Consider the following 56,679-nt stretch of genomic DNA (forward strand, 5'->3'; position numbering starts at 1 on the left):
CCGGCGGACTGGGGGCCGACAACTTCGTGTTCCGCTCGCTGGCCGAAACCGTCGTCGGCGTGAACCGCGACCAGATCCTCGACTTTCAGAAGGGCCAGGACCTGATCATCGTCGCGGGCCTGCATCCCGGCGTGTTCGAATTTCGCGGCACCCTGCCCTTTGCCCCCTCCGGCAACCCGGAGCTGCGGCTGTTCGAGACGGCGACCGGATCGACCATCGTGCAGATGGATGCCGACGGCAACGGCAGCGTCGATGCGGAGATCCGGGTGGCCAATGTCACTGGGCTGACGGCGGTGGATTTCGTGCTGTAAGCGCGGCAGAGGCCGCCCCGCGCAGTCCCGTCCCGGGCTTGACCCGGGACCCCGCCCGCCTCTGCAACGCCTTGCAATCAGACCGCGCCGGTGGCCAGCAGGATCTGCTTCCAGACCGCCGTCTCGTCATACAGGGTCCACTCGCGGCGCAACCCGCGCGGGCCAAACTCGGCATGGGTGATCCCCATGACAAAGACATCCGCCCCGGTCGGCGCACCGAACAGGCCCCAGCCATCGTGCCGTCCGGACAGCTCCCAGCGCACCGCCGCGCGTGGCGGGCACAAAGGCTCTTCCAGCCCGACCGCATGGCGCACGCCAAAGCGGGCCGAGGGGAACGCCGCGCGCAATGCCATCCAGAAGCGTTCCGCATCGGGCCAGCCCGCGCCGGTGTCCTGACTCGGGTAGGCCAGTTCTGCCGCCCGGTCATAGCAATCGACGATGGCGGCGATCTCGCCCGCCATCATGCGGTTTTGCAGGTCGGCCAGGTGCTGGCCCCAGTCGCTGTCATTGCCCAGCCCCTCGTAGCGGGCGGGCACGTCGGTTGCGGGCGTCAGGGGACGGGTGCAGGCCTCGGGCCCGCCCTCCCAGGCGATCAGGTCGCGCGTCCAGTCCTCTGCGTCCAGGCCGAGTTGCCGCAGGATCGCCGACTGGTCGCGCACCACCCATTGCTCGGCCACCGCGTTGCCCCGGCACCAGCTGTCGGTCATGGTGCGAAAGGTCACCGGCCGCCGGGTCGCCGGGCCGAACAGACCCGGACCGCCGTGCCGCGCCGTTGTCAGCGTCCGGTGCGAGGCGAAAAAGGACTTGTCCCCGGTCTGGCTCCAGATCACGTCTTCGCCCAGCATCTCGCCATCGGGGAACTCGGCCAGCGCGCCCTGCACCGCCGCAGCCACCGCGCGCCGCCCCTCGTGCAACGCAAGGGGCGTCCGCTGCACCACATCCTCGGCGCAATAGCGCGCCAGCCGCTCCATCCGCCGTTCGTCCCAGATCTCGCGCGTGATGCCCAGAACGTAGTCCGACGCATCGGTCCACGTCTCGTCGAAACCGGGAAGAAAGGACATTTTCAGCGTTTTCCGTAATACAGGCCAACCACGTGCTCGGCCTCGGCAAAGAACAACCACCGGGCGACCAGCACACCGGCAATATGCGCGATCACCGCGACCAGTGCAAAGAGATGTCCGAAGGGCAGCAGCAGGAAAAACGCCGGGACCACGGCGATCAGCAGCAGCGCGATCACCCGCAGCTTTTGCGCGTGCTTGCGGCCCACGACATGCACCATCTCGCGCAGCAGGTAGTTGGACCCGGTGTGCGGCGGCTCAAAGGCGCGGACGCTGCCGATCGGTCCCAGGCCCGTGGCGCTGGCCATGGTCGTGCCGGACCGGGCAAACCGCCTATCGCCGTCCCACCACCAGTACGCCTGCGCCAGCGCGGCCAGCGCGATCAGCGCCATGCCGATGCCAACCCGTCCGGACAGCAGCGCCCCGCCACCCAGCGCGTAGAGCAGGAAGAGCACCGGCGTCGACCAGTGGTGCCAGCGCGGCACCGATTTCAGCTGGGTGTAGATCATCGAGGTGGCGAAGACCGCGAACAGGCTGAGCGCCGCACCGGGCCAGGCCAGCGCGGACAGGTGAATGTCGAACAGGATCAGCGCCGCGCCGTGCAGCCCCATGACCACCAGCGCCGCCGCAGCCGCCCAGGCCTCGCGCGACAGCCAGCTGGACCGCCACTGGCTGAAGGCCTTGAGCGCCCGTTCCGGTCGGCCGAGGTGAAAGGCAGAGGCCATCAGCCCGCCCCCCGCCAGCGCAAAGGCGATGGCGTAGAACACGAATGCCACCCAGCCGCGCGCCGGATCCGGGTCCACCCCCAGCCAGAACAGCAGGCCAAAGCCGAGACCCGACAGCGTGGTGAAGGCGATGATGGACGGGGCCGGATGCATCAGAGCTTCTCCAGCGTCTTGTCGAGCCAGGCGAGCAAGCCGCGCGGCTCATCGGCCACCGGCGCGAGGAAGGGGGCGAGCACGTCGACCTCTGCCTGCCACGTGTCCTTGGGGCGCGGCGGCAGGTACTTGTTGACAGGCTTGGTGCCCTGTTCGGGCATCAGGTCGATGCCGCCGCGGTCCGCCACCAGCCGCGACACCGCGCTGTCGGGGTCCGCAAGGTCGCCGAAGTGGCGCGCGCCCGCCGGGCAGGTGCGCACACAGGCGGGCACGCGGTCCTCCTCCGGCAGGTTCTCGTTGTAGATGCGGTCGACGCAGAGGGTGCATTTCTTCATCACCCCGGCGGCCAGGTCCAATTCGCGCGCGCCATAGGGGCAGGCCCAGGCGCAGAGGCCGCAGCCGATGCAATCGGATTCGTTGACCAGCACGATGCCGTCCTCGACCCGCTTGTAGCTGGCGCCGGTCGGGCAGACGGTGACGCAGGGCGCGTCGTCGCAGTGCAGGCAGGATTTCGGGAAATGCACCAATTGGGCGAGGGCATCCTGCGGCTGGACCTCGTAACTGTGCACGCGGTTGAGGAAGGTGCCGGATGGATCGGCGCCGTAGGGGTCCTGGTCACTGAGGGGCGCGCCGTAGTTCTCGGTGTTCCAACCCTTGCAGGAGATCACGCAGGCGTGGCAGCCGACGCAGGTGTCGAGGTCGATCACCAGACCCAGGCTGCGGGTCGTGCTGTCAGGCAGGATGGTCATGCGGCCCCTCCGGGCGGGGCGGTGTCACGCGGCAGGTGCAGCACCACCGGCTGTTCCTTTTCGGGGTCCCAGGTGGCGACGAACCAGATGAAGGTGCCCGCCGTCAGCAGGAAGAACAGGGCGATCGCGGCGAGGGTGAGTTTCATGGCGCGGTTCATGCGGTGTCTCCATCGTGCGGCGGGGCGGGATTATTGGGACGCGGCGCTGGGGGCGCTGCCCCCGTCTCCCTTCGGTCGACTCCCCCGGGCGTATTTTCACAGAGAAGAAGCATCAGCTGTCGGTTTTCCAGGCCAGCTGATCCGGCCCCTGCCCGACGGGCGAGCGCAATGGCGGCAGCGCGGGCTGGCTTTCGGCGGGGGCGTCGACCTTGCGGATCGAGACGCGCAGGTCGAACCAGGCCGCCTGCCCGGTGACCGGGTCCGAGTTGGACCACCTCAGGCCGTCGCCCCTGGGCGGCAGAAGTTCGTGGATCAGGTGATTGAGCAGGAAGCCCCTGGTCGCCTCGGGGGCGTCGGGCTTGAGCGCCCAGGCGCCCTTGCGCTTGCCGATGGCATTCCAGGTCCAGATCGTGTTGGGGTTCAGCGCCGCCATTTCCGCCACCGGGACGGTGATGCTGCCGTGCGGCGAGCTGATGCAGGCCCAGTCGCCGTCCTTCAGCCCGTGTTCGCGCATCAGGCGGGTGGGCAGGTACATCGGGTTGTGGCCGTGCAGCTGCCGCAGCCAGGCGTTCTGCGTGCCCCAGCTGTGGTACATTGCCATCGGACGCTGGGTCAGGGCGTGGACAGGGTAGCTGTCGGGGTCGCCCGCGTCGGGCGCGTACCACAGCGGCAGCGGGTCGAGCTTTTCGGCGATGCGGGCGCGCAGATGTTCGGGCGGCTGGCTGTCGCCGTGGCCTTCGGCGGCTAGCTGGAAGCGGCGCAGCGGTTCGGCGTAGAGCTGGAACAGGTAGGGGGCGGCCGCGTCGTAGAGGCCGGTCTGAACCGCCCAGTTCTGGTAGGCGGCGTTCCAGGGTTTGAAATACTGCGCCTCCTCGGGGACGTGGATCGTGCAGAAGCCGCCGTTGGCGATGTAGCTGTCGACCTGCGCCGCGTTCGGCTCGCCCCGTCCGTGGGTCAGGCCGGTATCGCCCAGCCGCCAGCCCGCCAGCGGCCCGATGCCGGGCTTGCGCTGGTGCGTCTGGATGTAGTCGGCGTAATCGGCGTATGTCGGGCTGCCATCGGCCTCGACCATGCCGGGCAAGCCCAGCCGCGCGCCGAGGTCCAACAGCACCGACTGGAAACCGCGCACGTCACGATCCGGCTCCACCACCGGCCAGCGGATCGCGTCGGCGGCGGCGTCCGGTTCGGAGATCGGCCGGTCGAGCAGCGAGATGCAGTCGTGCCGTTCCAGGTAGGTGGTGTCGGGCAGGATCAGGTCGGCATAGGCGACCATTTCCGACGAATAGGCGTCTGAATAGATGATGCGCGGAATGACATAGTCGCCGTTGTCGTCCGTGTCGGTCAGCATCTGCATGACGCCGCGCGTGTTCATCGACGAATTCCACGCCATGTTCGCCATGTAGAGGAACAGCGTGTCGATCCTGTAGGGATCGCCGGCATGGGCGTTGGAGATCACCATGTGCATCAGCCCGTGCACCGACAGCGGGTTGTCCCAGGTAAAGGCCTTGTCGATGCGCAGCGGCTTGCCGTCGTTGTCGATGGCCAGGTCCTGCGGGCCCATCGGGTAGCCCAGGTGCGGGCCGTCCAGCGGCTGGCCCGGGGTCGACTGCGCGTGCGGGCGGGGGTGGAGCTCGGCCGGCTTGGGATAGGGCGGTTTGAACCGCATCCCGCCGGGGGTTTCCACCGCGCCCAGCAGGATCTGCAACACATGCAGCGCGCGGCAGGTCTGGAACCCGTTGGCATGGGCCGAGATGCCGCGCATGGCGTGGATCGCCACCGGGCGGCCGGTCATGGTCTGATGCCTCTCGCCACGGAAATCGGTCCAGGGGCGGTCCAGCACCACCGGGTCGTCAAAGGCAGCGCGCGCCAGTTCGCCTGCCAGCGCGCGGATGCGCTCGGCGCTGACGCCGCAGCGCCCGGCCACCGCCTCGGGGGCGTAGTCGGGCGCGAGGTAGCGTTCGGCGAGGCGGTGCATCACGCTGGAATGGGTGATCCCGGCGCGGCGGATGTGGCCTGTGAGGTCGGGTTTGATCCCCGGCGCGTCCCAGGCGGCCAGCTGGCCAGTGGTGCGGTCGATGACCTGCGGCTTGCCGTCGTCGTCGCGCAGGAACAACCCGTAGTCGGGCGATTTCGGGTCGCCGTTCAGCAGGACCGGCGCGTTGGTGTAGCGCGCGAGGTAGTCGACGTCGATGCGCCCTGCCTTCAGCAGACAATGCACCAGGCTGAGGATCAGCAGCCCATCCGTGCCCGGCGTGATGCCGATCCAGTCATCCGCCACCGCGTTGTAGCCCGACCGGATCGGGTTCACCCCGATCACCTTGGCGCCACGCGCCTTCAGCTTGCCCAGCCCCATCTTGATCGGGTTGCTGTCGTGATCCTCGGCCACGCCGAACAACAGGAACAGCTTGGCATGGTCCCAGTCGGGCGTGCCGAACTCCCAGAAGGCCCCACCCATCGTGTAGATGCCGCCCGCCGCCATGTTGACCGAGCAGAATCCGCCATGCGCAGCGAAATTCGGCGTGCCGTACTGCTGTGCCCACCAGCCGGTAAAGCTTTGCGACTGGTCGCGCCCGGTGAAGAAGGCCAGCTTTTCCGGCGCCGTCTCGCGCAGCGGTTTCAGCCAGGACACCGCCGTTTCCAGCGCCTCGTCCCAGCTGATCTCCTCAAATTCGCCCGATCCGCGCGGGCCGACCCGGCGCAGCGGCGCGCGCAGGCGCGAGGGGGCGTTGTGCTGCATGATGCCGGCGCTGCCCTTGGCGCAAAGCACGCCCTTGTTCACGGGATGGTCGCGGTTGCCCTCGATGTAGGCGACACGTTTCTTTCCATCGGGGCCGGCTTTCATGTGGACGTTGATGCCGCAGCGGCAGGCGCACATGTAACAGGTGGTCTTGCGGACCTCGTCCGAGACCCGTGGCGACGTGTCGACTTGCGGTTGCGTCACTCCCATCCTGTCAGTCCTCCCGCGCAGCCTGTTTTCGCGCCGCGTCGTGTTTTTGTGCAACTTTTGTAGATCAATATCGCTCGAAGGCAATGCGCACGGCCCGGTGTCCCGAAGGATGGTTGTCACGCCAAAGAGCGGTCCTGCGCAATGCCGTTCCTGTCACGGGACCAGATGACCACATTTGTCCGCTTCGGGACAAGGAAAACGGAACACCGCCGCCCCGCTCATGCCGCAGCCACGACGCGCAGCGCGGCCTCGGCGATGACGCGCTCTTCCTCGGCCGGGATGACCCACAGCGTGACGGACGACCCCTCGGCCTGGAGGCGCGGCGCGTTGCGGGCGTTCTTCGCCGGATCCAGCCGCGCACCCAGCCAGCCGAAGCCGTCGCAGATGGCCGCGCGGATCGCCGGGGCGTTCTCGCCGATGCCGCCGGTAAAGACGATGGCGTCGACCCCCTCCATCGCCGCGATCAGGCTGCCGCCGTGGCGGCGCGCCCAGTAGGTGAAATGCGCGATGGCAAAGGCGCTGGCCGGGTCGGGGCTGGCCTCCAGCGCGCGCATGTCCGAGATGCCGCCGGACAGGCCGGCCAGGCCGGACTCGTGGTTCAGCAGGTGCGCGGCACCGTCGATCCCCAACTCGCCCGCCAGCCGCAGCACCACCATCGGGTCGATCGTGCCCGAACGCGTGCCCATGGTCAGCCCGTCGGTGGGCGAATAGCCCATCGTCGTGGCCACGCTCTGCCCGCCACGGATCGCGCAGGCCGAAGCGCCGTTGCCCAGGTGAAAGGCCAGCACCCGGTCCGGCAAGTCCCCGGCAAGGGTGGCCAGCCGCTCGACCAGCCCGGTAAAGCTGAGCCCGTGAAAGCCGTACCGCCGTATCCCCGCCCCGGCACAGGCGTCAGGCAGGGCGTAGCGCGTGGCGACCTCGGGGTTGGTGGCGTGAAAGGCGGTGTCGAAACAGGCAACTTGCGGCAAGTCCGGCGCCAGCGCGGTCAGCGCGTCGATGGCGGCCAATTGGTGCGGGTTGTGCAGCGGGGCCAGCGGGACACAGGCGGCGATGGCGTCGCGCACCTCGGGCGTGACCCGCTGCGGCGCGATCAGGTCAGCGCCGCCGTGCACCACGCGGTGCGCCACGGCGCGCAGGTCCGAAGCCTTGACGCCGCGCGCCTCCAGCGCCCGCAACACCGCGTCCAGCGCCGCGCGATGATCGGGCAAGGCGGCGGTTTCGCGCGCCTCGCCCATCTTCAGGACGGCCTGCGCCCCGATGCCCGAGACGCTGCCGCGCAGCACCTCGCGCAGATCGGCATCGTAGAGCGCCAGCTTGATCGACGAGGACCCGACATTGAGGACCAGGACCTCGCCCGTGGCTTCTGCCATGCGTTACTCCGCCGCCTGGGCGACGGTCTGCGGCCGCATGTCCGCCGCGTCGATGCCCGCCACGGCGACCGGCTTTTTCATCGCGTCGCGGCGGAAGGGTTCGCCCAGTTCCTGGTTGATCATCGCTTCGATCAGCGTGGTGATGCCGTTTTCCATCTGGTCCTTGACCGCCTGCGCCAGCGCTGCGGTCAACTCGTCCATGCTGCGCGCCACGACCCCTTTCAGCCCGCAGGCCTTGGCGATCCCGGCGTAGGAGACTTCCTCGCTCAGTTCCGTGCCGACAAAGTTGTCGTCGAACCACAGGGTCGAGTTGCGCTTTTCCGCACCCCATTGGTAGTTGCGGAACACGACCTGCGTCACCGCCGGCCATTCGCCCCGGCCGATGGCGGTCAGCTCGTTGACCGCAATGCCGAAGGCGCCGTCCCCGGCAAAGCCGACCACAGGCACCTCCGGGCAGCCGATCTTGGCGCCGACGACGGCGGGCAGGCCATAGCCGCAGGGGCCAAAGAGGCCGGGGGCCAGGTATTTGCGGGGGGCGTCGAAGGTGGGATAGGCATTGCCGATGGCACAGTTGTTGCCGATGTCCGAAGAGATGATCGCCTCGCGCGGCAGCGCGCTCTGGATCGCGCGCCAGGCCATGCGCGGGCTCATCCAGTCGGGCTTGGCGGCGCGGGCGCGCTGGTTCCAGGTGGTGCCAGGATCGTCGTCCTCGTGGTCCATGCTGGACAGCTGCTGCGCCCAGCGCGAGCGGGTCTCGGCGATGCGCGCCCTGCGTTCGGCGCGGCCTTCGTCCCCCGCGCTGTCGGACAGCTGCGCGAGGATGCCCTGCGCCACCTTGGCCGCGTCACCGACGATGCCGACGCTGACCTTCTTGGTCAGGCCGATGCGGTCGGGGTTGAGATCGACCTGGATCACCTTGGCGTCCTTGGGCCAGTACTCCATGCCGTAGCCCGGCAGGGTCGAGAACGGGTTTAGCCGGGTGCCGAGCGCCAGCACCACATCGGCCTCCTTGATCAGGTCCATCGCCGCCTTGGACCCGTTGTAGCCCAGCGGGCCGGCGAACAGCGGGTGGCCGCCCGGAAAGGCATCGTTGTGCTGGTAGCCGACGCAGACCGGCGCATCCAGCCGCTCGGCCAGCGCCTGGCTGGCGGCGATGCCGCCGGCCGACAGCACCACACCGGCGCCGTTCAGGATCACCGGGTTCTTCGCCTCGCTCAGGAGCTTTGCCGCCTGCGCGACCGAATGCTCGCCGCCCGGCGAATGCTCGAACTCGATCGGCTCGGGGATCTCGATGTCGATCACCTGGGTCCAGTAGTCGCGCGGCACGTTGATCTGCGCCGGGGCGCTTGCGCGCTTCGCCTTGGCGATGACACGGGTCAGCACCTCGGCCATGCGCGACGGGTCACGCACCTCTTCCTGGTAGGCGACCATGTCCTCGAACAGTTTCATCTGCTCGACTTCCTGGAACCCGCCCATGCCGATGGTCTTGTTCGCCGCCTGCGGCGTGACCAGCAACAGCGGCGTGTGATTCCAGTACGCAGTCTTCACCGCGGTGACGAAATTGGTGATGCCGGGGCCGTTCTGCGCCACCATCATGCTCATCTTGCCGGTCGCGCGGGTGTAGCCATCGGCCATCATGCCGGCGCTGCCCTCGTGCGCGCAGTCCCAGAAGGTGATCCCCGCCTTGGGGAACAGGTCCGAGATCGGCATCATCGCCGACCCGATGATCCCGAAGGCGTGCTGGATCCCGTGGCGCTGAAGCACTTTCACAAAGGCTTCTTCGGTGGTCATCTTCATCGGCGTCTCTCCCAAAGGCAAAGGCGCCGGCACAGGGGAGGCCGGCGGTCAGCGGGCAATCTACCGGCGGGGCGAAGCGGCAGATAGGGCCAGTTCGACCGGCGCTTTAGCGCCAGTATGGCGGACCTGGCGCCCGCGCCCGTGCCGTTTGCCCGCGTTGCCCCCGCGTGCCGACCGGCCCCGGTGCGGCGGTCGCGCTGCCTGACCCCGCCCGGCGCGCGGCCGTCAGGTCACCTTGACTGATCGGGCGCGGCGTTCAGGATGAAATAGGCGCAGATGTATTCGCGCGGCACGGCGCTGTCCTTGCGGAGGCCGACGACGTAGAGCGATGGTGCCCGCACGCGCTCGGCGCTTTCACAGTGCATCGGGCTATGCAGGCTCTTGCAGACTCGTCTGGCCTGTGCCTCGTAATACCGTCCGTGCGGCCATTTCTTCCAGACCGGCTCGGCGAATTCGATGGTCAGCATGGCCCCGTCTGTCGATGAGGGCGTGGAATACCGGGCGTCGGACTTGGAATCGACATGCGCCTCCAGCTCGAACGAGACCTTGCGGTTGCCGAAGGTCGCCTCGAGAATTTCCCACTGGCCTTTCATCGAGTATTTCTCGTTCCTCTCGAACACCAGGCTCTCGCAAAAGGAGACGTCCTTCCGGGCCGGAAAGACAACCATCACCTCGCCAAAAGGCTCTCGAATGTCGCCCCGCAACCACTGCGAGAGATGTTGACCCTCCATCACCCGCGTGTTCGGTTCCGGTTTGCCGAGGAAATCGGCATGGGCCGGGGACAGCAGGATCAGGCCAAGCCCGACCGCCACCATGCGGCGCATCGACATGAACATGAAAAAGCTCCAGATATCCTGTTTCGTGCCACAAAGGCTCATCCAATTCGCGGCGCGAGGGTATCATTCAAGATTTGCCCAAACAAGATTCGGTCCCGGCCGGCAATCAGCGCGGACATCGGGGCCTGACGTCGGGCCGAGACCCCGGTCCGCCACTGTCCGTGACGATTGACCCGCCACCTGACAAGCCCCGGGGCCGGCGCTCCGGGGCCAAGCGCCTACCAGGCCGCCCAGACCCCGATCGCCCCGACCAGCATCAGGCTTGCTGCCCAGAACACATCCAGGTTGAACCAGCTACGGGTAAGGAACTTCAGCCCTAGCCAGGCATGGACGCCCCAGGCGATGGCCCCGCCGGTCAGCGCCATGGCGGTGGTGTGCACCAGCGCCACCGCCAGCGCGGTGCCCGCGTTGGCCGCCATCAGCGCGCCCGCCGCCGCGTGCCCGGCCTCCACGTCCTCGCCACACAGGCCCAGGTAGATCGGCACCAGCATCAGCCCCGCGCCATGCGCCATCGCCGCAAGAAAGGACCACAGCGCCAGCCGCGCCGGGTGTACCCGGGCCAGGAACCTTGGATGCCGCCGGTTGAACAGCAGCCAGACGCCCACACCCATCACGAGGAGACCCGCACCGAAGCGGATCTCGCGCTCCCACGTGACCAGCGCCGTCATGGCCGAAAACGGCAGCAGGATCGCCGTCATGGCCAGGAGATGCCCCAGCGCGAGCAGGCCCAGCGCCCGCCACAGCGCGCGCCGCTTCCGCTCCATCAGCGCCGCAGAGACGGCCAGCGGCCAGCCCATCCCCGGGTTCACCCCGTGATAGACCCCGGCCAGCAGCACCGCGCCCCACAGCGCCGATGCCGTCTCGCCGCTCACGCGCGCACCGTCCTACGGGTCAACTGTACCTGCTCGTTTCTTCTCTGGAAAAATACCCACCGCGACGGCGGCCACAAAGGACCGCCGCCGGGACAAGGGCCTCAGACGTTGGGATAGCAGAAACTGTCGGTCGAGCAGTCGCCGCCTTCCAGCCGGATCTGGTGGCTGCGGTAGCCCTTGGGGAAGTCGACGCAGAAACCGTCGTCCAGCGTCAACCCACCGTTCTCGCCCGCGTGCGCCATGACCATGGCAGCACCCCGATCGCCGGGATAGAACTGGTCGTCCCAGGTCGAATACAGCGAGTTGGTCCAGTAGACCCGCTTGCCGTCGCGGCTGATCTCGACCATCTGCGGACCGTAGCCAAATGGCTTGCCCGAGGGATGCGGGGTCTTGCGGACGATGCCGCCGATCTCGACCTTGCCGGCAAGTTTCGGGTTCATCGGGTCGGACACATCGTATTGATGCATCTCGCCGGTGCCCCAGCAGGCAACGTAGAGGAAACGGTCATCCAGGCTGAGGTCGATGTCCGTCACCAGCGGCGGCACCGCGCCGAAGCCCTTCAGCAGGTCGGGCAGGTCCGCGGCGTCGGCCGGCTGCGGGTCGATGGTGATGGTCTTCTTGGCCTCGAAGGTGCCGTCGTCCTTTTGCCACCAGGTGAAGATCGCGCCTTGCAGGTTGGTGGTGTCCACCACCACGCCACAGAAACCGTGCTTTTTCGCCGGGTCGTGCGCCGGGCGGATCTCCAGCGCCATCTGGTGGTTGGCGCCCAGGTCGATGGTTTGCACGTTCTTGCGCTGACGCAGGTTCCAGAAGTGGATCGAATGGCCGTACTTGTTGGACAGCAGGTCCTCGGCGACGATGCCGTTCTCGAACTGCGGCGGCAGCGCCCATTCCGACGACACCATGTAGTCGCGCGGCAGGTTCCACCAGAAATCGTAGTGCTTGTCCTGCTTGCCACGGTCCATCTCGTAGCGGCCGAGGATCTCGAAGGTCTCGCAGTCCAGGATGAAGATGCCCGGAGGGCCGTCGGTCCCGTCCTTGCCGCCGCCGCCCAGGGTGCTGACGTAGATGCCCTCGGGGCCGCAATGGATGGTGTGGGGGCGCGAATAGCCGGTCTTGGCAAAGACCTCTTCCGGCTCGATGATCTTGTGGATCTTGGCCTTCAGCGGTTCCTTGACGTCGATGATGTAGATCCGCGACGACCGGATGCCGGGGATGATCAGGTAGCGCCGTTCCAGAAAGGCGTGCCCGCTCAGCGGCGACAACGACGAAGAACAGGCGTTCCAGCCGAAGTGGTGAAACTCGTCGCCCGTGTTGGGCATGATCACCTGGTGGACGATCTGGCCGTAGGTCTTCGACCCGGGCTTGACGTCCACCACCGCCAGCCCGTCCGGCTGCGAGAAGTCGGGGCTGAGCATCAGGGTGAAGGCCAGGTTTTCCGGGGGCGCCTGCATGGCCATGCGGGCCGTCGGATGAAACGTCGGGTCGGGTCGGAATGTCTCATTCATCGCTTTTCCTCCTCCAAATTGTGCAGACAGCCCCAAAGGGCTGAAAAACCTTGCGATTGGCGACGCGGATTGCGGGCAGTAGGCCCCACTTGCCGGCACAGGTCAACGATTCACTGCGACGCTGCGTCGCAGCACGGCGCGCCCTTGTCAGGCCAGCCGGCGGGTTGCGACGTGCTGTTTGCGGGCGACCGCCTCGTGCAGCAGGTCGGCCGTCGCGGAACCCCAGGCATCCCAGTTCAGACGCGCCTCGAACTCGCGCCGCGCCGACAGGCTGAGGCGGCTGTAAGCCGCCGGATCAGCCAGGTAGCCCTGAATCTGCGCGGCGAAATCCTCGGCATCCGCGCCCGGCGGCAAGGCGTGCCCGGTCAGCCCGTCGCGCACCGGCACGCCGCCAACCCGCAGGCAGAGCGCCGGCAGCCCGTAGGCCGCCGCCTCGCAGAAGGCAAAGCCGTAGGATTCAAACGACGGCATCACCATGAAGTGCGCGGCCTTCAGCGCCGCCTCGAAGATGGCCAGTTCCCCGGGCACCGCCTTGTTCAGCTGGCGGTGCACGGTGACATGGGCGTTGCGGTGATTGTCGGGCGGCAGGCAGCCGATCACCGTCAGCCGGGCATCGACGCCGCGGGCGCGTAGGACCTGCATCGTGTAAAAGGCCACCGGCCCGCCCTTGGCGTGCCAGTTGCGCCCGACGACCAGCAGGTCGATCGGCCCTCCGGGCGTCAGCGTCCGTGGCCCGGCCGATGGCGGCGTGCGGATGTTGGCGCCCCAGGGCACCATGTGGCTGCGCGCCGGATCGAGGCCATAGCGTTCCTCGGCGGCGTCCTGCAACCAGCTTGACGGCCACAGCAGCAGGTCCATCCGGCGCAGGGTGGCGCGTTCGCGGCGTTCCACCCAGTCGTCCAGCAGATGGCCCAGCGCAAAGTGCCGCCCATGCGCCTGCCCGACCTCGGACAGCCGGTAGACGGTCTGCGTCGCGTCCGAGGTATAGGCGGTGACCATCCCCTCCGGCGCCCGCAGCCCGGCCATGGCATGCAACGCATAGGCGCCAAACAACACGTCAAAGCCGCCTTCGGCGAGATGCCGGTGCACCGCCGAGGCGATCACCCGGCGCAGCGCGAAATGCGCCCGCCAGCGCGCCCGCAGCGCCACCGACTCGGGCATCGCCCGGATCAGCCGCCGCACCGGCTCGGCCAGGCCCCAGCGTCGGGGCAGGACTGTCACCTCGCCCGCGTGTTCCTGCAAGGCGTCATGAATCCGCGCGTTGCCGCCGGAATAGAGGCTCCGGTCCAGCGGGGACAGGTCGCACAGATAGGCGATGCGCAGCGGTTTCGGTTTCATCTGTCCGCACTGTTTCCCTTGCGGCAGCCTTATTGCAATCGAAACCCGGCGAGATTGCGGCAGACCCGTCCGCAACCGGATCGACTCCGTGGTCATTGTGGACAAACCGGGGGGATTTCACCCTTTTGCTGCATTGCAGCCGCGACTTTGCCGCATCGCGCTGCTATCCCTGCGCCACCCGGGGCCCGCAAGGCGCCCGCAGACCCGAGCGACGATGCCGAACCAGATCGCCTTTCTCGCGCTGGCGATAAGCCCGATTTTCGTGGCCGTGATGATGTCACGGCTGCGAACGGACACGTCCGTGATCTGGTCGCTTATGCTGTGCTACCTCTTCCTGCCCGAGCGGCCGGCGGTCTTTGACCTGCCGATGCTGCCGCCGCTGGACAAGCACAACATTCCCGCGCTGGCCGCCTTCATGATCTCGCTGCGCCGCTACGGCACCGAGGGCAACCTGCTGCCGCAGTCGCTCCTGCTGCGCGTTCTGCTGCTGGTCTTCGTCTTCTCCCCCGTCCTGACGGTGATGACCAACGGCGAACCGGTCTGGTTCGGCCTGGTCGGCCTGCCGGCGCTGGGCCTGAAGGACGCCGCCGCGCTGACGCTGGAGCAATTCCTGCTGGTCCTGCCCTTCCTGCTGGCTCACCAGCACCTGTCGCACGAAGGCTCGCAGCGCGAACTGCTGCGCGCGCTGATGATCGGCGGGCTGATCTACGCGCCGCTGATGTTGATCGAAATCCGCCTGTCGCCGCAGCTGAACAACTGGGTCTACGGCTATTTCCAGCACTATTTCGCGCAGACGATCCGTTTTGGCGGCTACCGGCCCATCGTGTTCCTGTACCATGGCATCTGGGTCGCCTTCTTCCTGATGATGTCCGTGGTTGCGGCCTACGCGCTGTGGCGCTGGCGCGGCGGCGGACGGCGGGCCTGGGTCCTGGCCGCGGCACTGATCCTGACCGTGGTCCTTGTGCTGGCGAAATCGCTGGGCGCGCTGATCTTCATGGCGCTGCTCGTGCCGCTGGTGGTGCTGCTGCCGATCCGCGCGCAGGTCCGGGTCGCGCTGCTGATCGGTGCGCTGGCCATCGGCTACCCGCTGCTCAAGGGCGCGCACCTGGTGCCGCAGGAACAGATGCTGGCGCAGGCCGAACGGATCGACCCGGACCGCGCCGGCTCGCTCCGGTTCCGCTTCATGAACGAGGACACACTGCTGGACCGCGCCTACATCAAGCCGGTGTTCGGCTGGGGCAGCTGGGGGCGCAACCACATCCTGGACCCGGTCAACGGCACCATCCTGACGGTGACGGACGGCTACTGGATCATCGTCATCGGCACCTATGGCTGGGTCGGCTTCCTGGCCATGTTCGGGCTGCTGCTGTCCCCCCTCGTGCTGATCGCCGGCGCGATGCGGCAGGCCGGCACGGACAAGGTTTCGCCGCTGGTCGGTCCGCTCTGCCTGCTGCTGGCGATCAACGTGCTGGACCTTTTGCCCAATGCGACGCTGACTCCGCTGACCTGGCTCGTCGCCGGGGCGCTGACGGGCTATGCCGAACTGCTGCGCCGCCGCAACAGGCAGGCCGGGTCCCGCTCTGCAACGCACCTGCGCTGGCGCCCGGTCATCTAGGAAGGACCGCCATGAGGACCAGACCCCGCGTCTTGCTGGTGGCGGACGAATGCAACCCGGAATGGCCGTCGCTGCCCATCGTCGGGTACAAGTACGCGCTGGAGATCGGCAAGCTGGCGGATGTCACGGTCGCCACCCATGTCCGCAACCGCGAGAACATCGAAAAGGCCGGGCCCACGGTACCCTTTGACTACATCGACACCGAATGGGTCGCCGCGCCGATGTACCGGCTGGCCCGGATGATCCGCGGCGGCGACGAGGTGGGCTGGTCCACTTCGATGATGTTCAACTACCTGCCCTACCTCGCCTTCGAACGCGGCGTCTGGACCCGCTTCCGCGACCGGCTGCGCGGCGGCGATTTCGACATCGTCCATCGCATCACGCCGATGTCGCCCACGCTGCCCTCGTGGCTGGCGCACAAGGTGCCGCAGCCCTTCGTCATCGGCCCGCTGAACGGCAACCTCGACTGGCCCGCCGCCTTTGCCGCCGAACAGGCGCGCGAAAAGGAAGGCCTGCGCCGACTGCGCGCCTTCTACAAGTATCTGCCCTATGCCCGCAGCACCTACGATGACGCGGCGGCCGTGCTCTGCGCGTTTTCCCACACCCGGGCAGACCTGCCCCGGGTCGAGGACGCGCGTATCGTGTCCTTTCCCGAGATCGGTTTTGACCCGGCGATCTTCCATGCCGAGGGCGCGGCCCCCGCGGGTCAGCGTGGGCCGGATGGCAAGCGGCATTTTCTCTACGCAGGCCGCCTTGTCCCCTACAAGCTGCCGGAGCTGCCGCTGCGCGCCTTCGCCGCCTCCGAGACCCTGCGCCGCCACCACCTGCACGTGGTGGGCGACGGCCCCGAACGCGCCCGCATGGAGACGGTGATCGCCCAGCACGACCTGTCCGGCTGCGTCACAATGCATGGCCGCAAGTCGCAGGCCGATGTGGCCGACATGATGCGCGCCTGCGACGCCTTCGTCTTTCCCTCGATCCGCGAGCTGGGGGCCGGCGTGGTGATCGAGGCCATGGCCTGCGGCATGCTGATGCTGGTGGCCGACTACGGCGCGCCGGGCGACCTGGCCGCCGAGGGGCGCGGCGCGTGTATCCCGCTGGCCCCCTTCGACACCATGGTGGACGGCTTTCGCCGGCAGATGGAGACCTGCGCCGAACATCCCGCCGACATGGCCGCACCCGCGACCCGCGCCAAGACCTACGCCGACGACAATTACCCCTGGTCTCGCAAGGGCGAAAAGACGCTGGCGGTCTACGAGGCGCTGCTGGCGGGCCGGACGCTGGACGGGCTGGGCTATTGACCGGCTTCACGACATCCCGGCTGACTGTCCGGCCCTGGGAACAGATGCTGGACGATCCCGCCCTGCGCCCCTCGCTGGAAACCCGCCTCGCCCGGATGCTGACTCCCCTCGTCCTTGCGCACCTGCCATCAGACTTCCCGCCCGGTCACGGCCCGAACGCCATGGGCGACTGGATCGCGACACGCCGCGCCCGTGCGCAGGTCTTCGTGGTCGAGCGCGATGCCGACCTGATCGGCCTGCTGTTCCTGTTCCGCCCCGATCCCGCCTCGACGGACCTGCACCTGGGCTATCTGTTCGCCGAAGAGGCCTGGGGCCAGGGCTATGCCACCGAACTTCTGTCCGGCCTGCTTGCCCAGTTGCGCCCGCAGGCGCCGCTCACCCTGCGCGCCAGCGTCACCACGGGAAACCCCGCCTCGGCCCGCGTACTGCGCAAGTCCGGGTTCCGCTCCGACAAAGACCAGCCCGACAAGGGCCTGCTCCGCTTCCACCTGTCCCTGTGATCCGATTGACGCGTCCGCCGGGACAGGCACGGGTCTGTTTGCTGGTGACTCCCGAAGCGGGACCTGCCGTCAGGCGCACGACTCACCCGCCCGAAATCACCCGCGCCGGAACCCCCGCCACCGTCGCCCCGGCGGGCACGTCGCGCGTCACCACCGCGTTGGCACCAATCACCGCGTGATCGCCCACCGTCAGCGGCCCGATCAGCTTGGCCCCCGCGCCAACGTCCACATGCCCCCCCAGCATCACCGGCCCGGCCAGCGTCACCTGATGGAACAACATGCAGTTCACGCCGATCCTGGCATCGGGGTGAACGATGATCCCCGTCGGATGGGTCAGCCGCAGCCCGCCGCCGATCTCCGTTGTCAGGTGCAGTTCGCTCTGGCACATCAGCGACCAGAACCGGTGATTGAGCACCCAGTAGCGCGCCACGAACCGCCCCACCGGCCCGCGCCCGCGCCACGCCTGGTAGCGCCGCACCGCGCGGATCATCTTCTTGCCCGGCTCCCAGAACCGCTCGATCCGCTCGCGCGACCAGTCCGGAACGCTGGCCGAAATCTCCGTGTCCACCATTCCGCGTCCATTGTCTGCAAACTGCCATATTCCTGCCCCGAAATGCGGTATCCTAAGGAAATTGGCAACACTCTGAGATCAGACTATCCCAAAACCAGACCGCCCGGAAACCGGACGGCCCAAGACCCCGGAGAACCCGGAAGGACACAGATGACGGCCCCGCCCGCCGGACGAGGACATCGCAAGCCATGACCGCGCCGCCGCACAGTCCGCTCCCGTACCGGGGCGACATCGACGGGCTGCGCGCCATCGCCGTCCTGGCGGTGGTGCTTTATCATTTCGGCCTGCCGCTGTCGGGCGGCTTTGCCGGGGTCGATGTCTTCTTTGTCATTTCCGGCTTCCTGATCGGCGGCATCCTCTGGCGCGAATACGATGCGACCGGGCGCGTCAGCTTGGCCAACTTCTACCTGCGCCGGTTCCGCCGCCTCGCCCCGGCCTTCTTCACCATGCTGCTGGTGACCACCGCCGCCGCCTGGATGATCCTGCTGCCGTTCGAATTCCGCGAATACGGTAAGGGTGTCATCGCCGCCACGGTCTACCTGTCCAACGTGCTGTTCTTCCGCCAGGCCGGCTATTTCGACACCGTGTCCGAGGACAAGCCGCTGCTGCACACCTGGTCACTGGCGGTGGAGGAGCAGTTCTACATCGTCGTGCCGGTGCTGATGGTCCTGCTGGCGCGCTGGCGCTGGGGGCTGGTCGGCGCGCTGGGCGCGGGCTGGGCGCTGTCGCTGGCCGCCTGCATCCTGGTGACGCCGCATTCGCCCACCGCCACCTTCTACCTGTTCCCCTTCCGCGCGTGGGAACTGCTGTCCGGCGTTCTGCTGGCGATCTGGGGGCATGAGACGGGGACCAGGTGGCGCGGCCACCCGGCGCTGTCCTCGGTCGGGCTGGTGATGGTCGGTGCCTCGCTGCTGTTCATCCCGGCGGGGCCGACGTTTCCCGGGGTGCTCGCGATCCCGCCGGTGCTGGGCACGCTGCTGTTGCTGTCGTCAGGCACGGGGGCCAACGCGGTCAACCGGCTGCTGACGCTGCCCGCGATGCGCTTTTTCGGGCTGATCTCCTATTCGCTCTACCTCTGGCACTGGCCGGTCTACACGCTGGCCACCTACCTGCGCGGCGCGCTGGACCCGTTGGAAACCCCGCTGTGGATGGCGCTGTCCGTCCTGCTGGCCTGGCTGTCGTGGCGCTTTGTCGAACAGCCGGTGCGCCATGCGCGCAGCCTGCGGCCCGCCATGGTGCTGGGCGGCATGGTGCTGGCCTCCGGCGCGGCGCTGGCGGTTGGCGGCTGGCTCTACGTCAAGGACGGGCTGCCCGGCCGCTTTGGACCCGAGGCGCGGGTCCACATCGCCGCATCGGGCGACTTCCTGCAGGATTTCAGCCGCTGCCACATCGCGCAAAGCCTGCCGCTGGACGGGCTGGAGGTCTGCCCGATCGGACCGGACGGCCCGCCGCGCGTGCTGGTCTGGGGCGACAGCCACGTCCGCGCCATGAAGGAGGGGCTGGACCTCGCCGCGCAGGAGGCCGGGGTGCCTGGCATCATTCTGTGGCGCGCGGGTTGCCCGCCGCTGTTCGACCTCCGCAAGGTGGAAAACGCTGCCACCCCCGCGCAGGATGCCGCCTGTACCCAGGCCAACCTGCAAATCCGCCAGGCGCTGCCCCGGCTGGACAGCGTCGAATCCGTGCTGCTGATCGGCCGGTGGAGCTATTATGCCACCGGCATGGGGGTCGGGCTGAACGCCCATGACCGCATCGCCCTGCATCCGACGACCGGGCCGGTGAACGCCCAGCAGCAACAGGCGCAATTGCTGACAGCCGCCGCGCGCGCCACGGTGGCCGAGCTGCACCAGTGGGTCGACCGGGTGATCGTGCTGCGCCAGCCGCCCGAGATCCCGCTCTATGACAGCCGCCGCGCCGCGCGCGAGGCGGCGCATGTCGGCATGCCCCTGGCCGCTGTTCCAGTGACAGAGAGCGCGGTGCCTGCCGACGCCATCGTGCTGCGCGCCGCGCTGTCGGACGCACCCTGGGTGCCGCTGGCCGAGGAGGGGCAGATCACCTTCCTGGATACCTGGCCGTTCCTCTGCGCCGAGGGCACTTGTTCCGTCGTGCATGACGGCGTGGGCCAGTATTTCGACAACAACCACCTGACCAATGCCGCCGCCCTGCGCATCCGCGATGTGCTGCGCCCGGTGTTCGCCCCGTTGCCGAATGAGACGGCGCACAGCGGGGCCTCTGACCGATGACCTCCCTTTTCGAGACCACGTGGGATGCCGTCGTCATCGGCGCCGGCATGGGCGGCGGCACGCTGGGCCGCGCGCTGGCCGAGGCGGGCATGCAGGTGCTGTTCGTCGAGAAGGGGCCGGAGGGCCTGCGCAGCGAACGCAACGGGCTGTCCGAGATATTCGTCCCCGAGGCGCGCGCGGTGCGCGGTCTCTGGCCCGATCCGCTGCACGTCACGCTGGACGGGGTCGAAAGCAGCTTTTTCCCGCCGCTGGGCACCGGGCCGGGGGGCAGTTCGGTGTTCTACGCCGCGACGCTGGAGCGCCCGGCGCGGCACGACCTGGACGACCTGCCCGGACAGCCGCACCCCACCGGCGGCTGGCCGGTGAGCTATGACGCAATGCGCCCCTGGTACGATGCCGCCGCGCACCTGTTCAAAGTCAGCGGCACGCCCGACCCGCTGTCACCCGAACCGCCGATGCCGCTGCGCGAACCGCCGCCGCTGAAACCGGCCGAGGCCGCGCTGACCGACAGCCTGCGCGCCGCCGGGCTGCATCCCTACCGCAGCCACACCGGCATCGCCCATGTCGAAGGCTGCGAGAATTGCCTGGGCCGCAAGTGCCCGAAGGTGTGCAAGATGGACGGCCGGTCCGCCGGGGTGGAGCCGGCGCTGGCCACCGGCAATGCCCATCTTCTGACCGGGGCCGAGGTCACGCGGCTGGTGACCGACGGCCGCCAGATCACCCATGCCGAGGTGCGCATCGGCGGTGAGACCCGGCAGCTCCGGGCGCGCCGCTATGTCCTCGCTGCCGGGGCGCTGCATTCGCCGCGCCTGCTGCTGGCCTCCGCTTGCGAGGAATCTCCGAACGGTCTTGCCAATGGCTCGGGCCTCGTCGGGTGCAACCTGATGCTGCACGTGGACGAACGGTTTGCCCTCTGGCCGAAACGTGGCACGCCGGACACCGGGGCGACCAAGGCCATCGCCTTTCGCGATTTCTACCACCGCGAGGACATGCGCCTGGGGTCGGTCCAGGCCATGGGCATCCGGGCGAACTATGGCGAGATGGTGCATTTTTTGAAACGGATGCTGGCGCTGCGCGGGCTGTCACGATTCGACCTGCTGACGCGGCCCGCCGCCGCCGTGGCGCATGGGCTGCTGGGCCACGCCCATATCTTCGTCGGGCTGATGGAGGACTTCCCCTATGCCCACAACCGCGTGCTGCACGACCCGGCGCAGCCGCACCGGCTGGCCGTCACCTACACCCTGTCGGACGAATTGCGCAGTCGGCGCAAGGCGTTCCGCAAGGTGCTGCGCCGCGCCCTGCGCGGGCACCGCCACCTGTTCCTGTCGATGACGCCAGAGCTGAACTGGGGCCATCCCTGCGGCACGCTGCGCTTTGGGCATGACCCTACGACCTCGGTCACACGCGCGGACGGGCGGGCGCACGAGGTCGATAACCTCTGGGTGGCCGATGCGTCCTTCATGCCGACCTCGATGGGGGTGAACCCCAGCCTGACCATCGCCGCCCACGCGCTGCGGGTGGCGCACCTGATGCTGGAGGACCGTGGATGACCTTGATCACGCCGCAGGACGGTTTCGTCATCGTGACCGGGGCCGGATCGGGTCTGGGCCGGGCGCTGGCGGTGCAGCTGTGCCAACAGGGCTTTACCGTGGCCGGCACCGGCCGCCGCGCCCAGGCGCTGGCGGAAACGGCGGACCTGTGCGGCGCAGGGTTTGATCCGATCCAGATGGATGTGGCGGATTTCGACGCGGTGGCGCGGGGCTTTGCCGCGCTTATCGAACGCCACGGACCGCTGGCGCTGCTCATCAACAACGCCGCCGTCTACCCAAGGCGCGACCTGCTGGCCGAGACGCCGGAGAGCTTCTGGCAGGGCATGGCGATCAACCTGGGCGGGGTCTACGCCTGCTCATGGCACGCGCTTCAGAACATGGCGCCGCGCGGCGAGGGGCGCATCCTGAACGTGGCCAGCTACGCCGACATTGCCCCGCTGCCCGCCTCGGCCGCATATTCGGTGTCCAAGGGCGCGGCGCGGGTGCTGACGCGGGCCATGGCGGCCGACCTGTTCGACCGTTTTCCCGGCATCGTCATCGGCGACTGGCTGCCCGGCGCATTGGCCACGCAGATGGGTATTCCCGAAGGGCTGAAGCCCGAGGATGCCGCCCGCTGGGGCGTCAAACTGGCGCTGATGCGCGACCCGGCGCTGAACGGCACCGTATTCGAGCGCGACATGGAACTGCTGCCGCCGCGCGGGCTGAAGCGCAAGCTGAAGGATGCGCTGATGCTGCGCCGCCCGCGGCCCCGGCGACTGTGACCGTCAGTTGCGCCTTTCGCTGAACCGCAGCAGCAGGGCGCGGATCGTCAGCTCGGGCAGGATCAGCCCGCATTTCAGGTAGCGCAGGGCCAGGCGGCGGGGATCGGACATCATCCGCCAGACCCATTCCAGCGCCAGCCTGCGCATCCACATCGGCGCGCGTTTCTGCGTCCCGGCAAAGAAATCCAGCCCTGCCCCGATCGAAGCAAAGCCGACCTCGGGCGCGATCCGCCGGCCCGTCGCGGCAAAGGTCTCCTGCTTGGGCGCGCCCAGCGCGACAAAGCACAGCCGCGCGCCGGAGGCCGCGATCTCGCGCAGCATCGACTCGGCCTGCTGTCCGGAGGGGTCGAACCCCATCGGCGGGGCAATCCGGCAGACTACGTCGAGGTCGCGCACCTCGCGTTCCAGGTACTCGGCCGCGGCCTCCAGCACCGCCGCGCTGGAGCCGAACAGCGCCACCGTCACCCCCTGCCCGGCGGCGATCCGCGACAGCGGCAGGATCGCCTCGGAGCCGGGGATCAGCGCCACGGGCCGGCCGGCCAGCCATGACAGCCAGACGATCGGGTTGCCATCGGCCACGACAAGGTCCTGCGCCTGGTAGATGGCGCGGAATCTCTCGGAGTTTCGCAGCTTGACGACGTGATCGAGGTTGATGGTGGCCAGGGCAAAGCCCGAGCGGCGGGCAAAGCGTTCCCGCACCCGCGCCTCCAACACAGCCCATGTCGGCACGTTCACGGTGATCGTGTCGTCGCCAATCCGGAAGTCCATTGCAGCACCTGCTCCCCCGCGGGCAGGCATACCGCGCTTTTGTCAATTGTTGAGTGCCCTTTCGACCACACATTCACATTTTCGGGGCCACTGATGCCGCACTGCCGCTAAAAGCCGAGAGGGGGTCGAAATCTGGCCGCTTTTGTTCGATCAAGATCGCAGGGAATTGCAGGCAGGCCATGGGTGGCGATTTGGACAGGACAGGCGGGCAGAGGCAGGCCGGGGCGGACCCCCGCGCCAGCGGTCGGGTCGTGCTGCTGGGCTGCGGCTTTGTCGCCGATCTCTACATGCGCTCTGCCGCCGCCATGCCGGGCATCGAGGTGGCCGGGGTCTACGACACCGACGCGGCGCGGCTGCAAACCTTCTGCGCGCACTGGCAGGTGCCGGCGCGCTCATCGTTCGCGGCGCTGCTGGATGAGGCGCCCGATGCGCTGGTCCTGAACCTGACCAATCCCGGCGCGCATTACGCCACCACGCGCGCCTGCCTGGAGGCGGGGCGCCACGTCTATTCCGAAAAGCCGCTGGCCATGACGGCCCAGGACGCCAAGGCGCTGCACGCGCTGGCCCGGGCACGCGGGCTGACGCTGGCCTCCGCCCCCTGTTCGGCGCTGGGCGAGGCGGCGCAGACATTGGGCCAAGCCCTGCGCCACGGCATCGCCGGGACACCCCGCGTCGTCTATGCCGAGCTCGACGATGGCTACGTCCCGCAGGCCGCCTACTGCAAGTGGCTGTCCGAGAGCGGCGCACCCTGGCCGTTTGCGGATGAATTCCGCACCGGTTGCACGCTGGAACACGCGGGCTACTACCTGACCTGGCTCATCTCCTGGTTCGGACCGGTGCGCACCGTCGTCGCCGCCTCGGCCGAGACGATCCCCGACAAGGAGGGCGAGGGCCCCTTTGCCCCCGACCTGTCCGTCGCCACGCTGTTCTTCGAGGACGGGCCGGTCGCGCGGCTGACATGCTCCATCGTCGCGCCGCACAATCACGGCATCCGCATCATCGGCGACAAGGGCGTGCTCAGCTGTGATGCCGCCTGGGACAACGCCGCCAGGGTGCGCTTTGCCCGCCGCCTGACCCTGCGCCGCAGGCTGATGGAGCATCCGTTTCCCCGCCGGTTGCGGCTGAAGCAGCCGACCCACCCCAAGGTGAAACGCTGGGGTGCGGCGGCGATGAACTTCATGCTCGGCCCCGCCGAGGTGCTGGAGGCGCTGCGCGATGGCCGTCCCTGCCGCATGTCCAACGATTTCGCCCTGCACCTGACGGAGGTCACCCTGGCCATCCAGAACGCGGGCGAAACCAGCGGCGCGCAGCGCATGACAACCCGGTGCGACCGGATGGAGCCGATGCCATGGGCGATCTGACCCGCCTGCTGATCACCGGTTCCACCGGCTTTGTCGGCCGCGCCTGCCTGGCCGAGGCGCGCGCGCGCGGTGTCGAGGTGGTCGCCGTCTACCGCCGCGCGCCCCTGCCCGAATGGGCCGCCGATCCCGGCATCCTGCCGCTGTGCGCCGACCTGTCGGACGCCACGGCTGTCCCTGCCCTGCACGCGGCGATTGCCGGCTGTCAGGCGGTGATCCACGCCGCCGCCCACCTGGGCGGTGACGCAAACGCCCATGCCACCGACACGCTGCGCGGCACCAAAACGCTGCTGGCGGCGATGGCGGGGACCCGGGCGCGGCTGGTGCTGGTCAGCTCGATCGCGGTCTATGACACGATGCGCGTCCCGGCGGGCGGGGTGCTGGACGAATCCGCGCCGCTCGAATCCCCCGACCATCCGCGCGACGCCTATGCCGGGGCCAAGCTGCGGCAGGAGATGCTGTGCCACGCCTCTGGCCTGCCGCTGTGGATCCTGCGGCCGGGCGCGATCTACGGACCGGGGCGCAGTTGGCACGCTCTGCTGGGCTTCTGGGCGTCGAAATTGCATGTGCAGGTCAATTCGGCCGGGGAACTGCCGCTGACCCATGTGACCCACACCGCCTGGGCGCTGGTCGAGGCGGCTGCGCGCCCGCCGCAGGGCACGCCGGTGCTGAACCTGCTGGATGACGACAGGCCGACCCGCGCGCGCTTTTTGCGCGCCCACCGGCGGATGACCGGCTGGCCAAGGCTGGTCCTGCCCCTGCCCTACGGATTATGGATCACCCTTGTCCGGCTGCTGAGCCCCGTCTCGGCCCGCCTGCCCGGCCTGCTGCGCGAACCCGTCGTGCGCGCCCGGCTGATGCCGCTGACATGGCCGAACACCGCGCTGCGCCACACCCTGGGCGGCGAGGACATGGATACCTTCGAAGGCATGCTGTCGCGCAGCCTGGAGACCGGGCCATGACCCTGCCGAAACTGGCCTACCTGACGGGCGAATACCCCCGCGCCTCGGACACCTTCATCCAGCGTGAGGTCGCCGCCCTGCGCGCTCTGGGGCACGAGGTCTTGACCTGCTCGATCCGCACCACCGGCGCGGAACACCTGGTGGGACCGGAACAACGCGCGGAACACGCGCGGACCTTCAAGGTGCTGGACGCCGCGAAGAACCCCGTGACCCTGCTGCGCGCCCACCTGCGCTGGATGCGCAACCCCGTGCGCTACCTGAGCGCGCTGGCGCTGGCCTGGCGCACCGCGCCCAAGGGGCTAAAGGGCCGGCTCTACAACCTGATCTACTTCCTTGAGGCCGGGGTCCTGGCGGCGCACCTGGCGGACAACGGGGTCGACCACCTGCACAACCACATCGCCAAGGCATCCTGCACGGTGGCGATGCTGGCGGGCACGCTGTCGGGCCTGCCCTATAGTTTCACGATCCACGGACCCGACATCTTTTTCGAACCGCACCACTGGCGGATCGACGAAAAGACCGCGCGCGCCCGCTTTGTCGCCTGCATCTCCGAGTTCTGCCGGTCGCAGCTGATGTGTTTCGCCGCGCAGGAGCATTGGCCCAGGCTGCACATCATCCATTGCGGCGTGGACCCGGACGCCTATGCCGCCTCTGCCCACGACGGGCACGAGCTGCTGTTCGTCGGGCGGCTGGCCGGGGTGAAGGGCGTGCCGCTGCTGCTGGAGGCGGTGGCCACGCTGCGCGACCGGTTCCCCGACATGCGGCTGACGCTGATCGGCGACGGGCCGGACCGCGCCGCGCTGGAGGCGCAGGCGCAGGCCCTTGGGATCACCGACATCACCGCCTTTCTGGGCTACCGAAGCCAGGCCGAGGTCGCCGACCAACTGGCGCATACCGACCTGTTCGTGTTGCCCAGCTTTGCCGAAGGTCTTCCCGTGGTGCTGATGGAGGCGCTGGCTGCCGGTGTGCCGGTCATCACGACGCAGATCGCCGGGGTGCCGGAACTGGTGACGGAGAATGGCACCGGGCGGCTGGTGCCGCCGGGCGATGCCAAGGCGCTGGCCGAGGCGATCGCGGCGGAACTGCCGTTCGACGGGACTCGCCGCGACATGGGCGCGGTCGGGCGCGCCAAGGTGCGCGAGGATTTCAACGTGCACATCGAGGCCGCCCGCCTGTCGCGCCTGTTCGAAGGTTACGCAACCGGCCAGCCGCCGCGTGAGAAACGCCCGGAGCCGCGCACATGACCCCGGTGGACGTGGTCCTGATCGGCCGCAACGAAGGAGCGCGACTGGTCGCGGCGCTCGAGTCGGTGCGGGGACGGGCACGGCAGATCGTCTATGTCGACAGCGGTTCGACCGACGGCAGCCTTGACGCCGCGCGCAAGGCGGGCGCGAAGATCGTGCAGTTGGACATGGCCCAGCCCTTCACCGCCGCCCGCGCCCGCAACGCCGGGTTCGACGCGCTGGACGCGCCCGGGATTGTCCAGTTCATCGACGGTGACTGCACGCTGGTCCCCGGCTACCTGGACGCCGCCCGCGCGCATCTGGAGGCCGACCCGCGGCTGGGCCTTGTCACCGGCTGGCGCACGGAGATGTTTCCCGACGCCTCAGTCTACAACGCGATCTGCGACTGGGAATGGCACCGCCCCGCCGGTCCGATCCTCGCCTGTGGCGGCGACATGACGGTGCGCGCCGAGGCGTGGCGCAGCGTGCAGGGCATGAACCCCGCCGTCATCGCCGCCGAGGATGACGAATTCTGCACCCGCCTGCGCAAGGCGGGCTGGCGGCTGAAGCGCATCCCGCAGCAGATGACCCGCCACGACGCCGCCATGACCCGGTTCGGCCAGTGGTGGCAGCGGGCGGTGCGCACCGGGCACGGCTTTGCCCAGGTCGGCCACCTGCACCCCGAGTATTTCCGCACCGAACGGCGGCGCGTGGTGGTCTTTGCGCTGGCCCTGCCCCTGCTCTTCGTCATCGGCCTGCTGGCCGCGCCCTGGCTGAGCCTGCTGGTGCTGGCGCTCTACGCGGTCAGCCACCTGCGCTCGATCCGGGGGTTGCGGGCCGATGGGCTGAGCGCCGGCGCCGCGCATCGGCTGGCCCTTCTGCTGACCCTGTCCAAGTTTCCCAACCTGGTCGGCATGGCCCGGTTTCACGCGCGGCGCCTGCGCGGCGCCGACATGCGAATCATCGAATACAAGTGAGGTCGTCCCGATGTCCCAACCCATCCGCGTCGGCCTGATCGGGGCCGGATACATCGCCGGCTGGCACGCCGAGGCGCTTAAATCCACCCCCGGCGTCACCGTCACTGCCGTCTGTGATCCGAACGCAGAGGCCGCCCGCACCATCGCCGACCCGCTGGGCGCGCGGGTGTTGACAACTTTGCCCGACATGGTTGCGGCAGACCTGTGTGACGCTGTCCATATCCTCACGCCGCCATATATACATAAGGATATCGCGACCGAATGTCTCGCCGCGGGACTTCATGTGCTTGTGGAAAAGCCTGTGGCTGAATCCGGCGACGAGACCGCCGAGATCCTCGCCGCCGCGCACAAGGCGGGCCGCCGGTTCCACGCCGGGCACAATTTCCTCGGCCTGCCGGGCTACGAACGGATGAAGGCGGCGATGATGGCGGGCGAGTATGGCCGCGTCTCCTCGGCCGAGATCACCTGGGCGCTGCCGCTGGCGCCGCTGCGCTCCGGTCCGTTCAACCTATGGCTGCTGCGCCGCCCGCAGAACCTGCTGCTGGAACTCGGTCCGCACCTGGTGGCCTTTGCGCAGGACCTGTTCGGTCCGATGGAGATCCTGCACGCCCATGCCGGGCATCCCGTGCTGCTTCCGGGCGACGATCCGCGCCCGCAAAGCTTTCGCATACTCGCCCGCGCGGGGCAGGTCGAAATCACGTTTTCGCTGGCGATGGTCGAGACGGTCGATGACCGCTCGGTCACCTTGCGCGGGTCCTCGGCGCGGGCGCGGCTGGACTTTGCCGCCGACGTGCTGACGGTTGAGCGCGAAAACGCCGCCGACCTCGTGCTGAACCCCCTGCACAAACAGCGCGAACTCGCCCGCCAGCACCGGCGCGAAGGCTGGTCGAACGCCTGGACCCAGGTCCGCTCGCTGAACGCGCGCAACCCCTATGCCCTCAGCTTTCGCGGCATGAACGCGGCGGTCTACGGCGCGCTGGCCAACGGGCGGCCGCAGGACCCGCGCTTTTCCGGCGAAACCGCGCTGGCGGTCATGCAGACCCTCGACGCCATGATCGCGAAACTGCCGCCCGAGACGCTGACCGTCGCCGCCCCCGCCGTCCGCAGCCGCACGCCGAAACCGACCGCCATGGTGATCGGCGGCACCGGCTTCATCGGCCGCGCGCTGACCCGGCGCCTGGTGGCCGAGGGCCGCGACGTGCGCGTGCTGTCGCGCGGCCGCCACGGGCCCTTTCCCGACCTGCCCGACCAGGTGGAAACGGTGCCCGTCTCATTGCAAGACCTCGACGGGCTGACAGGGGCGATGCAGGGGATCGACGTGGTCTTCAACCTCGCCCGCTCTCTGGACAAGACCTGGGCCGACTGCCTGAAAAACGACGTGGGCGTCGCCCTGCGCATCGCCATGGCCTCCGAGAAGGCGGGAGTGAAACGACTGGTCTACACCGGCACCATCGCCAGCTACGACATGTCCGACCCGGCGCAGAAGATCACCGAGGACACCCCCTTTGCCGCCGACATGAGTGACCGCAACCTCTACGCAAGGTCCAAGGCCGAATGCGAACGCAAGCTGACGGAGCTGCACAAGGCGCGCGGCCTGCCGCTGGTGATCGCGCGGCCCGGCATCGTGGTGGGCGCGGGCGGTCCGCTGCAACACTGGGGGATCGGGCGCTGGCATGGCGCGGGCGCGGTGCGGATCTGGGGCCACGGCAACAACATCCTGCCCTTCGTGCTGATCGACGACGTGGTCGACGGGCTGGTGCGGATGATCGACGCGCCGGTGACGGGACAAAGCTTCAACCTGGTGGGTGAACCGATGCTGTCGGCGCGGGGCTATTTCAACGCCATCCACCAGGCGCTGGGTGCGCGGATCCGCGTGGTGCCGGGCAACCTGCATGCCTTCTACGTGGCGGATGCGCTGAAATACCTGCTGAAGAAACACGCCCTGCGCCGGACCGGGGTGATCCGCCCCTCGCTGGCCGACTGGAAGAGCCGGGCGCATTTCTCACCCTTCGTGAACACCCGGTCCAAGCAGGTGCTGGGCTGGCGCCCCGAGGCGGACAAGGCGCGCTTTGTCGAAGAGGCGATCACCCGGGCCAACCTCTTCGGTTTCTGACCCGGCGAAAAAAGGGCGCGCGCCGATCCGCGCGCCTCCAAGACAGGTCAAAACCCGTCAGGCGACGGCGTGGGCAATCGCGCACTGCTTCCACAGCACGGTCAGCGCATCGACCAGGTGATCGATGTCGGCATCGCTGTGCAGCGGTCCGGGGGTAAAGCGCAGCCGCTCGGTCCCCTTGGGCACGGTGGGATAGTTGATAGGCTGCACGTAGATGCCCCAGTCGCGCATCAGGATGTCGGCCAGCATGCGGCACTTGACCGGGTCCTTGATCATCACCGGGATGATGTGGCTGTCGTTGTCCATGTGCGGGATGCCGCGCTTGTCCAGTTCGGCGCGCAGGCGCGCCACCTGCCGGCGCTGCTGCTGGCGCTCCACGTCGGACACCTTCAGGTGCGCGATCGAGGTCTGCGCCGCCGCCGCGACCGCCGGGGGCAGCGCCGTGGTAAAGATGAAGCCCGAGGCAAACGACCGGATGAAATCGCACAGCGCATGGCTGCCGGTGATGTAGCCGCCCATGCAGCCGTAGGCCTTGCCCAGCGTACCTTCGATCAGGTCGATCCGGTGCGCCAGGCCCCGCTCCTCGGAGACGCCGCCGCCGCGCGGACCATACAGGCCCACCGCATGCACCTCGTCGAGGTAGGTCATCGCGCCGTGCTTTTCGGCGATCTCGACGATCTCCTCCATCGGGCAGATGTCACCGTCCATCGAGTAGACGGACTCAAAGGCCACGATCCGGGGCGCATTGGCCGGCAACTGCGACAGCTTGCGGTCCAGGTCCTCGGGGTCGTTGTGCTTCCAGATCACGGTCTTGGCGCGCGAATGACGCATCCCCTCGATCATCGAAGCATGGTTCAGCGCGTCCGACAGGATCACCGCGTCGGGCAGCCGCGACCCCAACGTCGACAGGGCCGCCCAGTTCGACACGTAGCCGGAGGTGAACAGCAGCGCCGCCTCCTTGCCGTGCAGGTCGGCCAGTTCCGCCTCCAGCGCCACGTGGTGGCAGTTGGTCCCCGAGATGTTGCGCGTCCCGCCGGCGCCGGTGCCGCAGCTGTCCACGACCTCCTTCATGCGCTCGCGCACCGTCTCGTGCTGGCCCATGCCCAGGTAGTCGTTGGAGCACCAGACGGTCACCTGCTCCGGCGTGTGGTCGCTGTGGCTCCGGGCGCGCGGAAAGGCGCCGCACTTGCGTTCCAGTTCCGCGAAAATGCGGTAGTTGCCTTCCTTTTTCAGCGCATTCAGCTGCGCCGTGAACATGGCGTCAAAATCCATGGGGTCCCTCCGGAGTCTTGCTTTTGGTGTGTTGGGGCGCGGGCAGCATCCAGCGCCAGAGTTTCGCGTCCGGCAAGGGCAGCACCATCAGCCAGTGCTCGACCAGGGCCAGGGCGGTGATCGCGGCCAGCAGGGCAAAGCCCACCTGCCCGCCCGCCGTCTCGGCGGCGACCAGGCGCTCCAGCCAGCAGGCGCAGGCAAAGGCCAGCGCGCTGACGGAAAACGGGAACAGCCAGTTCAGCTTGCGGATGCGGAAATGGCTGGGCAGATGCGCCAGCGCGCCGGGAATGAATTCGGTATTGATGCGCGGAACCCCCAGGTAGAGGTTCAGCTTGGCCGAGATGCGGGCAAAGTACAGCACGACAAAGGTCCAGAGCCCCACCGGGTTCTCCGCCTCCCAGCCAACGACGCCCAGCACCAGGATCGCCGCCAGCAGCGCCATCTCGTGGTAGGCCACGGTGCCCCAGGCGCGGATGAACCGCTCCCCCTCGGACACGTCGCTGGGCAGAGGCCGGGTCACCGGCCCCGTCACCACGCCGGTCAGAAAGGCCAGCTCGATCCAGCCCCAGACCGCCAGCGCGGCGACAAACCCCAAGAAGGCACTGCCGACCGACAGCACCTCCAGCGTCTTCAGGTAGGTCCAGCCGCCCCAGACCAGCAGGGGCAAGGCCAGCAGCGTCACCGCGCGCGCCACCCGCACCCCGCGCCGGTCCGCCACCCGCACGACCAGCAGGATCGCCCCGGTGGAAAACCACCAGAGGAATACCGCCGTCAGGGCTGCGATCCAGGGGTCTGACACCACGCGTCTGTCCTTCTTCTCTGTCCAAATACGCCCGGGGGTGTGGGGGCAGCGCCCCCACTCGGAAGGCCGGTGTCAGTACGACGGTTGCAGCCGTGTCACCGCGGGTACACGGTGCTTTCTGGCCGGGATCGTGTAGAGCGACACAAAGGCCAGCGCGGCCTTGGCGCTGCCCGCGAGGTTTCCGACAAGGCCCGACAGCCCGCCGCGCGCCCTGGCCTCGGCGATCTGCACGTTGGCCCGTTGCAGCCGCTCCAGGTTGCGCTGCCAGCGCGGGTGGTCGATGTCCAGCGTGATCGGAAAGATCTGCTCGGACAGTTTCGAGGTCTTGGTATAGACCTCGTGCGCGTACCAGTCGGGATCCACACCCAGCGCCTTGTGAAAGGCCGGGCGCTGGTGGTCGCGCACGTACATTGTGGCATAGACCGCCGTCAGAAAGAACTTGATCCACAGCACGTTGACGCCCGAGGTCAGCTTGGGGTCCGTCTTCATCAGCATGGCAAAGGCCTCGCCGTGCCGGAACTCGTCGTTGCACCACTCCTCGAACCACTTGAAGATCGGGTGAAAGCGGTGCTCGGGATGCGCCTGCAAATGACGAAAGATCGTGATGTAGCGCGCGTAGCCGATCTTTTCCGACAGGTAGGTGGCGTAGTAGATGAACTTGGGCCGGAAGTAGGTGTACTTCTTCTTCTGCGTCAGAAAGCCCAGGTTCACCGCGACACCCGCCTCGCGCAGCGCATCGTTGATGAAACCGGCATGCCGCGCCTCGTCCCGCGCCATCAGCTGGAACAGCTGGGTGATCTCCTTGTTGGCGCCGCGCCGCTTCATCTCCTTATACAGCACGCAGCCCGAGAATTCGGCCGTGCAGGAGGAAATCAGGAAGTCGATGAATTCCTTCTTCAGCTCCGGCTCCATGCCGTCCCAGTCGACATGGTCCCATTCGGCGGTCTTGCGGAAATGGCCCTTGTTCGGGTCGGCCAGCATCTCGGCGATCAGCGGGTCCCACTCGTCGCGGATGCCCGACACGTCGATCGCGTCCAGCTCGTCAAAATCGGTGGTGTAGAACCGCGGCGTCAGCAGCGTGTTCTGCATCGCCACCTCGGTGGCGAAGGTGCTGTCCAGCTTGGCCTGGGCCTCCTGGATGGCCAGACTTTCCTCGGCGGTGGTGGCGTCGGCGGTGTGGGTTGCGGTGCCGGTCAGCGGCGTGTTCTGGACGTTCACAGCTTGACCTCCTCGGAGAAGGAGAATTCGCACAGCTCCATGACCCCGAGATCGCCGGTCAGGCGGGTCCAGAGGCGCTCCAGCTTGCTCGCGCGGGTGATGATCGCCTCGCGGTCCTCGATCACGATCTCGCCAAAGGGCGCCATGATCTCGGGGCCCTTCACCTGCACCTCGTCACCGGGATAGACCACGGCGCCGTTGTTGAACCGCACGTGGGCGTGCAGGCTTTCGAACTTGTGGGAAATCTCGACGGTGCAGGGCGCCCGTTCGATGTCGCGTGTCAGTAGTCCCATGGTCGTTGTCCTTCCTGGCAAACAGGGTCAGGGCTGCGCAGTGGGGGCCGCGTCCGGGGTCTGACCCGGGGAGGCGGTGCGCGGTTGAGCCAGCAGCCTGGCGAAGGCTCTGGCATTGTCGGCGCCGAACCCCATCAGGTCGGCGCGCCACCCCGTGGCGGGGTCGATGATGGCCATGCGGCCATTTTCATAGGCTTGCAGCAGGACGGGCCCGTCCTCGGGCAACCGTGCCTTGCCGCGTTCGTGCAGGATCACCCGGTGGACCCCGGCGATGAATCCGCCCTGTTCCGGCGTCAGGTCGGCCAGCAGGGCGCCCGTGGCGTCGAACACCCGCACCGCGCCGGTCAGGTCGCTGTCGAGGGAAAAGGCGCGCTGCGCCTTGAGTGGCGAGATCGGCGGCAGGCTGTCCAGCGGCTGGCGCGTCATCACCGACCAGCTGACCAGCGCCAGCGTGGACAGGATCAGCGCCAGCACCGCGCGCACCATCAGGCGCGGGACGCGGTTGGCCTCGTCGGTGTGAAAGCGGGGGGCGTCGGTGCTGTGTGTCATGGCTCTGTCCTCACTCGGCCGCCATCGCGGCCCGCGTCACGCGCGGCGCGCTCTCGGCGAGGCCCACGCGCTCTTCGGCCTGGATGGCCAGCAGCTGCGCGACCCGGGCGGCATCCGGGATGCAGCGCAGCGCCGGCTGGGTGCGGAACCGCCAGGGCCGGACATGCGGCCAGCACACCAGGTAGGAGAGCCGCGTGTCGCCCAGGGTACGAAAGGCGATGGTGCCGGTGCCGCCCTTGCGCAGGTCCAGGTCGGCGCTGCCGATCTGGGTGTAGGGCAGGTTCAGCGTCACGGTCAGCGCCGCGCCGATCCGCATCGCCACCCGGCGGTTGGTCACGGTGTAGACGGTGCAGCTGGCCTGGATCCAGGCGGTCAGCATCAGCAGCGCCGCCACGATCGCCGCCAGCACGGCAAACGGCAGCGAGGCGCCGATCGCCTGCCCCAGCGGCATCTGGTCCATCACCGTGGTGAACCGCCAGAGCGCGAGAAAGGCGAAATACCCCATGATCCACCAGAACCCGAGCGACGCCTTGGTCAGCGCCCACCAGTCCGGCTTGCCCTGCCAGAGGATGTGCTCGCCCTCGGGCGGCGTCTCGGGCAAGCCCCGGACCGGTTCTACTGCGAAATCGTCGTGCATCGTCATCTCCCGGCGCGTCGTCTTGGGCCGCCCCCGCCACCGCGGCGGGGGCGAAAGGGGGTCACAGTTGCGGTTCGAGCCGCGCCTTGGAGGCATAGAGATAGCCGCCGCCGTAGTAGCCCGAGACCTTGTCTTCCTCGAGCTTGGTGATCTGCGCGGTGCTGGCGATGGTCGGCACCTCGGCGAACTGGTGGGCGTAGATCGACTTGACGATCACCTTGGGGCCCCAGATCCGCGCCATGGTCATCGGCACCAGCCGCGTGGTCCCGTCGCTGTCCAGCTTGTATTCGAGGTAGCGCACCATCTGTTCCGGCACGTCGACCCACATGTCGGTCACCATGCCCATGACCTCGCCATCGCCGGAAATCACCGGCAGGCCGCGCGGATCGCGCCCCGAGGCATGGATAAAGCCGTCCAGGCTCGCCATCGGGCGGATCTTGGGGTGGCCATGGGCGTCCAGCTCGGCCTCGTCGCGGCGTGGCGCCCAGGAGGCGGGGCCGACACCATCGACCAGCGGATTGCCCGTCGGGTCAAAGGGAAAACCGTTGGCCGCATTGGTCCGCGCCAGCGCCAGGCTGCTGTCGGGACGGTCCGGCGCCTGCCCCGACGGCACGGTCAGTTCGCCCCGGCCATGCGGCAACAGAAAGGTCTTGTCCTCGGGCACCGGGAACGGCCCCTGGTTGGCGGCCGCCTTGCCGTGTTCATCGACAAGCGGATAGCCCTCGCGCATGTTTTCGCGCTGGATGTAAAAGATCAGCAGGGCGAAGAAGACCCAGAACAGCCACAACGTCAGGCTCGCCAGGTCGAAATTGCCGAAGAAGGGGTCTGACATGGGTGTGTCCTCCGGGTCAGGTTGGGAAATCGGCAAGGCCGATCCGGGTGTCATGGGTGGGACGCGCCGCGCGCCCGCCGCGCCGGTTGACCAGCGGGCCAAGCGCGATCAGCGTCAGGAAGATCAGCGCGATCTCGGTATGGTAGACAAAGGAGTAGCCGGTGGCGGCGCTGGCCATGGCCTCGCCCCACTGGCCGCTCATCGCGGTGGCGTTGACAGTGTCGCGCAGCGTGCCGCCGATGACGATGGAGAGGCCTGCGGCCGTGGCCTGGCTTGCTCCCCAGGCCCCCAGCGCCAGGCCACGGCCTGCCAGCCCTTCGGCCGGCATGGTCATCGCGGCGGTCAGGGTGGCGACCGAGAACAGCCCGCCGCCCAGCCCGATCAGCGCCGCGCCAAGGAAGAACAGCGCGGGCGAGCCCAGCGGCGCGGCAAAGATCACGGATGAAAACGCGGCCAGCCCGATCAGCAAGGCGGTGCCGCCCATGCGGTAGGGGTTCACCTTGCGCGCCAGCAGCCGCGCCGCCAGCGCAAAGCCGATCAGCGCGCCGCTGGCCCACATCGCCGTCAACAGCGTGGTCGAGGACACCGACAGGCCGAGAATCTCGCCGCCGTAGGGCTCCAGCAGAACGTCCTGCATGTTGAAGGCCATGGTGCCCAGGAAGACGACAACCAGCAGCCGCCCTGCCTCTCCGCCCGAGGCCAGGTCGGCCCAGGCGTCGCGGAACTGCGGGCGCGGCGCCTCGCGCTCTTCTCGTGACATCGGGCGCACGCGCTCCTGCCGCCAGAGGGCGACCAGGTTCAGCACGATGCCCGTGGCGGCGGCGCCCTGCACGACGCGGATCAGCAGGATGGGTTCGAAGTCCTGCAACAGCCAGCCGATCACGATGGAGGAGATCCCCATGCCGACCAGGAACATCACGTACAGCAGCGCGACAACACGCGGGCGCGTCTCGTCCGTGGCGCGGTCAGCGGCCAGCGCCAGCCCGGCGGTCTGTGTCATGTGCATCCCGAGGCCGGTCATCAGGAAGGCCAGGGCCGCCAGCACCTCGCCGGCAAAGGGCACGTCGTGGACAGTGTTGCCCTCCAGCACCAACAGCGCCATCGGCATCACCGCCAGCCCGCCCATCTGCCAGAGCGAGCCGAACCAGAGGTAGGGAATGCGCTTCCACCCGATGGCCGAGCGGTGGGTGTCCGACCGGAACCCCAGCAGCGCGCGGAACGGCGCGATCAGCACCGGCAGCGCGATCATGAAGGCCACGAGCGTCGCGGCGATCCCCATCTCGACGATCATCACCCGGTTCAGCGTGCCCAGCAGCAGCACCGAGGCCATGCCGACCGAGACCTGGAACAGCGACAGCCGAAGCAGCTGGCCCAGCGGCAGGTCTTCGCTCGCCGCGTCCGAAAAGGGCAGGACGCGGGCCGACAGCTTCTTGATCCGAGACGCGCCCAGGATCATGCCGCCACCTCCAGCGCGTGCGAGATGTAGAACCCGACCGAGACCCGGCCGAGGTCCGAGACAGTGCCGGTATCCGACAGCGCTCGCGCCAGGCGGCGGGTGCCCTGCGGCACCATGACGGGCGACCGGTCGGCACGCGGAAACAGCTTGCCGGTCTGCCACATCGCCATCAGCAGCGGGGTGCGCGGCGGCACGGTAAAGACGATGCTGCGCGCGGTGCGCAGGGCCAGAATGTCGATGGCGCGGCGGATGTCGTCCTCCGCGTAGTAGATCAGGCTGTCCATCGCCATGACGTGATCGAACTGACCTAGATCGCGGGACAGCATGTCCCCGGCGACAAAGCGCACCTTGTGCGCCAGCGCCTCGGGCAGCCGTCGGCCGGCGATCTCGATCAGCGAGGGGGAGATGTCCACCGCCACCACCTCGGCGCCGCGCGCGGCCAGTTCGGCGGTCATAAGCCCGGTGCCGCAGCCCGCATCCAGCACCCGCGCGCCGCGCAGGTCCGTCGGCAGGCGGGCCATCATCCGGGCGCGCATCTCGTCGCGGCCCTTGCGCACCGTCTCGCGGATCCGGCTCACCGGCGCGTCGGAGGTCAGCCGCTCCCACACCTGGGTGGCGGTCCGGTCGAAATAGGTCTCGACCCGCGATCTGGTGACTTCGTAGGTCATCTCCGGTGTCTCCGCAGGAGGCACCGAGCGCGCGAACGCGTTTGCGCAGCAAATGCGTGCGGCGCCCGGTCGGACCGTGTTGCCAGCGTCGTCATCAATCGAACCCCAGAAGTTCAAAGATCGCCCGGTCTTCCATCGGTGCGGGCGCCAGCGGATCGGTGCCGCGCCACAGCGTCTCGGCCAGGCGGATGTATTCGGCCCGCGCCATGACGATGTCCTCCTCGTCGGGCATCTCGAAGAGGGTCTTTTTCTTCAGCCGCGAGCGGCGGATCGAATCCACGTCCGGCATGTGGGCGATGCGCCTGAAACCGACCGTATCGCAGTAGCGGTCCACCTCGTTGGTGTCCCGGGAGCGGTTGGCCACGCAGCCCGCCAGCCGCACCTTGTAGTTGGCGCTCTTGGCCTGCACGGCAGCGATGATCCGGTTCATCGCGTAGATCGAGTCGAAATCGTTGGCGGTCACGATCACCGCCCGGTCGGCGTGTTGCAGGGGGGCTGCGAACCCGCCGCAGACCACGTCGCCCAGCACGTCAAAGATCACCACGTCGGTGTCCTCCAGCATGTGGTGCTGCTTGAGCAGCTTGACGGTCTGGCCCACGACATAGCCGCCGCAGCCGGTGCCCGCCGGCGGCCCGCCCGCCTCGACGCATTTCACCCCGCCCCAGCCCTCGGCGACAAAATCCTCGGGGCGCAGTTCCTCGGGGTGGAAATCCACCTCCTTCAGGATGTCGATCACCGTGGGCTGCAACCGACCGGTCAGCGTGAAGGTGCTGTCATGCTTGGGATCGCAGCCGATCTGCAACACCCGCTTGCCCATCTTGGCAAAGGCCGCCGACAGGTTCGACGAGGTGGTCGACTTGCCGATGCCCCCCTTGCCGTAGACCGCAAAGACCTGCGCCCCCTCGATCCTTACCCCGGCGTCCTGATGCACCTGCACCGAGCCTTCGCCGTCGTCGCCGCGCCGCAGTTGCGGAATGTCGTCTCTCGGGCTCATCGCGTCCTCCGTTCAGGGCGGATCGCCCCGGGTTTCTTCTGGCCGGAAATATCCCGGGGGTGCGGGGGCTGGCCCCCGCTCCGGCACCGGCCATGTGCACAGGTCGTCGTCATTCGGCGGCCACCCCTTCCATCCGGTCCTCCAGCGCGTCCGCCGCATCCTGCAGCGCCGCCAGGGTTGCCGCGTCGGGGGTCCAGTAGTTGCGGTCCGAGGCTTCGAGCAGGCGGTTGGCCATGCGGCTCGAGGCCACCGGGTTCAGCGCGGCCAGCCGGTTGCGCATCGCCTCATCCAGCACGAAGGTCTCGGAGATGCGCTGGTAGATCCAGGGTTCGACCTTGCCGGTGGTCGCGGACCAGCCCAGCGTGTTGGTCACCTGCGCCTCGATCTGGCGGACGCCCTCGGCGCCATGCGCCAGCAGCGCCTCGTAGAACCTGGGGTTCAGCGACCGCGCGCGGGTCTCCAGCGTCACCTGGTCGGCCAGCGTGCGGATCCTGCCCGAACCGCGCGTCTGATCGCTGATGTAGACCGCTGCCTCTTCGCCGCGCGCCCGCTTGACCGCGCGGCTGATGCCGCCCAGCGTGTCAAAGTAGTGGTCGACCGTGGTCACCCCCAGCTCGACCGATTCGAGATTCTGGTAGGCGACCTCGACCCGCTTCAGCGTGGCCTGCAGGACCTTGGGGTTGGCCGAAGCCTTGCCGTTGACGCCGTAGGCAAAGCTCTTGCGCGCCTCGTAGGCGTCGGCCAGCTCGTCCTCGTCGCCAAAGGCCGAGCTGTCGACCAGCTGGTTGACGTTGGCCCCGTAGGCGCCTTCGGCGTTGGAAAAGACCCGCAGCGCAGCCTCCTCGATGCCGCAGCCGGTGGTCTCCATGTGCGCCAGCGCGTGGGCCCGGATGAAGTTCTGCGTCAGCGGTTCGTCCGCCTGCGCGGCCATCAGCGCCGCCTCGGCCAGCAGCCGGGTCTGCAGCGGCAGCAGGTCGCGGAAGATGCCCGAGAGGGTCATCATCACGTCGATCCGCGGCCGACCCAACTCGCGCAGGGGGATCAGTTCCGCCCCGGACAGCCGGCCAAAGCTGTCGAACCGCGGCCGCGCGCCCATCAGCGCCAGCGCCTGGCCGATCGGACCGCCGTCGGACTTGATGTTGTCCGACCCCCAGAGCACCAGCGCGACGGAGCGCGGCAGCGAGGCGTGGGTGTCCAGCAGCAGCTGCGCCTGTTTCGCGCCGTCGCGGCAGGCGTATTCGGTCGGCATCCGGAACGGGTCGAAGGCGTGGATGTTGCGCCCGGTGGGCAGGATGTCGGGCGAACGGATCAGGTCGCCGCCCGGCACCGGCGGGGTATAGCCACCCCCGAGCGCATGCAGGATGGCGGGGATCTCGCTGTCCTGTGCCAGCGCCGCCAGCACCCGCGAGCGGGTCTCCTCCGGCACGGCGCCCATCGCGTCGGCATAGGCGTGGCGGGTCGCCTCGCTCAGCCGCTTGCCGACGACATGCAGCCCCTCGGGGATCAGCGCCTCTTCGGTTTCCAGCAGGCGCAGCCACAGCGTCTCTGGCTTGCCCTTCAGGTCCACCGCGTCCGCCTGCTCGGCGATCAGCGCCTCCAGGTCGGCGCGCTGCGGGTCCTCGTCGCCGAGGCTGCGCCAGCGCGACAGGCTGTCCTTGAGCTCGCTCAAACCCTTGTAGAGGCCGGCGGCGGCCAGCGGCGGGGTCAGGTGCGTCACGGTAACGGCGCCCGAGCGGCGCTTGGCCAGGCTCGCCTCGGAGGGGTTGTTGGCGGCGTAGAGATAGACGTTGGGCATCTCGCCGATCAGCCGGTCGGGCCAGTCGCGCGCGCCCAGGCCCGCCTGCTTGCCCGGCATGAACTCCAGCGCGCCGTGCATGCCAAAATGCAGCACCACGTCGGCGGCAAAGGTGTTGCGCAGGTAGAGGTAGAACTGGGCAAAGGCGTGGGTCGGGGCAAAGCCGCGTTCGAACAGCAGCCGCATGGGATCGCCCTCGTAGCCGAAACCCGGCTGGACGCCGACAAAGACCTTGCCGAACTGCTTGCCCAGCACGAAGACGCCGCGCCCGTCGGACATGACCTTGCCCGGCGCCGGGCCCCATACCGCTTCGATAGCCTTCAGCGGCGGGGTGTTGGCAACGATGCTTTCTGCGCTGACATGGGCGGCGACGTTGGCCTCCTGCCCGTACTGGCGCGCGTTGCCCTGCAGCACGGCGGCGCGCAGGTCGGCGACCGTGGCAGGCACGTCCAGGTCATAGCCGCGCGCCTGCATCGCCAGCAATGTGTTGTGCAGGCTCTCGAACACGTTGAGATAGGCCGCCGTCCCGGCCGCCCCGGCATTCGGCGGAAAGCCGAAGAGCACGATGGCCACCTTGGTATCGGCCAGTTTCTTGCGCCGCAGCGTCACTCGGCGCAGGACCTTTTCCGCCAGGCTGTCGATGCGCTCCAGGCAGGGCGACATGGCCTTGCAGTCGGACTGGACATGGCAGCCGTGGGCGCAGCCGTTGCAGCCCTCGGGTCCGTGCCGCCCGCCAAAAACGGTGGGCGCGGTGGCGCCGTCCAGCTCCGGCAGGGCGATCAGCATGGTGGTCTCGATCGGGCCCAGCCCTTGCCCCGAGCCGGCCCACTGACCCAGGGTCTGGAACTCCAGCGGATGCGCGGCGATGTAGGGAACATCCAGCTCCGCCAGCACCTTGATGGCGGCGGCGTTGTCGTTGTAGGCCGGTCCGCCGACCAGGCTGAAGCCGGTCAGCGACAGCAGCGCGTCGATCTGCGGGCCGCTCTCGTCGCGAAAGAACCCCTCGATCGCCGGACGCCCGTCCAGCCCGCCGGCAAAGGCGGGCAGCACGCGCAGGCCCTTGGCCTCCAGCGCGCGGATCACGGCATCGTAATGCGCGGTGTCGGCCGACAGGACGTAAGAGCGCATCATCAGCAGGCCGACAGTGCCGACCGGGTTTTTCGGCGCGGGCAAGGCGTCGGGGTCGGTGGTGATTCGGCCGTCAAGGTCCGGGTGGTAGAGGCCGACATCGGGGTAGTCGACCGGGGCGGGGGCCTCGGCGCCCAGCCACTCGGGCCGTGCCTTGGCGTAGCGGCCCAGCAGGTAACGCACCAGCGCCTCGATGTTGTCGTCCGATCCGCCCAGCCAGTACTGCATCACCAGGAACCAGCTGCGCAGGTCCTGCGCCTTGCCCGGGATCAGCTTGAGGATCTTGGGCAGGCGGCGCAGCATGCGCATCTTCTTGGCGCCGTCCTCGGTCGAGGGCTGGGACGAGCCGCGCAGCCGCTTCATCAGCTGCATCATGCCCGAGGCGGGGGCCGCCATGTCCAGCTTGCCCATCCGTGTCAGCTTGACGATCTGCGCGTCGGCGATGACGCCGATCATGCCGTCGACCTTGTCGCGCACCCGCTTGAGGTCCGGCAGGATCGGCGCGATGTGTTCCTCGAGGAACAGCAGGTTGGCCATGACCATGTCGGCCTGCGCGATGCGGGCGCGGGTCTCGGCCAGGGCGTTGGGCGTTTCGGCCCATTCGGCGGCGGCGTGGACACTGACCGAAAGGCCGGGGAAATCCCGCGCAAGCCTGCCCGCGACGCGCATCACCGGGCCGGCCGCGTGGCTGTCCAGCGTGATGATCACGATGTTGTAGGGCTCTGCACCCGATGTGACCTGATCACCGCGCATAATGGGCCTTGGCCTCGTAGAGCGTGTCGATGCTGATCTTTTGGACGCCGCGCTGGGTGGCAAAGCTTTCGGTGTTGCGGCGGGCCTTGCCACGCACGAAGAAGGGGATCTTCTTCAACTCCTTCTCGGCGCAGGGCAGCCAGAGAACCTCGATGGTCGCGGCGGTCGCGCCCCGAACGTTATCCAGGGCCTCACCCGCCACGGCCAGAGGTCCCGGCTCATGGCCGGGACGGGTGTCGTCCAGCGACCGCAGGTCGGCCTTGCCGCCATGGTGGCTGGCGCCCGCCGCGTCGTGAAACTCGAAGTCCTCGCGGAACATGGTGAGCAGGTGCTCTTCGAGACCCATGACCAGCGGATGCACCCAGGTGTCGAAGATCACGTTGGCGCCTTCGATACCCATCTGCGGCGAGTAGCGCGCGGGGAAGTCCTGCACATGGACCGGGGCCGAGATCACCGCGCAGGGGATGCCCAGGCGCTTGCCAATGTGGCGCTCCATCTGGGTGCCGAGGATCATCTCGGGCGCCAGCTCCTCGATCTTCTGTTCGACCTCGAGGTAATCGTCGGTGACCAGCGCCTCGACGCCGTAATCCTTGGCCAGGGCGCGGATCGGTCGGGCCTGTTCGCGGTTGTAGCAGCCCAGGCCCACCACCTCGAAACCCATCTCGTCGCGCGCGATGCGGGCGGCGGCGGCAACATGGGTGCCGTCGCCGAACAGGAACACGCGCTTGCCCGTCAGATAGGTGCTGTCGACCGAGCTGGAATACCACGGCAGGCGCAGGCGGCTTTCGTCCAGCACCAGGTCACGCCCGGTGATGCCGGCGATCTCCGACACGAAATCGCGCGTGGCGCCGACGCCAATCGGCACCGTCTTGGTGAATGGCAGGCCGAGATCCCGCTCCATCCAGCGGCAGGCGCTTTCGCCCGTCTCGGGGTACATCAGCACGTTGAAATGCGCGGCCCCCAGCCGGGCAATGTCGCGCGGCGTGGCGCCATAGGGCGCGGTCACGTTGACGCCGATCCCCATGTCCGACAGCAGCGCCTCGATCTCGGTGATGTCGTCGCGGTGGCGAAAGCCCAGCGCCGTCGCGCCGATCAGGTTGGCGGTAGGCCGGGCGGTCTTTTCGCAAGGCTTGGCCAGTGTGCGGCAAATCTGGAAGAAGGTTTCGTCCGCGCCGAAGTTTTCCTTGCGCTGGTAGCTGGGCAGGTCCAGCGGGATCACCGGGATCGGCAGGCCCATGGTCTCGGCCATGCCGCCGGGGTCGTCCTGGATCAGCTCGGCGGTGCAGGAGGCACCGACAATGATCGCCTGCGGCTGGAAGCGGTCATAGGCCTCCTGGGCGGCGCGCTTGAACAGGTTGGCGGTGTCCGCGCCCAGGTCCTGCGCCTGGAAGGTGGTGTAGGTCACCGGCGGGCGGTGGTTGCGCCGTTCGATCATGGTGAACAGCAGGTCGGCGTAGGTGTCGCCCTGGGGGGCGTGCAGCACGTAGTGCAGGCCCTTCATGGCGGTGGCCACGCGCATCGCGCCGACATGGGGCGGGCCTTCGTAGGTCCAGACCGCGAGCTTCATGGCCGGTCTCCGGAAAAGCGAGTTTTTGCAGAGAGAAGAAACATCAGGCTGTTTCTCCGACTTTCAGAGCCGCGCGGCGGCGCAGCGGGCGCGAGAAGAGACCGGCGAGGTCGCCGGCCTGCTCGTAGAAATGCACCGGGGTGAAGACCAGCTCGATCGCCCACTTGGTGGTCAGGCCCTCGGCCTCCAGCGGGTTGGCCAGGCCCAGGCCGCAGACGGTCAGGTCCGGGCGCGCGGCGCGGGCGCGGTCCAGTTGCAGGTCCACGTCCTGGCCTTCGGAAAACACCGGGCCCGGAGCCATCATGGCCATGTCCGGGCCGACGATGCGGCGATGTACATAGGGCGCGCCGACCTCCAGAGCATCCATGCCGCATTCGCGGGTCAGGAACCGCGCCAGCGGGATTTCCAGCTGGCTGTCGGGGAAGAAGAACACCGACTTGTCGCGCAGCGTCGCGGCGGCCTGGGCCACGGCCTTGCGCGCGCGGGCGCGCGGCACCTCTGTCACCCTTTCGAACCGCTCTTCGCTGACCCCGAATTCCTCGGCAATGGCGCGCAGCCACTCGGTCGTGCCCTCCTCGCCAAAGGGGAACAGCGCCGGCAGGTGCCGCGCGCCGCGCCGTTCCAGCGCGGCCAGCGTGTCACCCAGAAACGGCTGGACCAAAGCAAACACCGTGTTCGGGCCGACCGAGACCGGATCGTCGGCGCGGGCGGCGGGCAGCACGGTGACCGGGCCGATTCCCAGCCCGTCGAGCAGCGCCAGCATCTGGTCCTGCACCACGTCCGGCAGCGCGCCCGCCAGCAACAGTTGGCGGCGGTCGGTTTCGGGCAGGGTCGGAACGATGGCGGCCAGGCAGGCGTCCTCGCCCTGGGTAAAGGTCGTCTCGATCCCGGACCCGGAAAAGTTGATGACCCGCACGCGTGGGGCGAACTGGCGGCTGAGGCGCTCGGCGGCCTTTTCGAGGTCCAGCTTGATGACCTCGGACGGGCAGGACCCGACAAGGAAAAGCTGACGGATGTCAGTCCGGCGTGACAAGAGTTTCGCGACTTCACGGTCCAGTTCGTCCTGGGCGTCAGCCAGGCCTGCCAGGTCGGTCTCTTCGAGAATCGCCGTGCCAAAGCGTGGCTCGGCAAAGATCATCACGCCCGCCGCGCTTTGCAGCAGGTGCGCGCAGGTGCGGGAGCCGACGACCAGAAAGAAGGCATCCTGCATCTTGCGGTGCAGCCAGATGATCGAGGTCAGGCCGCAGAAAACCTCGCGCTGGCCGCGCTCGCGCAGCAGGGGGGTGTCGGCGCAGCCGGTCCGGACGGTCATGCCGGCACCCCGGACTGCAACCGCGCGACGCGCAGCTTCCACAGGAACTGACCGGCATTCATGACGTAGACAACATAGGCCGCCAGCGCGAGTCCCATCTGCGTGCGCGGCGCAAAGCCGGGCGCAAGAAGCGCGTAAATGTAGAAGGAATGCAGGGCGATAACCAGGAAGCTGACCACGTCCTCCCAGAAGAAGGCGGGGGCCAGGAGGTACTGTCCAAAGACCACCTTTTCCCAGATCGCGCCGGTGATCATGATGAGGTACAGGAACCCGGTCTTGACCAGGATCGAGACGGTCGCTGCCTCGTATCCGGACCCGGTCTCGAGATAGCGCAGGACCAGCACGACCGACACCAGGAAGGCGAGGAACTGGAGCGGGGCCAGCACCCCCTGAACCGTTGTCCAGATGCTGGCGTCGCGGCGCGCGCGCTGTTCGGGCGTGTAGAGAGAGGCGCCTTGCCCCGGGTCCCTGCGGTGCTGTCCCATGTCCGACTCCCACCTCCTGTTGCCTCGAGAGTATGGGTCGGGCCGGCAAAGTGTCAATTATAATTTACAGTGTGAGGCTGACAGATACTGCACGATTCTGCGGTGCAGACTTCCGCGCCAGGAATTCAGGCATTGATTTATAAAGATATTATTTCCATCTGGGCTTGCAGACCCTCAGCTCCGCCCGATCTGTCTAATCTCTTTGACATTTTCGACCCAGTCCATGACACTGGACAGGTCGATATCGTCTTCACGCCGGCAGGATGGCTCAACGGTACGCGACCGCAGCGAGGGTATGGACATGAGTGGCGGTGAACGCACCTACGACCGGCACGGCGCAGACGCGCCCCGGGTGACGTTTTTTGCCCGCCACGTCCTGGGCGAGGTCAGCCAGCGACCCGGCCAGAGCAAGACCGCGCGCCGCGATGCCTTTGCCCTCTGGCTGGCCAAAACGGTGGCCTCGCTTGCCCCTTTCGACCAGGATGCCGTGCTGGAGTCGCTGGACCGCGCCCGGCTGACCACCGACGACCTGATCCTGCATTGCGTGCCGTTTGCCGCCGGACTGCTGGGCCAGCGCTGGATGTGCAACGAGCTTGGGTTTGCGCAGGTCACCGTCGGCTCGGCCCGGCTGTTCGGCCTGTGCCACCTGCGCAACCCCGACTGGCCGGCCAGTACCGCGCCGGAAGAGGGGCTGTCGATCCTGCTGGCGACACTCGACGTCGAGGACCACATGATCGGCACCGCCGTGCTGGCCTACCGCCTGCGCCGCATCGGCCACTCCGTGCGAATCAAGACGCGCGCCAGCGCCGAGGACCTGCTGGAATTGCTGGATGTCGGCAGTTTTGACGGGCTGTTGCTGTCCTGCGCCCAGATTCGCAGTCTTGAAAACATTGGCGAAGCGGTTAAACAGCTTAGAAGCCGCGGCTGCATACAGGTGCCTATCGTTCTGGGTGGTGCAGTTCTGCACGAGGCCGATGGCATCAAGGAAAAGACAGGCGTGACATTGGCCACCAACGACATCAACGCCGCGCTCAGCCTGATCGGGCGCAGTGCCGAGCACGCCTTGCCCAGGGTGGCCGAATGATGCGTACCGGCGGACCACAATGGCCCATGGGTCCGATCCCCATGATCGAACCAGACCATCTGCCCGAGATCCTGGCGGCGACCTCCGACATTGCCTTCGTGGTGTCGAAGACCGGCGTGATCCTGACCGTGCTGGTCGACGACGCCGAGCCTGAAGGCCGGTCCCTGTCACACTGGGTCAGCCATTCGATGCGCGATTTCCTGGCCAGCGACAGCGTGGGCAAGTTCGACGATATCCTGACCAGGGTGGCGGACGCCGGCCGCTTCGACATGCCGGTCGAACTGAACCACGCCGAAGAGAAGATGTGGCCCTATCCCGTGCGCTACACGGTCCACCGCGTCGGCAGCGACGGCGATATCCTGATGCTGGGCCGCGACCTGCGGCAGGTGGCGGAAACGCAGCAGCAACTGGTCCAGGCGCAGATCGCGCTGGAGCGCGGCTACGAGGAACGGCGCGAGTTCGATGCGCGCTACCGGATGCTGCTGGCCTCGACCTCGGATGCCTTCATCTTTGTCTCGGCCTCGGACGGGCGCATCCGCGACCTGAACGCCCCGGCCGCCAGCCTGCTGGGCGGCACGCGCGAGGAACTGACCGGCGCGCCGATCGCCCAGGAATTCAAGGACCGCCGCCGTGGCGAGTTCGTCGAGAACCTGGTCACGCTGGCGGTGTCCGAAGTGTCCTCGGATCTTGCCGTGCAGACGCGGCGGTCGCGCAAGGATGTGCTGATCACGCCGACCGTGTTCCGCGCGGCGGGCGAACGGCTGATCATCTGCCGGCTGACCCCGGACAGCGACCAGCACCAGGTCAACGATCGCCTGACGCACAACCTGGCCCTGCTGTTCAACAAGAGCACGGACGCCGTTGTCTTTGCCGACACCAAGGGCGTGATCGAGATCGCCAACGAGGCCTACCTCGAACTGGTCGACGCGGCCAACCCGTCGGACGTCAAGGGCCGCTCGCTGGCGGATTTCATGGCGCGCGGACAGATCGACCTCAGCGTGGTGCTGGAAAACGCCCTGCGCTCCGGGCACATGCGGATCTACGCGACCAAGCTGACCAACGAATACGGCACGCGCACGCCGGTCGAGATGTCGGTGGTCTACCTCAACAACAGCGCCAAACCCACCATCGGCTTCATCATGCGCGATGCCAGCCGGGTCGAGGCGATCCGCAGCGCCGCCAACAGCCCGGTCGGTCCCGCCGCCGTCGATCACAACGTGGCCGAGCTGGTCGGGTCGGCCACGCTGAAAGAAATCGTCGCCGAGACGAACGACGTGATCGAGAAGATGTGCATCGAGACAGCGGTCGAGCTGACGCGCAACAACCGCGCCGCAGCGGCCGAGATGCTGGGCCTGTCGCGCCAGAGCCTCTACGTCAAACTGCGCAAGTACGGCCTGCTGAAAAAGGACGACGACGACTGATTGCTGGTCAACGCGCGGGACAAGGGCCGCGCTAGGCGGCCTTTCTCTTGACACCTCCCAAGTTGACACCGTGGGTAGGAGGCAAAAAAACGTCTTGCCAGGTTGACAGTTCGCCCTCTCGGCGCTTGCGCGACTCACGCGTGTCAGTCAAAGTTGACACATGAGTGTCGCTGACAAGATTCAGGCGCGCAGCCTGCCCGAACCGGCCGCCATGCTGCGGTTGATCAAGCCGATCACGTGGTTTCCGCCGATGTGGGCCTATCTCTGCGGCACGATCTCCGCCGGAGTGTCGCCGCTGGACCAGTGGCCGCTGGTGCTGCTGGGCGTCGTTCTGGCCGGCCCGGTGGTCTGCGGCATGAGCCAGGCGGCGAACGACTGGTGCGACCGCCACGTCGACGCCATAAACGAACCGGACCGCCCGATCCCCTCCGGCCGCATCCCCGGTCGCTGGGGCCTGTGGATCGCGCTGGCGATGTCGGTTCTGTCGCTGGTCATCGGCTGGCAACTGGGCCCCTGGGGCTTTGGCGCCACGCTGATCGGCGTTGCCGCCGCCTGGGCCTACTCGGCCGAGCCGGTGCGCCTGAAACGCTCGGGTATCCTTGGCCCCGGCCTTGTCGGGCTCAGCTACGAATCGCTGCCCTGGTTCACCGGCGCTGCGGTGCTGAGCGCGGGCGCCCCCGGCTGGGAGACCGTATGGATCGCCGTGCTGTATGGCATCGGCGCGCACGGCATCATGACACTGAACGATTTCAAAGCCTTGCAGGGCGACCGCCAGACGGGTGTCAACTCTCTGCCCGTCACGCTGGGGCCGGAACGGGCGGCGCGGGTGGCCTGCTGGGTCATGCTGGTGCCGCAGGTTCTGGTGATCCTGTCGCTGGCCGAATGGGGCAAGCCGCTGCACGGCACGGCGGTGTTGCTGCTGGGCCTGGGCCAGGTCTGGGCGATGTCCGTCCTGCTGAAGGACCCCAAGGGCAAGGCACCCTGGTACAACGGCACTGGCGTGCTGATGTACATTTCCGGGATGATGGTCACGGCCACCGCGCTGAGTGGCCTGGGAGGCTGAGACAATGACGCTGAGTTGGGTCAACATCCTGCGGCTGGGCCTGGTGCAGATGGCGCTGGGGATGATCGTGGTGCTGACCACGGCGACGATGAACCGGGTGATGGTGGTCGAACTGGCCCTGCCGGCGATCCTGCCGGGGCTGCTGGTCTCGCTCTACTATGCCACGCAGTTCCTGCGGCCGCACTTTGGCCATGGTGCGGACGGCGGCGGGCGGCGCACGCCCTGGATCGTCGGCGGTGTCGCCGTGCTGGGCCTGGGCGCGATGGGCGCGGCGGCGTCGGTCGGGCTGATGGAGCGCAGCACCACGCTGGGCATCGCCTGCGCCGTGCCCTCGTTCCTGCTGATCGGCCTCGGCATCGGCGCGGGCGGCACGAATACGCTGGCCCTGCTGGCCGCGCGCGTCGGCGAGGGGCGGCAGGCGGCGGCGGGTTCGGCGGTCTGGATCATGATGATCTTTGGCCTCGCGGCGACGGGGATCACCGCGGGCCTGCTGCTGGACCCCTACAGCCCCGCGCGGCTGCTGGCCGTGTCCGCGGGTGTCTCGGGCATCGCGCTGGCGCTGACGCTGATCGGCGTCTGGGGCCAGGAGCGCACCCCTGCGCCGGTCAAGCCGCGCGAGAACCGCAGCCTGGCCTTCCGCCAGGTGGCGCGCGAGTTGTGGGCCGACACGCGCGTGCGCCGCTTCACGATCTTCGTCTTTGCCTCGATGCTGGCCTACAACCTGCAGGACCTGATCCTGGAACCCTTTGCCGGCCATGTCTTTGGCATGACCGTGGGCGAAAGCACGCAGCTGGGCGGGATGCATCATGCCGGTGCGCTGGTGGGGATGCTGGCGGTGCTGCTGTCGGGCACCCTGATTGCCCGCTGGGTGGCGGTGCCGATCCGGGTCTGGATCGTCGGCGGATGCCTCTTGTCCGGGGCCGCGCTGGTCGGCATGGCCATCGGCGGCACCCGCCCCGAGACCTGGCCACTGGCGATGAACGTGTTCACGCTGGGGCTGGCCAACGGCGCCTTTGCCGTGGCCGCCATCGGCGCCATGATGGGGCTGGCCCGCGAAGGGGACGAAAGCCGCGAAGGCGTCCGCATGGGGCTGTTCGGCGCGGCACAGGCGATTGCCTTTGGCCTGGGGTCGTTCCTGGGCACGGCGGCGGCGGACGTGATGCGCGGGCTGTTGGCCTCGGACGCGCTGGCCTATGGCAGCGTCTTTGCCGCCGAAGGGCTGGTGTTCCTGGCCGCCGCGGTCCTGGCCCTGTCGCTCGACACAACAGAGAAACCGGCCGCTGCGGCCCACCTGGTTCTGGGGAAATAAGTGCATGTATGATGTCGTCTATGATGTCGTCGTCGTGGGCGGAGGACCGTCCGGTGCCACTGCCGCCGAAGACCTGGCCCGCGCCGGACACCGCGTTGCCCTGCTGGACCGCGAAGGCCGGATCAAGCCCTGCGGCGGCGCAATCCCGCCGCGCCTGATCCAGGACTTCGACATTCCCGACGACCAGCTGATCGCGCGCGTCACCACCGCGCGGATGATCTCGCCCACCGGGCGCAAGGTGGATATCCCGATCGAAAACGGCTTTGTCGGCATGGTCGACCGCAAGGATTTTGACCCCTTCCTGCGCGCCCGCGCCGTGGCGGCCGGGGCCGAACGCGTTACCGGCACCTATCTGCGGATCGAGCGTGAGGGCAAGAAACGCTGGGTCGTCTACCGCGACAAGGAGACGGGTGAGGAGCGCAGGCTGCAAACCCGGCTGATCGTCGGCGCGGATGGCGCGAAATCGCGCGTCGCGGCGCAGGAGATCCCGGGCGGCACCAAGGTGCCGCTGGTCTTTGCCTACCACGAGATCATTGCCGCCCCCGAGGCCAACGACCGTTATGACCCGCTGCGCTGCGACGTGATCTATGACGGCGCGATCAGCCCGGATTTCTACGGCTGGGTGTTCCCTCACGGCAACAGCTGCTCGGTCGGCATGGGCACCTACCACGGCGACGTTGACCTCAAGCAGGCCACCGCCGACCTGCGCGCCGCCAGCGGCCTTGCCCAGTGCGAGACGCTGCGCAGGGAAGGCGCGCCGATCCCGCTGAAACCGCTGAAGTTCTGGGACAACGCCCGCGACGTGGTGCTGGCAGGGGACGCGGCGGGCGTGGTCGCGCCATCGTCGGGCGAAGGCATCTATTATGCCATGATCGGCGGCCGCGCGGCGGCGACGGCGGCGATCCGCACCTTGGAGACCGGCCAGATCACCAACCTCGCCCTGGCGCGCAAGCTGTTCATGAAGGAGCACAAGACCGTGTTCCGCGTGCTGGGCCAGATGCAGGACGCCTATTACCGGTCCGATGTGCGGCGCGAACGCTTTGTCAGCCTGTGCCACGATGTGGATGTTCAAAAGCTGACGTTCGAAGCCTACATGAACAAGAAGCTGGTCAAGGCGCGCCCGCTCGCGCATATCAAGATCGGTTTCAAGAACCTGATGCACCTGACGGGGCTGGTGAGGCCCGAACACGTATGAAGATCATGATCCCCGCCTGGGTCGACGGGACCCTGCAACCGGTCGAAAAGCTGGAGGCGCACCAGCGCGGCCTGCGGCACAAGGCCGTGTCGGTCTTTGTCACCCGCGGGGACCAGATCCTGATCCAGCGCCGCGCGCTGGGCAAGTATCACACGCCGGGCCTCTGGGCGAACACCTGCTGCACGCATCCCGACTGGGACGAAGGCGCCGAGAGCTGCGCACTGCGGCGGCTGGACGAAGAGCTGGGGATCACCGGGATCACACCGCGCCACATGGGCCGCGTGGAGTACCGCGCCAATGTCGGTGGCGGGCTGGTGGAACACGAAGTGGTCGAGATCTTCGTCGCCGGGGAAACACCCGCCATGACGCTGGACCCCAACCCAGCAGAGGTCATGGACACGCGCTGGGTGTCCCGCGCCCGCCTGCGCGAGGAAACGAGGACGCAGCCCGAGCGGTTCACCCCCTGGCTGCGCATCTACCTGTCAGACCATGCCGACCTGATCTTTGGCGACGCTCAGAGCGCGTAGGCCATGAACAGCAGGTTCGGAATGACAAAGGCGGCGGCGATGCAGAACAGCTGCGCGGCGTGCGCCATCTTTTCGACGCGGCGCGTGCGGGCCAGTTCGTCGTAGGTCGACACCGCGATCACCAGCGCGGTGACCTCGCCGCGGCGCTGCTGTTGCTGACGCTTGTGCGCCTTTACCCCGGCCTCATAGCGCGCGCGCAGGGTGGCTTCGTCCAGTCGGTTGCTCATGGCACCTCTTCTCCCCATCGGTCCGGCAGGGCGGCCCGACATGTGCGCGCCCTTGTCATAGTGGATACGGTCACATGCCGGGTTTGGACCAAGAACCCGGTGTGAAATCTTTGACGCTGTCCTGCCGTGCGGATCAGCGCGCCAGCCACCCGCATCATGGCCCGCATCGGAACACGGCGGGAGCAGAGCGGCGTGTATCCACGATCTGGGCGCGGACAGAGCCAACGGCCCGAGCCTGCAAAACCCGATGCCTGGCGGTGCAAGTGCCGTTCGGCTGCCCATTGCCCGACGAAAACACACAATCCCGCGCCACCTACCCTACGCCAAGGCTTGATCCACAGCCGCAGGCCGTTAGGCTGCCCACATAATAACCTGTCAGGGAGTGACACCATGAACCGACTTCTTGCTGGGGCGACAGCCCTGGCCACAATACTTGCGCCCTTGGCGGCCACCGCTCAGGAATGCACCAACGACGTCTGGAAAAAGGTCATGGACAGCGGCAAGCTGACCGTGGGCATCAAGGCCGACTACAAGCCCTGGGGCTACCGCGACACCGACGGCAACATCATCGGCATGGAAGCCGACATGGCGCAGGCCGTGGCCGATACCATGGGTGTCGATCTGGAACTGGTCGCCGTGGTCAGCTCCAACCGGATGCAGTTTCTCGAGCAGGGCCAGATCGACCTGATGATCGCCACCATGACCGACCGCCCCGACCGGCGCGAGCTGGTGGGCATCGTCGGCCCCAACTATTACACCTCGGGCACCAACGCGCTGACGCCCAAGGCGCTGGGATTCACCCAGTGGGAAGAGCTGCGCGGCAAGCCGGTCTGCGGCGTGCAGGGGGCCTTCTACAACCAGATCGTCGAGGACCGCTACGGCGCGCAGATCGTCGCCTTTGCCGGTACTGCCGAGGCCAAGCAGGCGCTGCGCGACAAGAAATGCGTGGCCTTCGTCTACGACGACAGCTCGCACGGGTCGGACCTTGCCTCGGGCAACTGGGACGATTTCGAGATGGCCCTGCCCTCCGAGGACGACAGCCCCTGGGGTCTGGCCGTCCCCAAGGCCGAGGAAAACTGCGTGTTCGGCACCTTCATGAAGGGCATGCAGTACCAGTGGCACCTTGACGGCTCGCTGATCGCGCTGGAGGAAAAATGGGGCATCAAGCCCACCGCCTTCCTGCAAAAGCAGCACGATCTGATCAAGCAGACCACGCCGTCGTTCTCCGAGTGACGAGCGCATGACCGGCTTTGAGGAGTTCTTCCGTGAGCTTGCCGCCGAGCATGTGCGGTGGAACTTCATCTGGCTGTATGACGCCAAGCAGGCCGGACGCATCCTGTCCGGCCTGTGGATGACCATCCAGCTCAGCATTGCCTGCGTGATCCTTTCGGTGATCATCGGCGTGCTGGGCGCCTGGGCGCAGGGCGCGCCCAACCGTTTCCTGCGCGCCGTCGTGCAGGGTTACATCCAGTTCTTTCGCAACACGCCGCCGCTGGTGCAGCTGCTGTTCTTCTATTTCGCGCTGGGGCAGTTCACGCCCTCCTACAGCCCCGACGGCTGGCTCGAGGTGCCGATCATCTCGAACGTCGGCTGGGCGATCATCTCGCTGTCGTTCTTCGCCGGGGCCTTCAACGTGGAAATCTTCCGCGCCGGGATCGAGGCGGTGCCGGACAGCACCGTCGAGGCGGCGGAATCGCTGGGCATGACGCGGACGCAGACCTACCGCGAGGTTGTGTTTCCGCTGGCGCTGCGGGTCTCGCTGCCGTCGCTGAACAACAACCTGGTGAACCTGGTCAAGACGACGACGCAGGCCTACGCCATCGCCGTGCCCGAACTGCTGTATGAAAGCGTGTCGGTCTGGAACGATTTCCCCTCGGCCCAGAACCCCACCATGCTGCTGCTGTTCGTGACCTACATCGTGCTGGTCGGCATCCTGGTGCTGGGCATGAACCGCTGGGAACGCAAGATGAGGATCCCCGGTTATGGCCAGTAGGTTGCACGGTTCCACCGACCTGCCGGTGATGAAACCCTACGTCCTGCGCGGACACTGCTACGACGAAATGTACCTGGTCCGCTGGCTGGCCTCGCTGCCGCCGTGGAGCATACTTGTCCTGCTGGCGGCCTGGCCCGCCGCCGCCTTTGCGCAGTCGGCCAGCTTTGGCACGGTGGACGCCTTTGCCGCACTGTGGCGCTGGCTGCCGTTCCTGACCTTCCAGGGCTTTCTGTTCAACGTGCTGATCTCGCTCTTTGCCATGCTGATCGGCACGCTGCTGGGCGCGGTGCTGGGGCTGGGGCAGGTGTCGCACCGCCGCTGGCTGCGGCGCATCGCCTGGGCGATCACCCAGCTGTTCCGCAATTCCCCCTGGCTGGTGCTGCTCTTCGTGGTGCTGCTGGCCTTTCCGTTCCAGGTCACGATCTTCGGCGTGACCATCCCGATCCCGGGCTGGGTCAAGGCGGTGATCGGCCTGTCGCTGCCGATCATGGCCAACATCGCCGAAATCGTGCGCGGGGCGGTGAACTCGGTCCCCTCGGCACAGTGGGAGGCGGCGGAATCGCTGTCCTTCACCCGCACGCAGACGCTGTGGCAGATCATCCTGCCGCAGGTGGTCAAGCGGATGATCCCGCCGTGGATGAACTGGTACGCGATCCTGACCATGGCGACGCCGCTGTGTTCGCTGCTGGGCGTGGGCGAGATCATCACCTATTCGCGCCAGGCCATGGAGGCCGAGAACAACCACCCCGAACTGCTGATGCCGTTCTATGGCTACGCGCTGCTGCTGTTCTTCGTCTACTGCTACCCGATCGCGCGTGTGACCATCGCGTTGGAACGGCGCTATTCGGTCAAACTGTGAGGCCCTCATGAGCTGGACCCCCGATCAACCCATCGTCGCCCTCAAGGACGTCCGCAAAAGCTATGGCGACACCGAGGTGCTGAAGGGCGTCAGCCTGAACGTGATGAAGGGTGAGGTGATCTGCATCATCGGGCCCTCCGGTTCGGGCAAGTCGACGTTGATCCGCTGCATCAACGCGCTGAACGACATCCAGGGCGGGTCCATCACCGTCGAGGGCCAGGAGGTGCATGTGCCCAAGCTGGACAAGCTGGCGCTGCGCAAGAAGGTCGGCATGGTGTTCCAGCAGTACAACCTGTTTCCGCACAAGACGGCGCTGGAAAACGTCATGATGGCGCCGGTCAAGGTGCTGAAGGAAGACCCAAAGGAGGTCGAAAAGCGGGCCCTCGCGCTGATTGCCAAGGTCCGGTTGGAGGGCAAGGAAAACAGCTATCCGGGTGAGCTGTCGGGCGGACAGCAACAGCGGGTGGCGATTGCGCGGAGCCTTGCCATGCGTCCCGACGTGATGCTGTTCGACGAGGTGACGGCGGCGCTGGACCCCGAGACGGTCAAGGAGGTGCTGGTCACCATCAAGGACCTGGCGGCCGAGGGCATGACCTGCATCCTGGTGACGCACGAGATGGGCTTTGCCCGCGAGGTCGCCGACCACATCTATTTCACCGACCGCGGCGTGATCGTCGAACACGGCCCCCCGGCGACCTTCTTCACCGAGGCCAAGGACCCGCGGACGCAGGAATTCCTCAGCCAGATCCTGTGAGGTGGCAAGAGGTCCCGGGTCAGGCCGGGGACGGATGTTCCCTCAGTTTCCAGTCGCGGAAAAATGCTGGTAGTCCTTCGACGACGTCCAGTCGCCGCCCCAGCCCCAGCCGCGCTTCTTGAACGCCCGCACCACGGCGTCATCCGCCACGATCACGCCCTTGACCTCGGCCCGCCGCTCGTGCGGCTCATCATAATCCACCCCGGCCGAGGGCGAGGTCCGCCGCCCCTGCACATAGGGGTTCTGCACCGGGTTGATGTCGATCGCCTTGCCCAGCGCGTGCTGCGACAGCCGCGAGGTGCCCGCCACCACCCGGCAGTTGAACGCGCTGGTGTTGTTCGCCGCCATGGAAAACCCGTCGTCGCCGCGGAACATGTAGACCGGCTTGATGCTCTGGATCGGGAAACCGGCGGCGTGGATCTCGGCAAAGATGTCCAGCATGTCGCCGGCCACCTCCGCAGCGACGATCATCTCTCCGGTCCGGGTCTTTCCTTCGAAATCGACGTAAGGCACCCGCAGCAGGCGCAATGCGTCCCGCTGGGGGCAGGGCAGGTCGGCGTGCCAGCTGACGCCCTGCATGTTCTGCCAGGTGTCGTCCGGAATCGGGCCCTGCGTCCCACGCAGAGGCTCGGCATCGGCGGCAAGCGCCGCGAGGGTGGCGCAGAGCGCGCCGAGGCTAATCCGTGTCCACATCGTCATTCGCTCCGGCAAGGGTCGGGTCGCGC

Annotated in this window: 51 protein-coding genes; 22 read left to right on the forward strand and 29 right to left on the reverse strand. The window is 67.8% G+C overall.

The annotated features are described in order from the left end of the window. A partial coding sequence (locus tag MAA8898_RS26080) for a M10 family metallopeptidase C-terminal domain-containing protein (protein ID WP_370738596.1) occupies positions 1-311 on the forward strand: 311 nt, incomplete at its 5' end. A gap of 77 nt (positions 312-388) precedes the next feature. Here the strand turns inward: MAA8898_RS26080 and MAA8898_RS00010 are convergent. The 11 genes from MAA8898_RS00010 to MAA8898_RS00055 form a co-directional block, all read right to left on the reverse strand. After that, positions 389-1,372, reverse strand: coding sequence for a nuclear transport factor 2 family protein (locus MAA8898_RS00010; RefSeq protein WP_094018925.1), 984 nt, complete (start codon positions 1,370-1,372; stop codon positions 389-391). Positions 1,373-1,374: 2 nt separating this feature from the next. Continuing rightward, entirely contained in the window at positions 1,375-2,247 is an 873-nt protein-coding gene (locus MAA8898_RS00015) for a dimethyl sulfoxide reductase anchor subunit family protein (protein ID WP_094018926.1), read from the reverse strand. Beyond that, a complete protein-coding gene (locus MAA8898_RS00020; protein WP_094018927.1) occupies positions 2,247-2,996 on the reverse strand; it encodes a 4Fe-4S dicluster domain-containing protein in 750 nt (249 codons plus the stop codon). Before MAA8898_RS00020 ends, MAA8898_RS00015 begins: the two co-directional genes overlap by 1 nt. Next, positions 2,993-3,154: a hypothetical protein gene (locus MAA8898_RS26085; protein WP_176445018.1), complete on the reverse strand. Its 162-nt coding sequence runs from the start codon at positions 3,152-3,154 to the stop codon at positions 2,993-2,995. Before MAA8898_RS26085 ends, MAA8898_RS00020 begins: the two co-directional genes overlap by 4 nt. A 112-nt stretch (positions 3,155-3,266) precedes the next feature. After that, on the reverse strand, positions 3,267-6,101 hold the full coding sequence (locus tag MAA8898_RS00025) for a molybdopterin oxidoreductase family protein (protein ID WP_094018928.1): 2,835 nt from the start codon (positions 6,099-6,101) through the stop codon (positions 3,267-3,269). Between the two features lie 218 nt (positions 6,102-6,319). Beyond that, positions 6,320-7,471 carry an acetate/propionate family kinase gene (locus MAA8898_RS00030; RefSeq protein ID WP_094018929.1) on the reverse strand — a complete coding sequence of 384 codons (1,152 nt, stop codon included), beginning with the start codon at positions 7,469-7,471 and terminating at the stop codon, positions 6,320-6,322. A 3-nt stretch (positions 7,472-7,474) separates the two neighbouring features. Further along, positions 7,475-9,268: a sulfoacetaldehyde acetyltransferase gene (xsc, locus tag MAA8898_RS00035; RefSeq protein WP_094018930.1), complete on the reverse strand. Its 1,794-nt coding sequence runs from the start codon at positions 9,266-9,268 to the stop codon at positions 7,475-7,477. A 230-nt stretch (positions 9,269-9,498) separates the two neighbouring features. Next, positions 9,499-10,146 carry a hypothetical protein gene (locus tag MAA8898_RS00040; protein WP_176445019.1) on the reverse strand — a complete coding sequence of 216 codons (648 nt, stop codon included), beginning with the start codon at positions 10,144-10,146 and terminating at the stop codon, positions 9,499-9,501. Positions 10,147-10,322: 176 nt separating this feature from the next. Further along, on the reverse strand, positions 10,323-10,976 hold the full coding sequence (locus tag MAA8898_RS00045) for a hypothetical protein (protein ID WP_094018932.1): 654 nt from the start codon (positions 10,974-10,976) through the stop codon (positions 10,323-10,325). A 101-nt stretch (positions 10,977-11,077) separates the two neighbouring features. Then, on the reverse strand, positions 11,078-12,484 hold the full coding sequence (locus MAA8898_RS00050) for a selenium-binding protein SBP56-related protein (protein WP_094018933.1): 1,407 nt from the start codon (positions 12,482-12,484) through the stop codon (positions 11,078-11,080). A 147-nt stretch (positions 12,485-12,631) separates the two neighbouring features. Further along, on the reverse strand, positions 12,632-13,822 hold the full coding sequence (locus tag MAA8898_RS00055) for a glycosyltransferase family 4 protein (RefSeq protein ID WP_245853196.1): 1,191 nt from the start codon (positions 13,820-13,822) through the stop codon (positions 12,632-12,634). Between the two features lie 214 nt (positions 13,823-14,036). On the opposite strand from MAA8898_RS00055, the gene MAA8898_RS00060 reads away from it, so the two are divergent. The 3 genes from MAA8898_RS00060 to MAA8898_RS00070 are packed head-to-tail and all read left to right on the forward strand — an operon-like array spanning position 14,037 to position 17,238. Beyond that, the gene (locus tag MAA8898_RS00060) at positions 14,037-15,437 is read left to right on the forward strand and encodes an O-antigen ligase family protein (protein ID WP_176445020.1); all 1,401 of its coding nucleotides are present in this window, start codon (positions 14,037-14,039) and stop codon (positions 15,435-15,437) included. Positions 15,438-15,448: 11 nt separating this feature from the next. Beyond that, entirely contained in the window at positions 15,449-16,738 is a 1,290-nt protein-coding gene (locus MAA8898_RS00065; RefSeq protein WP_094018934.1) for a glycosyltransferase family 4 protein, read from the forward strand. A gap of 44 nt (positions 16,739-16,782) precedes the next feature. Next, the gene (locus tag MAA8898_RS00070; RefSeq protein WP_176445021.1) at positions 16,783-17,238 is read left to right on the forward strand and encodes a GNAT family N-acetyltransferase; all 456 of its coding nucleotides are present in this window, start codon (positions 16,783-16,785) and stop codon (positions 17,236-17,238) included. A gap of 82 nt (positions 17,239-17,320) precedes the next feature. Here MAA8898_RS00070 and MAA8898_RS00075 read toward each other — a convergent pair whose 3' ends face one another. After that, complete coding sequence (locus tag MAA8898_RS00075) at positions 17,321-17,809, reverse strand: serine O-acetyltransferase (protein ID WP_094018936.1); 489 nt, start codon at positions 17,807-17,809, stop codon at positions 17,321-17,323. Between the two features lie 188 nt (positions 17,810-17,997). On the opposite strand from MAA8898_RS00075, the gene MAA8898_RS00080 reads away from it, so the two are divergent. The 3 genes from MAA8898_RS00080 to MAA8898_RS00090 are packed head-to-tail and all read left to right on the forward strand — an operon-like array spanning position 17,998 to position 22,360. Continuing rightward, positions 17,998-20,049 (forward strand): acyltransferase family protein, encoded by a 2,052-nt coding sequence (locus tag MAA8898_RS00080; RefSeq protein ID WP_094018937.1) that lies wholly within the window; start codon positions 17,998-18,000, stop codon positions 20,047-20,049. Beyond that, positions 20,046-21,599, forward strand: a complete 1,554-nt coding sequence (locus tag MAA8898_RS00085) for a GMC oxidoreductase (protein ID WP_094018938.1) — start codon at positions 20,046-20,048, stop codon at positions 21,597-21,599. Before MAA8898_RS00080 ends, MAA8898_RS00085 begins: the two co-directional genes overlap by 4 nt. After that, positions 21,596-22,360, forward strand: a complete 765-nt coding sequence (locus MAA8898_RS00090) for an SDR family oxidoreductase (protein ID WP_094018939.1) — start codon at positions 21,596-21,598, stop codon at positions 22,358-22,360. Before MAA8898_RS00085 ends, MAA8898_RS00090 begins: the two co-directional genes overlap by 4 nt. 3 nt (positions 22,361-22,363) lie before the next feature. Here MAA8898_RS00090 and MAA8898_RS00095 read toward each other — a convergent pair whose 3' ends face one another. Beyond that, complete coding sequence (locus MAA8898_RS00095) at positions 22,364-23,128, reverse strand: WecB/TagA/CpsF family glycosyltransferase (protein WP_094018940.1); 765 nt, start codon at positions 23,126-23,128, stop codon at positions 22,364-22,366. Between the two features lie 179 nt (positions 23,129-23,307). On the opposite strand from MAA8898_RS00095, the gene MAA8898_RS00100 reads away from it, so the two are divergent. From MAA8898_RS00100 to MAA8898_RS00120, 5 genes are read left to right on the forward strand one after another with little or no spacing between them, the layout of a single operon-like run. Further along, on the forward strand, positions 23,308-24,489 hold the full coding sequence (locus MAA8898_RS00100; protein ID WP_094018941.1) for a Gfo/Idh/MocA family protein: 1,182 nt from the start codon (positions 23,308-23,310) through the stop codon (positions 24,487-24,489). Further along, positions 24,477-25,448, forward strand: a complete 972-nt coding sequence (locus MAA8898_RS00105; protein WP_094018942.1) for an NAD-dependent epimerase/dehydratase family protein — start codon at positions 24,477-24,479, stop codon at positions 25,446-25,448. The genes MAA8898_RS00100 and MAA8898_RS00105 overlap by 13 nt, the downstream gene beginning before the upstream one ends. Beyond that, the gene (locus MAA8898_RS00110) at positions 25,445-26,692 is read left to right on the forward strand and encodes a glycosyltransferase (protein ID WP_094018943.1); all 1,248 of its coding nucleotides are present in this window, start codon (positions 25,445-25,447) and stop codon (positions 26,690-26,692) included. The genes MAA8898_RS00105 and MAA8898_RS00110 overlap by 4 nt, the downstream gene beginning before the upstream one ends. Beyond that, positions 26,689-27,648: a glycosyltransferase family 2 protein gene (locus MAA8898_RS00115; RefSeq protein WP_094018944.1), complete on the forward strand. Its 960-nt coding sequence runs from the start codon at positions 26,689-26,691 to the stop codon at positions 27,646-27,648. The genes MAA8898_RS00110 and MAA8898_RS00115 overlap by 4 nt, the downstream gene beginning before the upstream one ends. A gap of 10 nt (positions 27,649-27,658) precedes the next feature. Further along, complete coding sequence (locus MAA8898_RS00120) at positions 27,659-29,761, forward strand: NAD-dependent epimerase/dehydratase family protein (protein WP_094018945.1); 2,103 nt, start codon at positions 27,659-27,661, stop codon at positions 29,759-29,761. A 57-nt stretch (positions 29,762-29,818) separates the two neighbouring features. Here MAA8898_RS00120 and hemA read toward each other — a convergent pair whose 3' ends face one another. The 14 genes from hemA to bchF form a co-directional block, all read right to left on the reverse strand. After that, positions 29,819-31,033 carry a 5-aminolevulinate synthase gene (hemA, locus tag MAA8898_RS00125; protein ID WP_094018946.1) on the reverse strand — a complete coding sequence of 405 codons (1,215 nt, stop codon included), beginning with the start codon at positions 31,031-31,033 and terminating at the stop codon, positions 29,819-29,821. After that, complete coding sequence (gene puhE, locus MAA8898_RS00130) at positions 31,023-31,832, reverse strand: putative photosynthetic complex assembly protein PuhE (RefSeq protein WP_094019430.1); 810 nt, start codon at positions 31,830-31,832, stop codon at positions 31,023-31,025. Before puhE ends, hemA begins: the two co-directional genes overlap by 11 nt. 75 nt (positions 31,833-31,907) lie before the next feature. Further along, positions 31,908-33,053 (reverse strand): magnesium-protoporphyrin IX monomethyl ester (oxidative) cyclase, encoded by a 1,146-nt coding sequence (acsF, locus tag MAA8898_RS00135; protein ID WP_245853197.1) that lies wholly within the window; start codon positions 33,051-33,053, stop codon positions 31,908-31,910. Next, positions 33,050-33,346 carry an O2-dependent cyclase accessory protein gene (locus tag MAA8898_RS00140; protein WP_094018947.1) on the reverse strand — a complete coding sequence of 99 codons (297 nt, stop codon included), beginning with the start codon at positions 33,344-33,346 and terminating at the stop codon, positions 33,050-33,052. Before MAA8898_RS00140 ends, acsF begins: the two co-directional genes overlap by 4 nt. Before the next feature lie 27 nt (positions 33,347-33,373). Further along, positions 33,374-33,895 (reverse strand): photosynthetic complex assembly protein PuhC, encoded by a 522-nt coding sequence (puhC, locus tag MAA8898_RS00145; protein WP_094018948.1) that lies wholly within the window; start codon positions 33,893-33,895, stop codon positions 33,374-33,376. 10 nt (positions 33,896-33,905) lie between these two features. Continuing rightward, entirely contained in the window at positions 33,906-34,532 is a 627-nt protein-coding gene (gene puhB / locus MAA8898_RS00150) for a photosynthetic complex putative assembly protein PuhB (RefSeq protein ID WP_370738598.1), read from the reverse strand. A gap of 61 nt (positions 34,533-34,593) precedes the next feature. Next, positions 34,594-35,364, reverse strand: a complete 771-nt coding sequence (puhA, locus tag MAA8898_RS00155) for a photosynthetic reaction center subunit H (protein WP_094018950.1) — start codon at positions 35,362-35,364, stop codon at positions 34,594-34,596. Positions 35,365-35,380: 16 nt separating this feature from the next. Beyond that, entirely contained in the window at positions 35,381-36,820 is a 1,440-nt protein-coding gene (locus MAA8898_RS00160) for a PucC family protein (RefSeq protein ID WP_094018951.1), read from the reverse strand. Then, positions 36,817-37,488: a magnesium protoporphyrin IX methyltransferase gene (gene bchM, locus MAA8898_RS00165; RefSeq protein ID WP_094018952.1), complete on the reverse strand. Its 672-nt coding sequence runs from the start codon at positions 37,486-37,488 to the stop codon at positions 36,817-36,819. Before bchM ends, MAA8898_RS00160 begins: the two co-directional genes overlap by 4 nt. A 94-nt stretch (positions 37,489-37,582) precedes the next feature. After that, entirely contained in the window at positions 37,583-38,482 is a 900-nt protein-coding gene (gene bchL, locus MAA8898_RS00170) for a ferredoxin:protochlorophyllide reductase (ATP-dependent) iron-sulfur ATP-binding protein (RefSeq protein ID WP_094018953.1), read from the reverse strand. 109 nt (positions 38,483-38,591) lie between these two features. Further along, on the reverse strand, positions 38,592-42,158 hold the full coding sequence (locus MAA8898_RS00175; RefSeq protein ID WP_094018954.1) for a magnesium chelatase subunit H: 3,567 nt from the start codon (positions 42,156-42,158) through the stop codon (positions 38,592-38,594). Continuing rightward, positions 42,148-43,725, reverse strand: coding sequence for a ferredoxin:protochlorophyllide reductase (ATP-dependent) subunit B (bchB, locus tag MAA8898_RS00180; RefSeq protein ID WP_094018955.1), 1,578 nt, complete (start codon positions 43,723-43,725; stop codon positions 42,148-42,150). Before bchB ends, MAA8898_RS00175 begins: the two co-directional genes overlap by 11 nt. Positions 43,726-43,768: 43 nt before the next feature. Next, entirely contained in the window at positions 43,769-45,037 is a 1,269-nt protein-coding gene (locus MAA8898_RS00185; protein WP_094018956.1) for a ferredoxin:protochlorophyllide reductase (ATP-dependent) subunit N, read from the reverse strand. Beyond that, positions 45,034-45,522, reverse strand: a complete 489-nt coding sequence (gene bchF / locus MAA8898_RS00190) for a 2-vinyl bacteriochlorophyllide hydratase (protein ID WP_094018957.1) — start codon at positions 45,520-45,522, stop codon at positions 45,034-45,036. Before bchF ends, MAA8898_RS00185 begins: the two co-directional genes overlap by 4 nt. Positions 45,523-45,823: 301 nt before the next feature. Between bchF and MAA8898_RS00195 the strand changes: the two genes are divergently transcribed. From MAA8898_RS00195 to idi, 6 genes are all read left to right on the forward strand, one after another. Next, a complete protein-coding gene (locus tag MAA8898_RS00195; protein WP_176445022.1) occupies positions 45,824-46,606 on the forward strand; it encodes a hypothetical protein in 783 nt (260 codons plus the stop codon). A gap of 41 nt (positions 46,607-46,647) precedes the next feature. Continuing rightward, a complete protein-coding gene (gene ppsR / locus MAA8898_RS00200; RefSeq protein ID WP_245853198.1) occupies positions 46,648-48,027 on the forward strand; it encodes a transcriptional regulator PpsR in 1,380 nt (459 codons plus the stop codon). A gap of 160 nt (positions 48,028-48,187) precedes the next feature. Continuing rightward, a complete protein-coding gene (gene chlG / locus MAA8898_RS00205; RefSeq protein ID WP_094018959.1) occupies positions 48,188-49,090 on the forward strand; it encodes a chlorophyll synthase ChlG in 903 nt (300 codons plus the stop codon). Between the two features lie 4 nt (positions 49,091-49,094). Then, positions 49,095-50,399: a BCD family MFS transporter gene (locus MAA8898_RS00210; RefSeq protein ID WP_094018960.1), complete on the forward strand. Its 1,305-nt coding sequence runs from the start codon at positions 49,095-49,097 to the stop codon at positions 50,397-50,399. Between the two features lie 4 nt (positions 50,400-50,403). Continuing rightward, positions 50,404-51,594 (forward strand): geranylgeranyl diphosphate reductase, encoded by a 1,191-nt coding sequence (locus MAA8898_RS00215; protein WP_094018961.1) that lies wholly within the window; start codon positions 50,404-50,406, stop codon positions 51,592-51,594. Further along, positions 51,591-52,121 (forward strand): isopentenyl-diphosphate Delta-isomerase, encoded by a 531-nt coding sequence (gene idi / locus MAA8898_RS00220; RefSeq protein WP_094018962.1) that lies wholly within the window; start codon positions 51,591-51,593, stop codon positions 52,119-52,121. The genes MAA8898_RS00215 and idi overlap by 4 nt, the downstream gene beginning before the upstream one ends. Here the strand turns inward: idi and MAA8898_RS00225 are convergent. After that, the gene (locus tag MAA8898_RS00225; RefSeq protein WP_094018963.1) at positions 52,109-52,348 is read right to left on the reverse strand and encodes a hypothetical protein; all 240 of its coding nucleotides are present in this window, start codon (positions 52,346-52,348) and stop codon (positions 52,109-52,111) included. The genes idi and MAA8898_RS00225 overlap by 13 nt on opposite strands. A 390-nt stretch (positions 52,349-52,738) precedes the next feature. Between MAA8898_RS00225 and MAA8898_RS00230 the strand changes: the two genes are divergently transcribed. The 4 genes from MAA8898_RS00230 to MAA8898_RS00245 are packed head-to-tail and all read left to right on the forward strand — an operon-like array spanning position 52,739 to position 55,954. Continuing rightward, entirely contained in the window at positions 52,739-53,581 is an 843-nt protein-coding gene (locus MAA8898_RS00230) for a transporter substrate-binding domain-containing protein (RefSeq protein WP_094018964.1), read from the forward strand. Between the two features lie 7 nt (positions 53,582-53,588). Next, the gene (locus MAA8898_RS00235; RefSeq protein WP_094018965.1) at positions 53,589-54,341 is read left to right on the forward strand and encodes an amino acid ABC transporter permease; all 753 of its coding nucleotides are present in this window, start codon (positions 53,589-53,591) and stop codon (positions 54,339-54,341) included. 1 nt (position 54,342) lies between these two features. Then, positions 54,343-55,200, forward strand: coding sequence for an amino acid ABC transporter permease (locus MAA8898_RS00240; protein WP_245853199.1), 858 nt, complete (start codon positions 54,343-54,345; stop codon positions 55,198-55,200). Between the two features lie 7 nt (positions 55,201-55,207). Continuing rightward, positions 55,208-55,954 carry an amino acid ABC transporter ATP-binding protein gene (locus MAA8898_RS00245; RefSeq protein WP_094018966.1) on the forward strand — a complete coding sequence of 249 codons (747 nt, stop codon included), beginning with the start codon at positions 55,208-55,210 and terminating at the stop codon, positions 55,952-55,954. A gap of 42 nt (positions 55,955-55,996) precedes the next feature. Here MAA8898_RS00245 and MAA8898_RS00250 read toward each other — a convergent pair whose 3' ends face one another. After that, complete coding sequence (locus tag MAA8898_RS00250) at positions 55,997-56,647, reverse strand: M15 family metallopeptidase (RefSeq protein ID WP_245853200.1); 651 nt, start codon at positions 56,645-56,647, stop codon at positions 55,997-55,999. Between the last annotated feature and the right edge of the window lie 32 nt (positions 56,648-56,679).

It is taken from the genome of Antarctobacter aquimaris (assembly GCF_900184945.1).
In the GTDB taxonomy this organism is placed as follows: Bacteria; Pseudomonadota; Alphaproteobacteria; order Rhodobacterales; family Rhodobacteraceae; genus Maliponia; species Maliponia aquimaris.

Excerpts from the sequence above, each read along its gene's own strand:
- puhC (WP_094018948.1), bottom strand. The coding sequence starts at position 33,895 with ATGACACACAGCACCGACGCCCCCCGCTTTCACACCGACGAGGCCAAC.
- MAA8898_RS00010 (WP_094018925.1), bottom strand. The coding sequence starts at position 1,372 with ATGTCCTTTCTTCCCGGTTTCGACGAGACGTGGACCGATGCGTCGGAC.
- MAA8898_RS00195 (WP_176445022.1), top strand. The coding sequence starts at position 45,824 with ATGAGTGGCGGTGAACGCACCTACGACCGGCACGGCGCAGACGCGCCC.
- MAA8898_RS00060 (WP_176445020.1), top strand. The coding sequence starts at position 14,037 with ATGCCGAACCAGATCGCCTTTCTCGCGCTGGCGATAAGCCCGATTTTC.
- MAA8898_RS00080 (WP_094018937.1), top strand. The coding sequence starts at position 17,998 with ATGACCGCGCCGCCGCACAGTCCGCTCCCGTACCGGGGCGACATCGAC.
- MAA8898_RS00040 (WP_176445019.1), bottom strand. The coding sequence starts at position 10,146 with ATGAGCCTTTGTGGCACGAAACAGGATATCTGGAGCTTTTTCATGTTC.
- puhB (WP_370738598.1), bottom strand. The coding sequence starts at position 34,532 with ATGCACGACGATTTCGCAGTAGAACCGGTCCGGGGCTTGCCCGAGACG.
- bchF (WP_094018957.1), bottom strand. The coding sequence starts at position 45,522 with ATGGGACAGCACCGCAGGGACCCGGGGCAAGGCGCCTCTCTCTACACG.
- MAA8898_RS00070 (WP_176445021.1), top strand. The coding sequence starts at position 16,783 with ATGCTGGACGATCCCGCCCTGCGCCCCTCGCTGGAAACCCGCCTCGCC.
- bchL (WP_094018953.1), bottom strand. The coding sequence starts at position 38,482 with ATGAGCCCGAGAGACGACATTCCGCAACTGCGGCGCGGCGACGACGGC.
- MAA8898_RS26085 (WP_176445018.1), bottom strand. The coding sequence starts at position 3,154 with ATGAACCGCGCCATGAAACTCACCCTCGCCGCGATCGCCCTGTTCTTC.
- MAA8898_RS00215 (WP_094018961.1), top strand. The coding sequence starts at position 50,404 with ATGTATGATGTCGTCTATGATGTCGTCGTCGTGGGCGGAGGACCGTCC.
- MAA8898_RS00115 (WP_094018944.1), top strand. The coding sequence starts at position 26,689 with ATGACCCCGGTGGACGTGGTCCTGATCGGCCGCAACGAAGGAGCGCGA.
- MAA8898_RS00250 (WP_245853200.1), bottom strand. The coding sequence starts at position 56,647 with ATGTGGACACGGATTAGCCTCGGCGCGCTCTGCGCCACCCTCGCGGCG.
- MAA8898_RS00085 (WP_094018938.1), top strand. The coding sequence starts at position 20,046 with ATGACCTCCCTTTTCGAGACCACGTGGGATGCCGTCGTCATCGGCGCC.
- MAA8898_RS00230 (WP_094018964.1), top strand. The coding sequence starts at position 52,739 with ATGAACCGACTTCTTGCTGGGGCGACAGCCCTGGCCACAATACTTGCG.
- MAA8898_RS00030 (WP_094018929.1), bottom strand. The coding sequence starts at position 7,471 with ATGGCAGAAGCCACGGGCGAGGTCCTGGTCCTCAATGTCGGGTCCTCG.
- MAA8898_RS00090 (WP_094018939.1), top strand. The coding sequence starts at position 21,596 with ATGACCTTGATCACGCCGCAGGACGGTTTCGTCATCGTGACCGGGGCC.
- bchM (WP_094018952.1), bottom strand. The coding sequence starts at position 37,488 with ATGACCTACGAAGTCACCAGATCGCGGGTCGAGACCTATTTCGACCGG.
- MAA8898_RS00100 (WP_094018941.1), top strand. The coding sequence starts at position 23,308 with ATGGGTGGCGATTTGGACAGGACAGGCGGGCAGAGGCAGGCCGGGGCG.
- MAA8898_RS00015 (WP_094018926.1), bottom strand. The coding sequence starts at position 2,247 with ATGCATCCGGCCCCGTCCATCATCGCCTTCACCACGCTGTCGGGTCTC.
- MAA8898_RS00055 (WP_245853196.1), bottom strand. The coding sequence starts at position 13,822 with ATGAAACCGAAACCGCTGCGCATCGCCTATCTGTGCGACCTGTCCCCG.
- MAA8898_RS00235 (WP_094018965.1), top strand. The coding sequence starts at position 53,589 with ATGACCGGCTTTGAGGAGTTCTTCCGTGAGCTTGCCGCCGAGCATGTG.
- MAA8898_RS00185 (WP_094018956.1), bottom strand. The coding sequence starts at position 45,037 with ATGACCGTCCGGACCGGCTGCGCCGACACCCCCCTGCTGCGCGAGCGC.
- MAA8898_RS00075 (WP_094018936.1), bottom strand. The coding sequence starts at position 17,809 with ATGGTGGACACGGAGATTTCGGCCAGCGTTCCGGACTGGTCGCGCGAG.
- MAA8898_RS00245 (WP_094018966.1), top strand. The coding sequence starts at position 55,208 with ATGAGCTGGACCCCCGATCAACCCATCGTCGCCCTCAAGGACGTCCGC.
- MAA8898_RS00065 (WP_094018934.1), top strand. The coding sequence starts at position 15,449 with ATGAGGACCAGACCCCGCGTCTTGCTGGTGGCGGACGAATGCAACCCG.
- chlG (WP_094018959.1), top strand. The coding sequence starts at position 48,188 with ATGAGTGTCGCTGACAAGATTCAGGCGCGCAGCCTGCCCGAACCGGCC.
- bchB (WP_094018955.1), bottom strand. The coding sequence starts at position 43,725 with ATGAAGCTCGCGGTCTGGACCTACGAAGGCCCGCCCCATGTCGGCGCG.
- MAA8898_RS00210 (WP_094018960.1), top strand. The coding sequence starts at position 49,095 with ATGACGCTGAGTTGGGTCAACATCCTGCGGCTGGGCCTGGTGCAGATG.
- MAA8898_RS00105 (WP_094018942.1), top strand. The coding sequence starts at position 24,477 with ATGGGCGATCTGACCCGCCTGCTGATCACCGGTTCCACCGGCTTTGTC.
- puhA (WP_094018950.1), bottom strand. The coding sequence starts at position 35,364 with ATGTCAGACCCCTTCTTCGGCAATTTCGACCTGGCGAGCCTGACGTTG.
- MAA8898_RS00095 (WP_094018940.1), bottom strand. The coding sequence starts at position 23,128 with ATGGACTTCCGGATTGGCGACGACACGATCACCGTGAACGTGCCGACA.
- MAA8898_RS00110 (WP_094018943.1), top strand. The coding sequence starts at position 25,445 with ATGACCCTGCCGAAACTGGCCTACCTGACGGGCGAATACCCCCGCGCC.
- MAA8898_RS00225 (WP_094018963.1), bottom strand. The coding sequence starts at position 52,348 with ATGAGCAACCGACTGGACGAAGCCACCCTGCGCGCGCGCTATGAGGCC.
- idi (WP_094018962.1), top strand. The coding sequence starts at position 51,591 with ATGAAGATCATGATCCCCGCCTGGGTCGACGGGACCCTGCAACCGGTC.
- MAA8898_RS00025 (WP_094018928.1), bottom strand. The coding sequence starts at position 6,101 with ATGGGAGTGACGCAACCGCAAGTCGACACGTCGCCACGGGTCTCGGAC.
- xsc (WP_094018930.1), bottom strand. The coding sequence starts at position 9,268 with ATGAAGATGACCACCGAAGAAGCCTTTGTGAAAGTGCTTCAGCGCCAC.
- MAA8898_RS00140 (WP_094018947.1), bottom strand. The coding sequence starts at position 33,346 with ATGGGACTACTGACACGCGACATCGAACGGGCGCCCTGCACCGTCGAG.
- MAA8898_RS00020 (WP_094018927.1), bottom strand. The coding sequence starts at position 2,996 with ATGACCATCCTGCCTGACAGCACGACCCGCAGCCTGGGTCTGGTGATC.
- MAA8898_RS00050 (WP_094018933.1), bottom strand. The coding sequence starts at position 12,484 with ATGAATGAGACATTCCGACCCGACCCGACGTTTCATCCGACGGCCCGC.
- MAA8898_RS00120 (WP_094018945.1), top strand. The coding sequence starts at position 27,659 with ATGTCCCAACCCATCCGCGTCGGCCTGATCGGGGCCGGATACATCGCC.
- MAA8898_RS00160 (WP_094018951.1), bottom strand. The coding sequence starts at position 36,820 with ATGATCCTGGGCGCGTCTCGGATCAAGAAGCTGTCGGCCCGCGTCCTG.
- MAA8898_RS00175 (WP_094018954.1), bottom strand. The coding sequence starts at position 42,158 with ATGCGCGGTGATCAGGTCACATCGGGTGCAGAGCCCTACAACATCGTG.
- hemA (WP_094018946.1), bottom strand. The coding sequence starts at position 31,033 with ATGGATTTTGACGCCATGTTCACGGCGCAGCTGAATGCGCTGAAAAAG.
- ppsR (WP_245853198.1), top strand. The coding sequence starts at position 46,648 with ATGATCGAACCAGACCATCTGCCCGAGATCCTGGCGGCGACCTCCGAC.